This window comes from Pseudomonas sp. MRSN 12121, assembly GCF_000931465.1.
Taxonomy (GTDB): domain Bacteria; phylum Pseudomonadota; class Gammaproteobacteria; order Pseudomonadales; family Pseudomonadaceae; genus Aquipseudomonas.
On record NZ_CP010892.1, the window covers coordinates 5,553,937 to 5,609,228 of the forward strand.

At 62.1% G+C, this 55,292-nt stretch carries 59 protein-coding genes and 1 tRNA gene (2 of these 60 only partly in view); 21 read left to right on the plus strand and 39 right to left on the minus strand.

The features are described from left to right. The 5 genes from lon to cmoB all read left to right on the plus strand — a co-directional run. Positions 1 to 650, plus strand: partial view of an endopeptidase La gene (gene lon / locus TO66_RS25155; RefSeq protein WP_044464816.1) — the 3' portion only. The gene continues 1,771 nt to the left of window position 1, outside the view; the window shows 650 of its 2,421 coding nt (coding positions 1,772-2,421); the start codon falls outside the window, past its left edge; it ends in the stop codon at positions 648 to 650. Positions 651 to 823: 173 nt separating this feature from the next. Further along, positions 824 to 1,216, plus strand: a complete 393-nt coding sequence (locus TO66_RS25160; protein WP_044464817.1) for a protease inhibitor I42 family protein — start codon at positions 824 to 826, stop codon at positions 1,214 to 1,216. A 1-nt stretch (position 1,217) separates the two neighbouring features. Continuing rightward, on the plus strand, positions 1,218 to 1,859 hold the full coding sequence (locus TO66_RS25165; RefSeq protein WP_044464818.1) for a lysoplasmalogenase: 642 nt from the start codon (positions 1,218 to 1,220) through the stop codon (positions 1,857 to 1,859). A 243-nt stretch (positions 1,860 to 2,102) separates the two neighbouring features. Then, positions 2,103 to 2,846: a carboxy-S-adenosyl-L-methionine synthase CmoA gene (gene cmoA / locus TO66_RS25175; RefSeq protein WP_044464820.1), complete on the plus strand. Its 744-nt coding sequence runs from the start codon at positions 2,103 to 2,105 to the stop codon at positions 2,844 to 2,846. Continuing rightward, positions 2,843 to 3,799, plus strand: a complete 957-nt coding sequence (gene cmoB, locus TO66_RS25180; RefSeq protein ID WP_044464821.1) for a tRNA 5-methoxyuridine(34)/uridine 5-oxyacetic acid(34) synthase CmoB — start codon at positions 2,843 to 2,845, stop codon at positions 3,797 to 3,799. Before cmoA ends, cmoB begins: the two co-directional genes overlap by 4 nt. Before the next feature lie 26 nt (positions 3,800 to 3,825). On the opposite strand, the gene tadA is transcribed toward cmoB, so the two are convergent. The 8 genes from tadA to TO66_RS25220 form a co-directional block, all read right to left on the minus strand. Continuing rightward, positions 3,826 to 4,320, minus strand: a complete 495-nt coding sequence (gene tadA, locus TO66_RS25185; protein WP_044464822.1) for a tRNA adenosine(34) deaminase TadA — start codon at positions 4,318 to 4,320, stop codon at positions 3,826 to 3,828. Then, positions 4,320 to 5,696, minus strand: coding sequence for a multicopper oxidase family protein (locus TO66_RS25190; RefSeq protein ID WP_044464823.1), 1,377 nt, complete (start codon positions 5,694 to 5,696; stop codon positions 4,320 to 4,322). The genes tadA and TO66_RS25190 overlap by 1 nt, the downstream gene beginning before the upstream one ends. 230 nt (positions 5,697 to 5,926) lie before the next feature. Then, positions 5,927 to 6,448, minus strand: coding sequence for an AlpA family transcriptional regulator (locus tag TO66_RS25195; RefSeq protein ID WP_044464824.1), 522 nt, complete (start codon positions 6,446 to 6,448; stop codon positions 5,927 to 5,929). Positions 6,449 to 6,453: 5 nt separating this feature from the next. Beyond that, positions 6,454 to 6,732, minus strand: a complete 279-nt coding sequence (locus TO66_RS25200; RefSeq protein ID WP_044464825.1) for a hypothetical protein — start codon at positions 6,730 to 6,732, stop codon at positions 6,454 to 6,456. A gap of 291 nt (positions 6,733 to 7,023) precedes the next feature. Further along, positions 7,024 to 8,601 (minus strand): glutamine-hydrolyzing GMP synthase, encoded by a 1,578-nt coding sequence (guaA, locus tag TO66_RS25205; protein WP_044464826.1) that lies wholly within the window; start codon positions 8,599 to 8,601, stop codon positions 7,024 to 7,026. Positions 8,602 to 8,700: 99 nt separating this feature from the next. Next, on the minus strand, positions 8,701 to 10,170 hold the full coding sequence (gene guaB / locus TO66_RS25210; RefSeq protein WP_044464827.1) for an IMP dehydrogenase: 1,470 nt from the start codon (positions 10,168 to 10,170) through the stop codon (positions 8,701 to 8,703). A 185-nt stretch (positions 10,171 to 10,355) separates the two neighbouring features. Continuing rightward, positions 10,356 to 10,904 carry a hypothetical protein gene (locus TO66_RS25215; protein WP_044464828.1) on the minus strand — a complete coding sequence of 183 codons (549 nt, stop codon included), beginning with the start codon at positions 10,902 to 10,904 and terminating at the stop codon, positions 10,356 to 10,358. A gap of 142 nt (positions 10,905 to 11,046) precedes the next feature. Next, the gene (locus tag TO66_RS25220) at positions 11,047 to 11,814 is read right to left on the minus strand and encodes a sulfite exporter TauE/SafE family protein (RefSeq protein ID WP_044464829.1); all 768 of its coding nucleotides are present in this window, start codon (positions 11,812 to 11,814) and stop codon (positions 11,047 to 11,049) included. Between the two features lie 101 nt (positions 11,815 to 11,915). On the opposite strand from TO66_RS25220, the gene TO66_RS25225 reads away from it, so the two are divergent. From TO66_RS25225 to leuA, 4 genes are all read left to right on the plus strand, one after another. After that, positions 11,916 to 12,818 (plus strand): LysR family transcriptional regulator, encoded by a 903-nt coding sequence (locus tag TO66_RS25225; RefSeq protein WP_044464830.1) that lies wholly within the window; start codon positions 11,916 to 11,918, stop codon positions 12,816 to 12,818. A 72-nt stretch (positions 12,819 to 12,890) separates the two neighbouring features. After that, positions 12,891 to 14,270 carry an exodeoxyribonuclease VII large subunit gene (gene xseA, locus TO66_RS25230; RefSeq protein ID WP_044464831.1) on the plus strand — a complete coding sequence of 460 codons (1,380 nt, stop codon included), beginning with the start codon at positions 12,891 to 12,893 and terminating at the stop codon, positions 14,268 to 14,270. 3 nt (positions 14,271 to 14,273) lie between these two features. Further along, complete coding sequence (locus TO66_RS25235; protein WP_044464832.1) at positions 14,274 to 15,095, plus strand: peptidoglycan DD-metalloendopeptidase family protein; 822 nt, start codon at positions 14,274 to 14,276, stop codon at positions 15,093 to 15,095. Positions 15,096 to 15,458: 363 nt separating this feature from the next. Next, the gene (gene leuA, locus TO66_RS25240) at positions 15,459 to 17,138 is read left to right on the plus strand and encodes a 2-isopropylmalate synthase (protein ID WP_044464833.1); all 1,680 of its coding nucleotides are present in this window, start codon (positions 15,459 to 15,461) and stop codon (positions 17,136 to 17,138) included. Positions 17,139 to 17,202: 64 nt separating this feature from the next. Here leuA and TO66_RS25245 read toward each other — a convergent pair whose 3' ends face one another. The 22 genes from TO66_RS25245 to trmJ all read right to left on the minus strand — a co-directional run bounded on the left by TO66_RS25245 (position 17,203) and on the right by trmJ (position 36,549). After that, positions 17,203 to 17,616, minus strand: coding sequence for a hypothetical protein (locus tag TO66_RS25245; RefSeq protein ID WP_044464834.1), 414 nt, complete (start codon positions 17,614 to 17,616; stop codon positions 17,203 to 17,205). A 53-nt stretch (positions 17,617 to 17,669) separates the two neighbouring features. Then, entirely contained in the window at positions 17,670 to 18,467 is a 798-nt protein-coding gene (locus tag TO66_RS25250) for an amidohydrolase (protein ID WP_044464835.1), read from the minus strand. Further along, complete coding sequence (locus tag TO66_RS25255) at positions 18,455 to 19,603, minus strand: pyridoxal phosphate-dependent aminotransferase (RefSeq protein WP_044464836.1); 1,149 nt, start codon at positions 19,601 to 19,603, stop codon at positions 18,455 to 18,457. Before TO66_RS25255 ends, TO66_RS25250 begins: the two co-directional genes overlap by 13 nt. Positions 19,604 to 19,767: 164 nt before the next feature. Further along, positions 19,768 to 21,240 carry a ribosome biogenesis GTPase Der gene (der, locus tag TO66_RS25260; protein ID WP_044464837.1) on the minus strand — a complete coding sequence of 491 codons (1,473 nt, stop codon included), beginning with the start codon at positions 21,238 to 21,240 and terminating at the stop codon, positions 19,768 to 19,770. A gap of 141 nt (positions 21,241 to 21,381) precedes the next feature. Beyond that, positions 21,382 to 22,533: an outer membrane protein assembly factor BamB gene (gene bamB / locus TO66_RS25265; RefSeq protein ID WP_044464838.1), complete on the minus strand. Its 1,152-nt coding sequence runs from the start codon at positions 22,531 to 22,533 to the stop codon at positions 21,382 to 21,384. Further along, a complete protein-coding gene (locus TO66_RS25270; RefSeq protein ID WP_044464839.1) occupies positions 22,526 to 23,167 on the minus strand; it encodes a tetratricopeptide repeat protein in 642 nt (213 codons plus the stop codon). Before TO66_RS25270 ends, bamB begins: the two co-directional genes overlap by 8 nt. 40 nt (positions 23,168 to 23,207) lie before the next feature. Beyond that, positions 23,208 to 24,497 (minus strand): histidine--tRNA ligase, encoded by a 1,290-nt coding sequence (hisS, locus tag TO66_RS25275; protein WP_044464840.1) that lies wholly within the window; start codon positions 24,495 to 24,497, stop codon positions 23,208 to 23,210. Between the two features lie 37 nt (positions 24,498 to 24,534). Further along, positions 24,535 to 25,644, minus strand: coding sequence for a flavodoxin-dependent (E)-4-hydroxy-3-methylbut-2-enyl-diphosphate synthase (gene ispG / locus TO66_RS25280; RefSeq protein WP_044464841.1), 1,110 nt, complete (start codon positions 25,642 to 25,644; stop codon positions 24,535 to 24,537). Positions 25,645 to 25,647: 3 nt separating this feature from the next. Continuing rightward, complete coding sequence (locus TO66_RS25285) at positions 25,648 to 26,664, minus strand: RodZ family helix-turn-helix domain-containing protein (RefSeq protein ID WP_044464842.1); 1,017 nt, start codon at positions 26,662 to 26,664, stop codon at positions 25,648 to 25,650. Continuing rightward, positions 26,664 to 27,422: a type IV pilus biogenesis/stability protein PilW gene (pilW, locus tag TO66_RS25290; protein WP_044464843.1), complete on the minus strand. Its 759-nt coding sequence runs from the start codon at positions 27,420 to 27,422 to the stop codon at positions 26,664 to 26,666. Before pilW ends, TO66_RS25285 begins: the two co-directional genes overlap by 1 nt. 12 nt (positions 27,423 to 27,434) lie before the next feature. Next, the gene (rlmN, locus tag TO66_RS25295; protein WP_044464844.1) at positions 27,435 to 28,583 is read right to left on the minus strand and encodes a 23S rRNA (adenine(2503)-C(2))-methyltransferase RlmN; all 1,149 of its coding nucleotides are present in this window, start codon (positions 28,581 to 28,583) and stop codon (positions 27,435 to 27,437) included. Positions 28,584 to 28,613: 30 nt separating this feature from the next. After that, positions 28,614 to 29,039, minus strand: coding sequence for a nucleoside-diphosphate kinase (ndk, locus tag TO66_RS25300; protein ID WP_007929529.1), 426 nt, complete (start codon positions 29,037 to 29,039; stop codon positions 28,614 to 28,616). 94 nt (positions 29,040 to 29,133) lie between these two features. Continuing rightward, on the minus strand, positions 29,134 to 29,334 hold the full coding sequence (iscX, locus tag TO66_RS25305) for a Fe-S cluster assembly protein IscX (RefSeq protein WP_044464845.1): 201 nt from the start codon (positions 29,332 to 29,334) through the stop codon (positions 29,134 to 29,136). Between the two features lie 14 nt (positions 29,335 to 29,348). Further along, complete coding sequence (gene fdx, locus TO66_RS25310; protein ID WP_044464846.1) at positions 29,349 to 29,690, minus strand: ISC system 2Fe-2S type ferredoxin; 342 nt, start codon at positions 29,688 to 29,690, stop codon at positions 29,349 to 29,351. A gap of 3 nt (positions 29,691 to 29,693) precedes the next feature. Continuing rightward, positions 29,694 to 31,556 carry a Fe-S protein assembly chaperone HscA gene (gene hscA, locus TO66_RS25315; RefSeq protein WP_044464847.1) on the minus strand — a complete coding sequence of 621 codons (1,863 nt, stop codon included), beginning with the start codon at positions 31,554 to 31,556 and terminating at the stop codon, positions 29,694 to 29,696. Between the two features lie 51 nt (positions 31,557 to 31,607). Next, positions 31,608 to 32,129, minus strand: a complete 522-nt coding sequence (gene hscB / locus TO66_RS25320) for a co-chaperone HscB (RefSeq protein WP_044464848.1) — start codon at positions 32,127 to 32,129, stop codon at positions 31,608 to 31,610. An 8-nt stretch (positions 32,130 to 32,137) separates the two neighbouring features. Beyond that, entirely contained in the window at positions 32,138 to 32,461 is a 324-nt protein-coding gene (gene iscA, locus TO66_RS25325) for an iron-sulfur cluster assembly protein IscA (protein WP_044464849.1), read from the minus strand. A 47-nt stretch (positions 32,462 to 32,508) separates the two neighbouring features. Further along, positions 32,509 to 32,895, minus strand: coding sequence for a Fe-S cluster assembly scaffold IscU (gene iscU / locus TO66_RS25330; protein WP_007929523.1), 387 nt, complete (start codon positions 32,893 to 32,895; stop codon positions 32,509 to 32,511). A gap of 101 nt (positions 32,896 to 32,996) precedes the next feature. After that, entirely contained in the window at positions 32,997 to 34,211 is a 1,215-nt protein-coding gene (locus TO66_RS25335) for an IscS subfamily cysteine desulfurase (RefSeq protein ID WP_044464850.1), read from the minus strand. A 50-nt stretch (positions 34,212 to 34,261) separates the two neighbouring features. Beyond that, the gene (iscR, locus tag TO66_RS25340; RefSeq protein WP_009045442.1) at positions 34,262 to 34,753 is read right to left on the minus strand and encodes a Fe-S cluster assembly transcriptional regulator IscR; all 492 of its coding nucleotides are present in this window, start codon (positions 34,751 to 34,753) and stop codon (positions 34,262 to 34,264) included. Positions 34,754 to 35,000: 247 nt separating this feature from the next. Continuing rightward, complete coding sequence (gene cysE, locus TO66_RS25345) at positions 35,001 to 35,777, minus strand: serine O-acetyltransferase (protein ID WP_044466156.1); 777 nt, start codon at positions 35,775 to 35,777, stop codon at positions 35,001 to 35,003. After that, entirely contained in the window at positions 35,770 to 36,549 is a 780-nt protein-coding gene (trmJ, locus tag TO66_RS25350) for a tRNA (cytosine(32)/uridine(32)-2'-O)-methyltransferase TrmJ (protein ID WP_044464851.1), read from the minus strand. Before trmJ ends, cysE begins: the two co-directional genes overlap by 8 nt. 244 nt (positions 36,550 to 36,793) lie before the next feature. Between trmJ and suhB the strand changes: the two genes are divergently transcribed. Then, on the plus strand, positions 36,794 to 37,609 hold the full coding sequence (suhB, locus tag TO66_RS25355) for an inositol-phosphate phosphatase (protein WP_044464852.1): 816 nt from the start codon (positions 36,794 to 36,796) through the stop codon (positions 37,607 to 37,609). A 223-nt stretch (positions 37,610 to 37,832) separates the two neighbouring features. Here the strand turns inward: suhB and TO66_RS25360 are convergent, their stop codons facing one another. From TO66_RS25360 to queA, 6 genes are all read right to left on the minus strand, one after another. Beyond that, entirely contained in the window at positions 37,833 to 38,381 is a 549-nt protein-coding gene (locus TO66_RS25360) for a glycine zipper 2TM domain-containing protein (RefSeq protein WP_044464853.1), read from the minus strand. Positions 38,382 to 38,501: 120 nt separating this feature from the next. Continuing rightward, positions 38,502 to 39,416 carry a protein translocase subunit SecF gene (secF, locus tag TO66_RS25365; protein WP_044464854.1) on the minus strand — a complete coding sequence of 305 codons (915 nt, stop codon included), beginning with the start codon at positions 39,414 to 39,416 and terminating at the stop codon, positions 38,502 to 38,504. Between the two features lie 9 nt (positions 39,417 to 39,425). Continuing rightward, on the minus strand, positions 39,426 to 41,294 hold the full coding sequence (gene secD / locus TO66_RS25370; protein ID WP_044464855.1) for a protein translocase subunit SecD: 1,869 nt from the start codon (positions 41,292 to 41,294) through the stop codon (positions 39,426 to 39,428). 62 nt (positions 41,295 to 41,356) lie between these two features. Beyond that, complete coding sequence (gene yajC / locus TO66_RS25375) at positions 41,357 to 41,692, minus strand: preprotein translocase subunit YajC (RefSeq protein WP_044464856.1); 336 nt, start codon at positions 41,690 to 41,692, stop codon at positions 41,357 to 41,359. A gap of 48 nt (positions 41,693 to 41,740) precedes the next feature. After that, a complete protein-coding gene (gene tgt, locus TO66_RS25380) occupies positions 41,741 to 42,856 on the minus strand; it encodes a tRNA guanosine(34) transglycosylase Tgt (RefSeq protein WP_171820100.1) in 1,116 nt (371 codons plus the stop codon). A gap of 14 nt (positions 42,857 to 42,870) precedes the next feature. Further along, complete coding sequence (queA, locus tag TO66_RS25385; protein WP_044464858.1) at positions 42,871 to 43,920, minus strand: tRNA preQ1(34) S-adenosylmethionine ribosyltransferase-isomerase QueA; 1,050 nt, start codon at positions 43,918 to 43,920, stop codon at positions 42,871 to 42,873. Positions 43,921 to 44,028: 108 nt separating this feature from the next. Between queA and TO66_RS25390 the strand changes: the two genes are divergently transcribed. Beyond that, positions 44,029 to 44,113: transfer RNA gene (locus TO66_RS25390), tRNA-Leu, on the plus strand. 447 nt (positions 44,114 to 44,560) lie between these two features. After that, positions 44,561 to 45,457, plus strand: a complete 897-nt coding sequence (gene ppk2 / locus TO66_RS25395; protein WP_171820031.1) for a polyphosphate kinase 2 — start codon at positions 44,561 to 44,563, stop codon at positions 45,455 to 45,457. Between the two features lie 60 nt (positions 45,458 to 45,517). Here the strand turns inward: ppk2 and TO66_RS25400 are convergent, their stop codons facing one another. Next, positions 45,518 to 46,858: a cell wall metabolism sensor histidine kinase WalK gene (locus TO66_RS25400; RefSeq protein ID WP_044464860.1), complete on the minus strand. Its 1,341-nt coding sequence runs from the start codon at positions 46,856 to 46,858 to the stop codon at positions 45,518 to 45,520. After that, positions 46,855 to 47,565: a response regulator gene (locus TO66_RS25405; RefSeq protein ID WP_044466157.1), complete on the minus strand. Its 711-nt coding sequence runs from the start codon at positions 47,563 to 47,565 to the stop codon at positions 46,855 to 46,857. Before TO66_RS25405 ends, TO66_RS25400 begins: the two co-directional genes overlap by 4 nt. A 167-nt stretch (positions 47,566 to 47,732) precedes the next feature. Between TO66_RS25405 and TO66_RS25410 the strand changes: the two genes are divergently transcribed. From TO66_RS25410 to TO66_RS25445, 9 genes are all read left to right on the plus strand, one after another. Beyond that, positions 47,733 to 48,521: a VacJ family lipoprotein gene (locus TO66_RS25410; RefSeq protein WP_044464861.1), complete on the plus strand. Its 789-nt coding sequence runs from the start codon at positions 47,733 to 47,735 to the stop codon at positions 48,519 to 48,521. Beyond that, positions 48,508 to 48,783 carry a hypothetical protein gene (locus tag TO66_RS25415; RefSeq protein WP_044464862.1) on the plus strand — a complete coding sequence of 92 codons (276 nt, stop codon included), beginning with the start codon at positions 48,508 to 48,510 and terminating at the stop codon, positions 48,781 to 48,783. Before TO66_RS25410 ends, TO66_RS25415 begins: the two co-directional genes overlap by 14 nt. Positions 48,784 to 48,991: 208 nt before the next feature. Then, positions 48,992 to 49,168: a hypothetical protein gene (locus tag TO66_RS33730; protein ID WP_177330420.1), complete on the plus strand. Its 177-nt coding sequence runs from the start codon at positions 48,992 to 48,994 to the stop codon at positions 49,166 to 49,168. A 196-nt stretch (positions 49,169 to 49,364) separates the two neighbouring features. Then, positions 49,365 to 49,862: a PAAR domain-containing protein gene (locus tag TO66_RS25420; protein ID WP_044464863.1), complete on the plus strand. Its 498-nt coding sequence runs from the start codon at positions 49,365 to 49,367 to the stop codon at positions 49,860 to 49,862. Positions 49,863 to 49,865: 3 nt separating this feature from the next. After that, positions 49,866 to 50,600 (plus strand): hypothetical protein, encoded by a 735-nt coding sequence (locus TO66_RS25425; RefSeq protein WP_044464864.1) that lies wholly within the window; start codon positions 49,866 to 49,868, stop codon positions 50,598 to 50,600. Further along, positions 50,597 to 51,127, plus strand: coding sequence for a hypothetical protein (locus TO66_RS25430; RefSeq protein ID WP_044464865.1), 531 nt, complete (start codon positions 50,597 to 50,599; stop codon positions 51,125 to 51,127). Before TO66_RS25425 ends, TO66_RS25430 begins: the two co-directional genes overlap by 4 nt. 135 nt (positions 51,128 to 51,262) lie before the next feature. Next, a complete protein-coding gene (gene gcvA / locus TO66_RS25435) occupies positions 51,263 to 52,192 on the plus strand; it encodes a transcriptional regulator GcvA (RefSeq protein WP_044464866.1) in 930 nt (309 codons plus the stop codon). Between the two features lie 287 nt (positions 52,193 to 52,479). Continuing rightward, entirely contained in the window at positions 52,480 to 53,088 is a 609-nt protein-coding gene (locus TO66_RS25440) for a LysE family translocator (protein WP_044464867.1), read from the plus strand. 100 nt (positions 53,089 to 53,188) lie between these two features. Continuing rightward, positions 53,189 to 55,123 carry an alkaline phosphatase D family protein gene (locus tag TO66_RS25445; protein ID WP_044464868.1) on the plus strand — a complete coding sequence of 645 codons (1,935 nt, stop codon included), beginning with the start codon at positions 53,189 to 53,191 and terminating at the stop codon, positions 55,121 to 55,123. 49 nt (positions 55,124 to 55,172) lie between these two features. Here the strand turns inward: TO66_RS25445 and vapB are convergent, their stop codons facing one another. Further along, positions 55,173 to 55,292 carry the 3' portion of a type II toxin-antitoxin system VapB family antitoxin gene (vapB, locus tag TO66_RS25450; protein ID WP_044464869.1) on the minus strand. Its footprint extends 117 nt past the window's final position, so only the last 120 of its 237 coding nucleotides appear in the window; its start codon lies beyond the right edge, outside the window — the gene reads right to left on this strand; it ends in the stop codon at positions 55,173 to 55,175.

Below are 55,292 nucleotides of genomic sequence, written 5' to 3' on the forward strand. Positions count from 1 at the left end.
AGGCCGTGGTGCGGCTGCTGGACGAGCCGGACGCGGTGATCAAGCTCGGCCCGAAGGACCTGGAAGCCTCCCTGGGCATGCCGGTGTTCCGCAACGAGCAGGTGCTCAGCGGCACCGGGGTGATCACAGGCCTGGCCTGGACCAGCATGGGCGGCGCCACGCTGCCGATCGAAGCCACGCGGATCCACACCCTCAACCGCGGTTTCAAGCTCACCGGGCAGTTGGGCGACGTGATGAAGGAGTCGGCGGAAATCGCCTACAGCTACGTCACCTCGCACCTCAAGCAGTTCGGTGGCGATACCAAGTTCTTCGACGAGGCGTTCGTCCACCTGCACGTACCCGAAGGCGCCACGCCGAAGGATGGCCCGAGCGCCGGAGTGACCATGGCCAGCGCCCTGCTGTCCCTGGCTCGTAGCCAGCCACCGAAAAAAGGCGTGGCCATGACCGGCGAGCTGACCCTGACCGGGCACGTCCTGCCCATCGGCGGGGTCCGCGAGAAAGTCATCGCGGCGCGCCGGCAGAAGCTCTTCGAGCTGATCCTGCCGGAAGCCAACCGCGGCCACTTCGAGGAACTGCCGGACTACCTCAAGGAAGGCATCACCGTGCATTTCGCCAAGCGTTTTGCCGATGTAGCCAAGGTGCTGTTCTAAACGCAAACCTGTAGGAGCGAGGCTTGCCCGCGATCTAAACGCCGCTGTGTGTCAGGCACACCGCGGCGAGGCCATCGCGGGCAAGCCTCGCTCCTACAGAATCTCTGCCCCGCCACACATTCCTCAATCTTCGGTTATGCTCGCCCTTTGTCACGACCGGAGCTTTCTGACCCATGTCACCGATTCGTCTGTTTCTGCCCCTCAGCCTTGCCCTGCTCACCGCCTGTGCCAGCCAACCCAAGCAAAACGTCACGGTCGAGAACCAGAGCGAATGCCCTGTGCAACTGAGCAATGGGCAGAACCTGATCCTGACCCTGCCGAGCAACCCGACCACCGGGTATCGCTGGGCGATCCAGGACTCGGCCGGCGGCGTGCTGCGCAAAATCAGCCCTGAGGTCTATAGCAACCCCGAGGACAGCGGCCTGGTGGGCAGCGGCGGCCAGTCCACCTGGCGGTTCCAGGCGTTCGCCGCCGGTACCGGGCGCCTGCTGCTGACTTACCAGCAGCCCTGGGCCCCGGAAGTTGCGCCGGTGAAAGCCTTCGACTGCGCCATTTCGGTCAAGTGACATGGGCTGGCTGATCCTGGCGCTGATGGGCGCGGCGACCTTCCTCTACGGCTTGAGCATCCACGCCACGCTGCTGTGCCTGCTGGTCAAGCCTCTGCCGGTGCTGGCCCTGCTCGGCTGGCTGCACGACGCACCGCCCAGCGAGTATCGCCGCTGGATCAGCCTGGGCCTGCTGTTCTCCCTGCTCGGCGACGTACTCCTGGCCTGGCCCGCCGACCTGTTCGTGTTCGGCCTCGGCGCGTTCCTGGTCGCGCACCTGGCCTACCTCAAGGCCTACACCAGCGATTGCCGACGCCTGGCGCTCGGCCCTCTGCTGCTGGCCCTGGGCGCCGGAGCGGTACTGCTGGGCATCCTGATCAGCCACAACCTGGGCCCGCTGCTGGTGCCGGTGATCGTCTACGGCCTGGCCATCAGCGCCATGCTCTGGCGGGCCCTCGCGCGCCTGGGCAGCAACGTGCCCAAACGCTCGGCGCAACTGGCCGCTGCCGGCGCCGTGGCCTTCGTGTTCTCCGACAGCGTGATCGGCATCAGCCGCTTCGTGATGGCCTTCGATGCCGCGCCCTACCTGATCATCCTCAGCTACTGGCTGGGACAGTGGGGCATCGCCGCCTCGGCCTTCAGCCAGAAGCCCACTACCCCCTAACCCTGTAGCCGCTGCCGAGCCCGGCGAGGCTGCGATCGAGGACGCAGTCCTCGCCAAACCTGCCCATGGGGTTTGTCTGAAGGACCGCCGCGGTAGCTGCGCTACCGATCGCAGCCTCGCCGGGCTCGGCAGCGGCTACAGGGGCCGGAGTATCCAGCCGCGCTTTATCAGACAGAACGCGCATCACTGCGCCAACTTGGCTAAAATGCCGCCCCTCTTTCTATCTCCACCGCCGGAACCGCCGTGAGCAAAGAACCCGATCGCCTTTTCGCCCAGCCCCTGGCCCAGGTGCCCGACTTCGCCTTCAACGAGGACGTGGTGCGGGTGTTCCCGGACATGATCAAGCGCTCGGTGCCGGGTTACCCGACCATTGTCGAGAACCTCGGCGTGCTCGCCGCCCAGTTCGCCCAGCCGAACAGCGTGCTCTACGACCTGGGCGCGTCCCTCGGCGCCGTGACCCAGGCCCTGCGCCGCCATGTGCGCACCGACGGTTGCCGGGTGATCGCCGTCGACAATTCCGCGGCGATGGTCGAGCGTTGCCGCGAATACCTCAACGGCCAGGACTCGATGTTCCAGGAGCTGTTGCCGGTACAAGTGATCGAAGGCGACATCCTGGCCCTGCAGTTCCAGCCGGCCTCGGTGGTGGCGCTGAACTTCACCCTGCAATTCATCGCCCCCGAGCAGCGCCTGGCCCTGCTCGGCACTATCCGCCAGGCACTGTTGCCCGGCGGCGCACTGATCCTTTCGGAGAAGCTGCGCTTCAACGACCCCGAGGAGCATGCGCTGCTTACCGACCTGCACGTTGCCTTCAAGCGTGCCAACGGCTACAGCGAACTGGAAATCGCCCAGAAGCGCAGCGCCATCGAAAACGTCATGAAGCCCGACAGCCTCGAAGAACACCGCGAACGCCTGCTGGCCGCCGGGTTCTCGAAAGTCGTGCCGTGGTTCCAATGTCTTAACTTTGCCTCGTTGATTGCCTTGCCATGATTGATCTGTCCCCCCTCGCCCGCCGCCTGGCCGGCACGCCGCTGGCCGACTGGGCCAACACCCTGCAAGCGCAACTTGACGCCAAGATGGAAAAGGGCCACGGCGACCTGGCACGCTGGCAAAGCGCCCTGGACGCGCTGCCAGACATCCAGCCGACCGAGGTCGACCTGCTTGATGGCCTGACCCTGGACACCGACTGTGACGACGCCACCCGCGCCCGGATGCGCAGCGCCCTGATGGGCCTGTCGCCCTGGCGCAAGGGCCCGTTCGACCTGTTCGGCGTGCATGTGGATACCGAATGGCGCTCGGACTGGAAATGGTCGCGGGTCGCCCCGCACCTGGACCTCACAGGCAAGCGCATCCTCGATGTCGGCTGCGGCAACGGCTATTACATGTGGCGCATGCTCGGCGCCGGCGCCCACAGCGTGATCGGCGTCGACCCGAACTGGCTGTTCTTCTGCCAGTTCCAGGCGGTGCAGCGTTACCTGTCGGAGCCTTCGGTGTGGCACCTGCCGTTTCCGTTCGAGGACCTGCCGCCCAACCTGGAAGGTTTCGACACGGTGTTTTCCATGGGCGTGTTCTACCACCGCCGTTCGCCGATCGAGCATCTGCTGGCGCTCAAGGACTGCCTGGTCAAAGGCGGCGAACTGGTACTGGAAACCCTGGTGGTCGAAGGCGACCAGCACCAGGTGCTGGTGCCGGAAGACCGTTACGCGCAGATGCGCAACGTATGGTTCCTGCCGTCGGTGCCAGCCCTGGAGTTGTGGCTGCGCCGTGCCGGTTTCAGCGATGTGCGATGCGTGGATGTCAGCGTGACCAGCGTCGAGGAACAGCGCGGCACCGAGTGGATGAAATACCAGTCGCTGAGCGACTTCCTCGACCCGAACGACCACAGCAAGACCATCGAGGGCCTGCCGGCGCCGATGCGCGCCGTGATCGTCGCCAGGAAATAAATCGCCTGAAGCTGTAGGAGAGGTGTTCAGTCGCGGCTGGCCCGACGGGCCTTGAAAAATTCGCTCAGCACCGCGCCGCACTCTTCGGCCAGGACCCCGCCCTCGAACAGCACCCGATGGTTGAGGAAGCCCTGGGTGAAGAACTGCCCCTGGCTCTGCACGATTCCCGCCTTGGGCTCCAGCGCGCCGTACACCACCCGGGCGATGCGCGAATGCACGATCAGCCCGGCGCACATGCTGCACGGCTCCAGGGTCACATAAAGGGTGCTGCCGGGCAGACGGTAATTGCTGACCGCCTGGGCCGCGGCCCGGATCGCGACCATTTCCGCATGGGCGCTGGGGTCGCTGCCGCTGATCGGGCAGTTATAGCCGCGACCGATGATTTCCCCGTCCTGCACCAGCACCGCCCCCACCGGCACCTCGCCCAACGCCGCGCCCTGGGCGGCCAGAACCAGGGCTTCACGCATGAAGTCCTGGTCGCGGCTGCGATCGATGATCCGGGCCGGGCGAATCTGCCGCATCAGGCCACCTCGATGGCGGCCATCAGGCCGGTTTCCATGTGGTCGATCACATGGCAATGGAACATCCACACCCCCGGGTTATCCGCCACCAGCGCCACCCGCGCCCGCTCGTTCTTGCCCAGCAGGTAGGTGTCGGTGAAGTAGGGGGTGATCTTCTTGCGGTTCGAGGCGATGACCTTGAAGCTCATGCCGTGCAAGTGGATCGGATGCTGGTACTGGGTCATGTTCTTCAGTTCGAAAATATAGCTCTGGCCTTTCTTGAGCGTCGCGATAGGACGGTCGGCGCAGGTCTTGTCGGTGATGTCCCAGGCCTTGCCGTTGATCTGCCACAGGCTGGGCGGCTTGCCATTGTCCACGTTCACCGAGACCGAGCCAACCCACTCGAAGTTGAAGTTGAGCTTCTCGGCATTCTCGATATCGGGCTCGGCGATCGGATTGGCCGGCAATGCCGGCGGCCATTCGGTCGGCGCATCGCTGTTGGCCACCGAACGGAAAGTGCCGAGGCGCACCGGGCCGTTGCGCAACGACAGCTCTTCGCCAGCGGGCGGCGCCTTGATCGCCAGGCAGATGCGCATGCCCGGCCCCAGCCAATACTCCTTGCCCAGCGGACGCGGCTCGATGGGGTTGCCGTCCAGGGCGTAGATCCGGGCGTCGACATCAGGAATGTTGATGCGGTAGGTCAGGGTGTTGTCCAGGTTGAGCAGGCGCACGCGGGTGATCTGCCCGGCCGGAATCTCCACCACAGCCTGGGGCACGCCGTTGATGGTCGACAGACGCCCCGCCGTACCGCCACGCGCCGCCTCGCGGGGAATGCTGAACGGCACGAAAGCGCCCTCTTCATCCACATGCCAGCTTTTCAGGCTCAAGGTGCGTTCGTAGGTGAAGCCAGTGGGTTCGCGCTCCTCGATGATCAGCGGGCCGACCAGGCCGCGCCCCAGCTCTTCGCTGCTGTTGACGTGCGGGTGATACCAGTAGCTGCCGGCGTCCGGCACGCGGAACTTGTAGTCGAAATACTCGCCCGGCATGACCGGCAACTGCGAAACGTAAGGCACGCCGTCCATTTCCAGCGGCAGGCGGATACCGTGCCAGTGAATGGTGGTGGCCACCGGCAGGTGGTTGATGAATCGTACCCGCAACCACTCGCCCTGGCGTACCCGCAGTTCGGTGCCCGGCGCGGAAGGACCGAAAGCCCAGGCCTCGGTCTTGTGGCCCGGCACCAGCTCCACATCCAGTGGCGCGGCGATCAGCTGATAATCATGGCCCGCCTCGGCGTCGGCCATCTTGCCCAGCCAGTAGCGCGACGCGCCACCGGCGCCCACGCCAACCACTGCAAGACCGGCCAGACCACCAAGTATCTGTCGACGGGTAAAGGACATGGACTCGACTACCTCACATAGTTACGGCGGGCCGGGGCCCGAAAAGGCGAATACGATACACCCGCAGTTGAGAAACAGTAAGGCCGGCGCGGCGAGAGGCCGCAGCCCAGGCTGGAGGTTCGGCACAATCGATGCCGTTCATGAGAAAGCCGTCGAGTGCCCAGGCCGCGGCCGGACCGCAGCACCCTGCTGCCGCCAGCCGCGGACGCGCCCGCGGCACAGCAGCCCCTTCAGCCGAGCAAGGCCATCAGTTCATGGCTCGGCGGCCCCACCCGCCGGGCCTCCTTGGCGACGTTCACCGACTGCGCGACCCGCGCCACTTCGATCACCGGATGTTGCAGTTCGTAGCCGCCCCGGGCGTCGAGCCAGCTGAGGACTTCCGCCAGGTGCCAGAGCGAGGCGCTGCCCTCGTGGATCGCCAGGGGGAAGCTGCCGGCATGGTTGAGCATCAGCTTGCGCATGTTCTGCCGGGACACGCCGACGATATCGGCGATTTCGCTCAGGCCGACGAAATCCGGGCTGGCCTCGACCAGCCGCGCATCCGGGATGATTCGCTTGATGTCGCCCAGGGCGCTGAGCAGGGCCGCTTCGCCGCTCTCGGCCTCGCGGCTGAACTCCAGCGCCAGGCGCCCCGCCAGCCCGGTGCCGACCAGGGCATCGGTGCAACCGCCGGCGCCAAGACGCTCGACCAGCGCGTCCGGATCGCAATCATCGGCCGGCAGCAGGTAGTTGAGGGTGAACAGGTACTCCATGATCGTTACTCCCGAGCAGGTTGCGGGTACTTCCCGCCGCGCAGCTGGTTCAGCGTGCAGTTGTCGACGACCCGGCACAAAGCGCGGGCATGCTGGGCAGGATTTTTTGGCGAGCACCACACACTGGTGATGCAGAACTCGCCGCAACGACACACCTCGCTGTTGTAGGGGCAATAGATCTTGCCCCAGGCATGACCGCCGCCGACTTCGACACGCCAGCCCTGCCATTCGGCGTAGCGCAGGGCCATTTCAATGTCTTTCTTGGGATGAGGTGTGCGAGCCATCCATGGCCTCCAGTCTCGTCAACAATGACAAGGTTGTCAACTGACAACCATCGATTACTTCAACACCTGCGTCGAAGCCGCCAGGGCCACCACAGGAGGTTGATAAATGTCTATCGATGAGGGTACACAAGAGCGCCGGGCGCCAATTGGCCCATCTCTTTCCTGGTGTTGCGGGAGGGCTGGAAACCGGGCTTTTCATAAACCCTGAAACACAAATGGCGATCGACACCCAAAGGTCTCGATCGCCATTGCTTACTGCGAATGGATCAGCAGCCGATCACTCGGCCAGGATCATTCCCACTCGATAGTGGCTGGCGGCTTGCTCGACACGTCGTAGGTGACGCGGGAGATGCCTTCGATTTCGTTGATGATCCGGCCGCTGACGGTTTCCAGCAACTCGTAAGGCAGGTGCGCCCAACGTGCGGTCATGAAGTCGATGGTTTCCACGGCACGCAGGGCCACGACCCAGGCGTAACGACGGCCGTCACCGACCACGCCCACCGATTTCACCGGCTGGAACACCACGAACGCCTGGCTGACCTTGTGGTACCAGTCGGCCTTGCGCAGCTCTTCGATGAAGATGTGGTCGGCGCGACGCAGCAGGTCGGCGTATTCCTTCTTCACTTCGCCGAGGATGCGCACGCCCAGGCCCGGACCCGGGAACGGGTGACGGTAGACCATGTCGTACGGCAGGCCCAGCTCCAGGCCCAGGCGACGGACTTCGTCCTTGAACAGCTCGCGCAGCGGCTCGACCAGCTTGAGGTTCATTTCTTCCGGCAGGCCGCCCACGTTGTGGTGCGACTTGATCACGTGGGCCTTGCCGCTCTTGGCGCCGGCCGACTCGATCACGTCCGGGTAGATGGTGCCCTGGGCCAGGAACTTGATGTTTTCCAGCTTGCAGGACTCGGCGTCGAACACGTCGATGAAAGTCCGGCCGATGATCTTGCGCTTCTTCTCCGGGTCGGCTTCGCCGGCCAGGTTGTTGAGGAACTGCTCTTCCGCGTTGGCGCGGATCACCTTGACGCCCATGTTCTCGGCGAACATGGCCATCACTTGCTCGCCCTCGTGCAGGCGCAGCAGGCCGTTGTCGACGAATACGCAGGTCAGCTGGTCGCCGATGGCCTTGTGCAGCAGGGCCGCGACCACCGAGGAGTCAACACCGCCGGACAGGCCGAGCAGCACGTTGTCGGTGCCGACCTGGGCACGGATCTGGGCGATGGCGTCGTCGGCGATATGCGACGGCGTCCACAGGGCTTCGCAGCCGCAGATGTCGAGGATGAAGCGCGACAGGATGCGACCGCCCTGCTTGGTGTGGGTCACTTCCGGGTGGAACTGCACGCCGTAGTAGCGCAGGTCGTCGTTGAACATGCCAGCGATCGGGCAGCTCGGGGTGCTGGCCAGGATGTGGAAGTCTTCCGGCATCTTGGTGACCTTGTCACCGTGGCTCATCCATACGTCGAGGCCGAACAGGCCGTCGGCGTCCACGTGGTCTTCGATGCCGTCCAGCAGGCGGCTCTTGCCGACCACGTCGACGCGGGCATAACCGAATTCACGCAGCTCTGAACCTTCGACCTTGCCGCCCATCTGCTCGGCCATGGTCTGCATGCCGTAGCAGATACCGAAGACCGGTACGCCCAGGTCGAACACCGCTTGCGGGCAGCGCGGGCTGTTGGCTTCGTGCACGGACTCGGGGCCGCCGGCGAGAATGACACCTTTGGGGGCGAATTCGCGAATCGCTTCGTCGTCCATGTCGAACGGATGCAGTTCGCAGTACACGCCGATTTCACGCACGCGACGAGCGATCAATTGGGTGTACTGGGAACCGAAATCGAGGATCAGGATACGGTGAGCGTGAATGTCGAGGGCCATGATTCAGTCTCGTCTAGGTAATTCGAAAACAGTCGTGATTCAGAAACGACTCGGGGCTGAATAAAACAGCCCCGGTCATTGAACGTTTTGCTTGAAGCATCAACCTACGCGGTAGTTCGGCGCTTCCTTGGTGATCTGCACGTCATGCACATGGGACTCGGCCATGCCGGCGCCCGTGATGCGTACGAACTCCGGCTTGGTGCGCATTTCTTCGATGTTGGCGCTACCGGTGTAGCCCATGGAAGAACGCAGGCCACCCATCAACTGGTGGATGATGGCGGTCAGGGTGCCCTTGTAGGGAACACGGCCTTCGATGCCTTCCGGAACCAGCTTCTCGGCACCCGCGGCGGAGTCCTGGAAGTAACGGTCGGAAGAACCCTGGGCCTGGGACATGGCGCCGAGCGAACCCATGCCGCGGTAAGCCTTGTAGGAACGGCCCTGGAACAGTTCGATCTCGCCTGGCGCCTCTTCGGTACCGGCGAACATCGAACCCATCATCACGGCCGAAGCGCCAGCGACGATAGCCTTGGACAGGTCACCGGAGAAACGGATGCCGCCATCGGCGATCAGTGGCACGCCGGTGCCTTCGAGGGCGGCGGCGACATTGGCGATCGCGCTGATCTGCGGGACGCCGACGCCGGCGACGATACGGGTGGTGCAGATCGAGCCAGGGCCGATACCGACCTTGACCGCGTCGGCGCCAGCCTCGGCCAGTGCCTTGGCAGCAGCGCCGGTGGCAATGTTGCCGCCGATCACCTGCACTTGCGGGTAGTGCTCCTTGACCCAGCGAACGCGGTCGATCACGCCCTTGGAGTGACCGTGGGCGGTGTCGACCACCACCACGTCCACACCGGCATTGACCAGGGCTGCAACACGGTCGCCGGTGTCTTTACCGGTACCGACGGCAGCGCCCACGCGCAGACGACCTTGATCGTCCTTGCTGGCCAGCGGGTAAGCCTTGGCTTTCTCGATGTCGTTGACAGTCATCATGCCCTTGAGGGCGAACTTGTCGTCGACGATCAGCACGCGCTCGATGCGGTGCTTGTGCAGCAGTTCGCGCACGTCGTTCTTGTCCGCGCCTTCCTTGACCGTGACCAGGCGCTCTTTAGGCGTCATCACTTCGCGGACGCTGGCGTCCAGGCGGCTTTCGAAACGCACGTCACGGGAAGTGACGATGCCGACCAGGTCGCCATCGTGCAGTACCGGAACGCCGGAAATGTTGTGCATGCGGGTCAGTTCGAACAGGTCACGGACCGTGGCGTCAGCCTCGATGGTGATCGGGTCCTTGACCACGCCGGCTTCGAACTTCTTGACCTTGCGGACTTCGGCAGCTTGCTGCTCGATGGTCATGTTCTTGTGGATGATGCCGATGCCACCTTCCTGAGCCATGGCGATTGCCAGACGGGCTTCGGTAACGGTGTCCATTGCGGCAGAAACCAGTGGAATATTCAGCTCGATGCCACGGGTAAGGCGGGTCTTGAGACTGACTTCGTTAGGAAGTACCTCGGAATAACCGGGCACTAGGAGAATGTCGTCGAAGGTCAGGGCTTCTTGGCTGATACGCAGCATCGCGGGGGCTCCCGGGCGGGAAAATGGAAGCGCGCCATTATACTCAGACACCTACCCGGGCTCAATGTAAAAGTCTGTGAATTATCAATGGAGTGATGGATGGGGATTCTGCCGCGCCGCGGCCTCCGTTTCACCGGCCCATTGCGCTCTGGCCCGGCGCTTCCCTCCCCCTCGTCGATGCGCTTCTAGAGTTCCACTTTCACCCAGCTCACCGGTTGGTCCAGCCAATCGGCGAACTCATCGAGAAAGCTCTGTTTGAAGCCGGCCTCGGCCCAGTTGTTGAAGATGAACCCCAGGTTGGAAAACCCGCACTCCTGCAGGAACAGAAAGCCATTGATATCGTCTTCGTGGCCGCATTCGGGGCAGATGAAGTTATCGGTGCGCCCGGGCATCCAGTCCTCCAGGCTCTCGAACAGCGCCTCCCCCACTTCCTGCCGGCATTCGGCACAGCCCGCTTCCTCGAGAAACCCCTTGGAAGGGGTATAGATGCAGCGCTTGGTGATAATCTCCAGGCCGTTGATCGCTTCGCCGAACGGCAAGGCGTCCGGATGCAGCACTACCTCCCGCGCACCGGGCGCAATGGCGTGGCCCATGCGGTTGCCGGTACGGCCACAGGTGCTCAGGGTTTCCTCGACGATATTCTTGCGCACCAGCCAACGCACGATTGCCCGGGCACGGGGTTCGTGAACCGGCATAGTGGAAATTTTCGGGACGATGATGCTTTGCGAGTTCATGGGTGGGGCCTGAAGCGTCTGAAGGAAAGTCTGCGTCGCCTGCCCGGACCGTATCGCCGGCAAACCGCCTACAGATTCAGTGTAGAAGCCGGCGCGCCGGGCAGGTCCGAGGGCCCGCAGCTTAATCCCTGAACTCCAGAGGTCAAGTGTTCAGATACCGCGTGATCAGGGCAATGCCGCTGGCCAGCACCAGCCAGGTCACCAGCCGGACAAACGCCTCGCGGGACAGCCTCATCGTCAGGCGCCGACCTATCCACAAGCCCAGTGCCATAGCCGGCACCAGGCACAGCGCCAGCACCAATAAAGGCAGTTGCGCATAAACACCGGCGATGGCGAACAGGCTCAGGCGCACCACGGTGCTGCAACTGATCAACGCGCTCTGGGTGGCCCGCGCCGCATCCTTGGGCAGGCGGCTGTTCAGGTAGATGGCATATAAGAAGCCGCCGCTGCCGAACAGCGCGCCGAACAGCCCGCCCACGGTCCCCATCGGAATCGCCCAGCCCGCCGCCAGCGCTTTGGGCCGCGCCTTGACCCACAGGCTGTACACCGCATAAGCGCTGATAAACAGCCCCATTAATAGCAGCAGCACATCGGATTTGAGGTTGAGCAGGAAAATCACCCCCAGGGTGCAGCCCAGCGCCATGCACGGCAGCAGGCGCAGCAGTTCGGCACGCTCGACGTCCCGGCGCGACGGCAGGAGATTGCCGAACGCCGCGACGAAATCCAGCAGCACCAGCAACGGCACGATCTTCGACAGCGGCATGAACAGGATCAGGACCGGACCGGCCACCAGCGCCGTGCCGAACCCGGCAATGCCGAACACGATATACGCCAGGGCGATCCCCAGACCGATCGCCAACCAGCCACTCGCGCCCCATGACCACTGCCCCAACAACTCAACCATGCTCATCGACTCGTCATCCTTATTGATCCGGAAATGACTTTAGCCAGCGGGAAGCCTTGCGACTAATATCATCAAAGCCCTCCACCCATCTCAAAAAGGCATGACTGGTGATTTCAACCCGGCAATTGCGTTACTTCGTGGAAATCGTCGACAGCGGCAGTTTCAGCGCGGCGGCCGAACGCTTGTTCATCGCCCAGTCCGCCCTCAGCCGTCAGATCAAGGACTTGGAAAACCACCTGCAAACCCCGTTGTTCGAGCGGACCGCGCGCCTGCCCCGGCTGACGGCGGCCGGCGCGGCCTTCTACCCGCGAGCGCGCAACCTGCTGGACGAGCTGAACAAGGCCAGCGAACTGGCGACCCAGGTCGGCCAGGGGCAATGGGGGACGCTACGCCTGAGCCACTCCAGCACGGTGTCCATGAGCGGCCGGTTGCTGCAGGCCATCAGCCGCTATGTGGAAGAGTGCCCGGGCGCGTCGATGGATATCGCCACCTTGTCCTCCGAAGCGCAGTTGGAGGAAGTCGCCGAAGGCCGGCTGGATATCGGCCTGCTGCGACTGCCCGTACTGCGCCAACGCGAGGGGGTGCAGATCACTCCACTGTTCAGCGAACGCCTGCTGCTGGCCGTGCCGTCCGGCCACACCCTGGCATTGAATCCACCGCCCCAGGGCATCGACCTGGCGCAACTGCGCGACGAAGCCTTTATCTCCATTCCTCACCCGCAACGTGGCGGCCTGAGTTACCTGTCGGCCGAGTTGTGCATGCGCCAGGGCTTTTTCCCCAAGGCGGCGCGGGTGCTATCGCGCAAGACCACCCAGTTGCAATTGATCCAGGCCGGATTCGGCATCGCCCTGCTGCCCGAGTCGATGCGCGACATCGCCCCCGCCAGCCTGCGCTTCCTGCCCCTGGCGGACCCGGCGTGCCAAAGCACGGTCGCCCTCGCCTGCCGACAGCAGCCGACACCTTTGGTCAAACAGTTCATCGAACACTTCCATGGCGCCCTCGCGTCCTAGCCGGTGGAGGCATCGTCTCCTTTTGTTTCGATCCATGGAGATTGTTCGCCGAATGCCTTTAAACTGCGCCCCATGATTAAAGATCCCTTTGCAAGACTCGGCCTGGACCGCGAAGTCCTGACCGTCAGCCAGCTCAACGGCCGTGCGCGGGTGTTGCTGGAAGACGTGTTCAGCAACATCTGGGTCGAAGGCGAAATCTCCAACCTCGCCCGCCCGGCGTCCGGCCATGTGTATTTCACCCTCAAGGACAGCGGCGCCCAGGTGCGTTGCGCGCTGTTCCGGCAGAATGCCGCGCGGGTGCGCCAGGCATTGAAGGACGGCCTGGCGGTCAAGGTACGCGGCAAGGTCTCGCTGTTCGAGGGCCGCGGCGACTATCAACTGATCCTCGATACCGTCGAGCCAGCCGGCGATGGCGCCCTGCGCCTGGCCTTCGATGCCCTGAAGGAAAAGCTCAGCGCCGAAGGCCTGTTCAGCGCCGAACGCAAGGTGCCGCTGCCCGCTCATCCCCAGCGTATCGGCATCATCAGTTCGCCGACGGGCGCGGTGATTCGCGACATTATCAGCGTGTTCCGCCGCCGGGCGCCGCAAGTGGCGCTGACCCTGATTCCTACCGCCGTGCAGGGGCGCGAAGCCACTGCACAGATTGTCCGGGCGCTGCAGATGGCCGATGCCCGAGGCTTCGATGCGCTGATCCTGGCCCGCGGCGGCGGCTCGCTGGAGGACCTCTGGTGCTTCAACGAAGAGGCCGTGGCCCGCGCGGTGGATGCCTGCGTCACGCCGATCGTCAGTGCCGTGGGCCATGAAACCGATGTGTCGATCAGCGATTTCGTCGCCGACGTGCGCGCCCCAACGCCCTCGGCGGCTGCCGAACTGCTCGCCCCGGACTCCAGCGACCTGCAACGCCGGCTCGAAAGCCTGCATCGGCGCCTGGTGCTTCGCATGCGCGACCGCCTGATGCGCGATCGCCTGCGCCTGGAAGGCATGTCCCGGCGCCTGCGTCACCCGGGCGAGCGGCTGCGCCAGCAAGCGCAACGCCTGGATGACCTGGATATGCGCATACGTCGAGCGTTCGAGCGTAGCCTCAACACCCGCCGCGAACGCCTGATCCGCCTGGAAACCCGGCTCGCCGGCCAACACCCCGGGCGCCAGCTGGCGCTGCTGCGGCAACGCCTCGACAGCCTGGCCGAACGGCTGCCCCGCGCCATGCGCGAAGGCCTGAAATCCCGTCGCCTGCAATTGCACAGCCAGATGCAGACCCTGCACGTCGTCAGCCCGCTGGCCACCCTGGGACGAGGCTACAGCATCCTCCTGGACGAACGTGGCCAGGCCATCCGCAGCGCCGGACAGACCCAACCGGGACAGCGCCTCAAGGCGCGGCTCGGCGAAGGCGAACTGCAAGTCCGCGTCGAGGACAATCACCTGACACCTGTCACCCTTTCTTTACTGGATTGATCCATGCCGCGTGTTCTCTGCTCACTGCTCTTGCTGTGCCTGACTTTCAACGCCCATGCCGACAGCTACATCACCCGCCTGTTGAACAAACCGGTGCCCGGCGGCGTCGCGGTGATCGACCTCGGCACCGGCGCCCAGGCGCCCAAGGCCAGCTACCAGGGAAAACCGCTGCTGGTGGTCAAGGAGCAGAACAACTGGCTGGCGATCGTCGGCATTCCCCTGACCGTCAAACCCGGTGTCCAGCAGGTCAGCACAGCAGGCCGCAACCTGAGCTTCAACGTGGGCAGCAAGAAATACCCGGAGCAACACATCACGCTGAAGAACAAGCGCCAGGTCAACCCTGACCCGGCCGACCTCAAGCGCATCGAGGCCGAACTGGCCGAGCAGGTCCGGGCCTATCGCAGTTTCAGCCCGAATACCCCGAGCAACCTGCTGCTGGACAAACCGGTGAACGGCCCGCTGTCGAGCAAATTCGGCGTGCGCCGTTTCTTCAACGGCGAAGAGCGCAATCCCCACGCCGGCCTGGACTTCGCGGTGCCCGCCGGAACGCCGATCAAGACCCCCGCCGCCGGCAAGGTGATCCTGATCGGTAACTACTTTTTCAATGGCAACACGGTCTTCGTCGACCACGGCCAGGGCTTTATCAGCATGTTCTGCCATATGTCGAAAATCGACGTGAAGCCGGGCCAGCAACTGGCTCGTGGCAGCGTGGTGGGGAAAGTCGGCTCGACCGGCCGGGCCACGGGGCCGCACATGCACTGGAACGTCAGCCTGAACGATGCCCGCGTCGATCCGGCGATCTTTATCGGTGCCTTCCAGCCCTGAGCCCCCCGCAAACGGCAGGGGTGCGCTTGCTCCTGCCGGGATTGCGCAGGTTAAAAAGTCTGCGCAATAAGAGCGAAACTTCCCTGCCCGCAACAGAATAAAATCTCGCCGAATCTCGGTTTTAAGAGATTTATCTCAATTTTTTTCGACTACTTGCCATCTTTCACCCCAGTGGTTAGGGTTGAAGGCATGAAAACCTCTCACACCCTCATTCAGCGTCGTCAACACCGAAGCCTCTGCCTCGTCAGCGCACGACTGCCAGGGTGAGTCGCGGTACCTCGTCCCCTGCTTCAAATACTCACAACACCCCATTGATTCATCGGCAGGCCGCCTCTTTTCGGCCCGGACAATAAGGATTTCCCCATGAGCATGCTCAAAGACCCGTCCTCGAAGTACCGCGCGTTTCCGACCATCAACCTGCCGGACCGCACCTGGCCTTCGAAAACCATCACCCGCGCGCCGATCTGGTGCAGCTCCGACCTGCGCGATGGCAACCAGTCGCTGATCGAGCCGATGGATGCGGTCAAGAAGCTGCGCTTCTGGAAAACCCTGGTCGCCGTGGGCGTGAAAGAAATCGAGGCCTCCTTCCCGGCCGCCTCGCAGACCGACTTCGACTTCGTGCGCACCCTGATCGAAGAAGGCCACATCCCGGACGACACCACTATCCAGGTGCTGACCCAGGCCCGCGAAGACCTGATCGCACGCACCTTCGAGTCGTTGCGTGGGGCGAAAAAAGCCATCGTTCACCTGTACAACGCCACCAGCCCGTCGTTCCGCCGCATTGTCTTCAACCAGGACAAGGCCGGCGTGAAAGAGATCGCGGTGAACGCCGCCAAGCTGTTCGTCAAATACGCCGCCCAGCAGCCGGAAACCCAGTGGCAGTTCGAATACTCGCCAGAAACCTTCAGCGCTACCGAGCTGGAGTTCGCCAAGGAAGTCTGCGACGCGGTGGTCGAAGTCTGGAACGCGACCCCACAGAACAAGGTGATCCTCAACTTGCCCGCCACCGTTGAAGTGGCGACGCCGAACATCTATGCCGACCAGATCGAGTGGTTCTGCCGTCACATCAACCGCCGCGACAGCGTGATCATCAGCCTGCACACCCACAACGACCGTGGCACCGGCGTGGCCGCCACCGAACTGGGCCTGATGGCCGGCGCCGATCGCGTCGAAGGCTGCCTGTTCGGCAATGGTGAACGTACCGGTAACGTCGACCTGGTCACCGTGGCCCTGAACCTCTACACCCAGGGCATCGATCCCGAGCTGGATTTCTCCGACATCGACGGCGTACGCAAAGTGGTCGAAGAGTGCAACCAGATCCCGGTGCACCCTCGCCATCCGTATGTCGGCGACCTGGTTCACACCGCGTTCTCCGGCTCGCACCAGGATGCGATCCGCAAGGGCTTCGCCCAGCAGAAATCCGATGCGCTGTGGGAAGTACCGTACTTGCCGATCGACCCGGCGGACATCGGTCGCAGCTACGAAGCGGTGATTCGCGTCAACAGCCAGTCGGGCAAAGGCGGTATCGCCTACCTGCTGGAGCAGGAGTACGGCATCAGCTTGCCACGTCGCATGCAGATCGAGTTCAGCCAGGTAGTACAGCGCGAAACCGATCGCCTCGGCCTGGAGATGACCGCCCAGCAGATCCACGCGCTGCTCCACAGCGAGTACCTGCAAGCCAACACGCCATACGCGTTGGTCAGCCATCGCCTGCAGGAAGAAAACGGCCACAGCGCCGTGGAAGTGGAAGTCTCCGGCAAGGGCCAGGGCGAGACCAACCTGCACTGGCGCGGCAAGGGCAATGGCGCCCTGGAAGCCCTGGTAGCCGGCTTGCCGGTTCCGGTGGAGATCATGGACTACAACGAGCATGCCATCGGCGCCGGCACCAACGCCAAGGCCGCGGCCTACATCGAACTGCGAGTGAACGGCGAACGTGCGGTACACGGTGTGGGCATCGATGAAAATATCACCACCGCCAGCTTCAAGGCGCTGTTCAGCGCCCTGAACCGCTCCCTGAGCCAGACGGACGCGAAAGCTGCCTGACGGTTTCCCGCGTAGAAAAAAGCCCCGGTTGATCCGGGGCTTTTTTATGGCCGCCCCTTGGTGCTCAGGCGGTGGTGTTGATGCGTGCCGTCAAGGCCTGGAGCAAGGCGGCCTGCAATACCTGGAGGTTGCTGGCGGTAATCGCGATCTGCGCCTGCACCTCCATCGCCTGCTGTGCCTTCTGCTCTTCGCTCGCCTGGCCCTTCTGCACGCCGGACAACTGCGACTGCTGCTCGGTCAGGGTCTTTTCCGTCTCGTCGATCTGCTTCTGCAATTGCGCGACGAGGTCTGCGGGGTTCGACTTGAGATCGGCCTTGGCAGCGTATTCCTGCATGTCGACGCTTACCGAATCACGGTCATTCGCAACGCCTTCATCCTGTTCTTCAAGCGGGCTGGCCGGCGGCTCGGCTATGTTGAGCTTCTGTGGCGTGGCGGCCAATGGAAATGGCGTGCTGCCCACAGCACCGATACTGGTCATGGTGAGTCTCCCTGTAAATCCTCTTTCCCTTAACGGCATACCCCAGGCGTTCTTTAAGCCTGGGTGAATTCGAAGGTGTCCGCATCCAGGTAGGCCGGAAAACGCGCCCGATAGGCAGCCAGCTCCGCCGCATCCAGGCTGACATGGAATACCCCGTCGGCCTCGCCGGCCCCCAGCAAGGTCTCGCCCTGGAAGTCCAGCACCTGGCTATCGCCGGTGTAGGCAAACCCCTTGCCATCGGTCCCCACGCGATTGACCGCCGCCACATAGCACAGGTTTTCGATGGCCCTGGCTGGCAACAGGCGATTCCAGTGCTGGCGCCGCGCTCCCGGCCAATTGGCCGTATACAACAGCAAATCGGTGTCCCGGGGATCGCGGCTCCACACCGGGAAGCGCAGGTCGTAGCAGATCAATGGCCGGATACGCCAACCCTTGAGCTCGAACTGCACCTGGCGCTCGCCCGGCGTGTAGTGATCGTGCTCCCCCGCCATGCGGAACAGATGGCGCTTGTCGTAATGCCAGAGCTCGCCATCGGGGCGCGCCCATAACAGACGGTTGCGGTGGCTGCCGTCGGCAGCCTGGATAATCACGCTGCCGGTGATCACCGCCCCGAGCCGCGCGGCCTGATTGCGCAACCATTTGCTGGTCGGCCCGTTTTCCGCCTCGGCGAGGGTTTCGGATTCCATGGAAAATCCGGTGGTGAACATCTCCGGCAGGATGATCAGGTCAGCTCCGCGGGCCTGCTCGAGCAGCAGCTCGAAATGCTCGAGGTTGGCCTGACGGTCATGCCAGACCAGAGAAGTCTGGATCAGCGCCACATTCAGATTGGGCAAAGCACTCAGATCACGCATAGTTTCTCCGCTGCCTGGCGCAGCGTCTCCTCGCGCTTGGCGAAGCATAGCCGTACCAGGCGCTGGCCTTGCGGTGGCTCGCGATAGAACACCGACACCGGAATGGTGGCGACACCGTGCTCACGGGTCATCCATATCGCCATTTCGACATCATTCAGGTCCGGGCGGATCCGCGAATAGTCCACCAGTTGAAAATAGGTGCCGGCCACCCGGGTAAAGCTGAACCGAGAAGGTGCCAGCAAATCGCAGAACAGGTCGCGCTTGGCCTGGTAGAAAGCGGGCAGCTCCTCGACATGTTCCGGGTGTTCGGCCATGTAGTCCGCCAGAGCGTACTGCAAAGGCGTCACGCCACAGAAGCTGACATATTGATGCACCTTGCGCAGTTCCGCGCTCAGGGCCGGCGGAGCGACCACATAGCCGGTCTTCCAACCGGTCACGTGATAGGTCTTGCCAAAGGAACTGACTACGAATGCCCGCTGGTAGAGCTCCTCGTGGGCCAGCACGCTGACGTGCGGGGTGCCGTCGAACACCAGGTGTTCATAAACCTCGTCGCTGACCAGATAGATGTCCCGGTCGCGAATCAGCGCGGCCAACTGGTCCAGTTCGGCACGGCTGATCAGCGCGCCACTGGGATTGTGCGGCGCATTGAGGATGATCATCCGGGTCCGCGGACTCAGCGCTTCGCCGAGCTTCTGCCAGTCGATGGCGAAATCGTCCAGGCCCAGCTGCACATGCACGCAGCGCCCGCCGGCGAGCTCGACCGAGGGCTCATAACTGTCGTAGCAGGGATCGAAGACAATCACTTCATCGCCAGGCTGGATCACCGCCTGGATCGCACAAAAGATGGCCTGGGTAGCGCCGGGGGTAATGGTCACCTCGGTATCGGCATTCACCTGCACGCCATAACTGCGGGCGATCTTGGCCGCTACCTGCTGGCGCAAGGCCGGTAGTCCGGTCATCGGCGCGTACTGGTTATGGCCGCTGGCGATATGCCGGGCCACAGCATCACGCAAGGCCTGCGGACCATCGAAGTCGGGAAAACCCTGGGACAGATTCAGCGCGCCGGTTTCCACCGCGAGCTGTGACATTTGCGTAAAGATGGTGGTGCCGACATTCGGCAGCTTACTGGTGATCATGGGTGATTCCCTGCTGAACACCCGGCTCTACGGCGGCACGGGAGGCCCCGAGAATAGCCCAAACCACAGGCATGAAAAAGGGCGCCAAAAGCGCCCTTTCTCTCACATGAAGACCTGTGGAAGCGAGCTGCCCGCCGCTGCCGGCAAGCCACCCCGCATGAGCCTCAGCGCTTGTCCCGGCGCTTCTTCTCGGCCTTCTTGTGGTGCGACATTAGACGCCGCTTCTTGTTGACCTGACGGTCGGTGAGCGTGTTCTTGTTGCCTTCGTACGGGTTGTCGCCACCTTTGAATTCGATACGGATCGGCGTACCGACCAGCTTCAGGACTCGGCGATAGGTGTTTTCCAGGTAGCGCACATAAGACTTCGGCACCTTCTCGACCTGGTTCCCGTGGATCACGATCAGCGGCGGGTTGGCGCCGCCCAAGTGAGCGTAACGCAGCTTGATGCGACGGTTGTTGACCATCGGCGGCGCGTGTTCGCTTACGGCGTCTTCGAGAATCTGCGTCAGGCGGCTGGTCGGCCAGCGGGTAACCGCGGACTTGAAGGAGTTCTGCACCGACTGGTAGAGGTTGCCGACGCCAGTACCGTGCAGCGCCGAAATGAAGTGGATGTCGGCGAAGTCGACGAAGAACAGCCGGCGTTCCAGCTCGGTCTTCACATAGTCGCGCTCGCGCGGGTCCATGCCGTCCCATTTGTTCAAGGCGATGACCAGGGCGCGACCGGCTTCCAGGGCGAAGCCCAGCAGGTTCAGGTCGTGGTCCACCACACCTTCGCGGGCGTCCATGACGAAGATCACCACGTTGGCGTCCTTGATCGCCTGCAGGGTCTTGACCACCGAGAACTTTTCGACTTCCTCGTGGATCTTGCCGCGCTTGCGCACACCGGCCGTGTCGATCAGCGTGTACTTCTCGTCGTTACGCTCGAAGGGGATGTAGATGCTGTCGCGGGTGGTGCCAGGCTGGTCGTAGACGATGACCCGGTCTTCGCCGAGCATGCGGTTGACCAGCGTGGACTTGCCCACGTTCGGACGACCGATGATGGCGATCTTGATACCGTCCTTCTCGCTCGGCCCGGGAATGCGCTTGGCTTCCTCGCCTTCGGCAACGACCTCTTCCTCACCCTCTTCCGGCTCGTCCGCGTCATCCTTAGGGAACTCGCCCAGGGCGATTTCCAGCATCTGCGAGATACCGCGGCCATGGGCACCGGCGATCGGGATCGCGTCGCCCATGCCCAGGGGGGCGAACTCGGCCCGGGCCATGTCCGGGTCGATATTGTCGACCTTGTTGGCGATCACGAACGAGGTCTTGTTACGTTTGCGCAAGTGCTCGCCGATCATCTGGTCAGCAGCGGTAAAACCGGCCTTGGCATCGACCAGGAACAGAACGACATCGGCTTCTTCGATGGCCAGCAGCGACTGCTCGGCCATCTTTTCGTCCATGCCATGCTCGTCACCGGAAATACCGCCGGTGTCGATCAGAATATAGGTACGCCCTTGCCACTTGGCCTCACCGTATTGGCGATCACGGGTCAGACCGGACAAGTCGCCGACAATGGCGTCGCGAGTCCGAGTCAGGCGGTTGAACAAGGTGGACTTGCCGACGTTCGGTCGGCCCACCAGGGCGATTACGGGAACCATGCGGCTCTCCACTGCGTTATTTCAGAAAATACAAAAGCCGCTGCGGGGCAGCGGCTGGTGCTCGGGGCAGCACGAAAAAAGCGCTGCGAACCTTGCCAGGGCAAGGCCGCTTGGGGATCAACCCCAAGCATAGTCAAACCATTACTTGATGGTCAGGGCTTCCAGTTTGCCGCTGTTGCCATACACATAAATCATGTTGCCCACCACCAGCGGACGAGCGCGCAGGCCGTCGCTGTCGATACGCTCACGACCGACGAAACGGCCATCCACCTGGCTCAGCAGGTGCAGGTAACCTTCCAGGTCGCCTACCGCCACATAGCTGGAGAAGACTTCCGGAGCCGACAGTTGGCGGCGAGCCAGCGAGTCGTTGCTCCACAGGGCAGTGGTGGAACGCTCGTCGACGCTTTCGACCGTGCCGGAGGACAGGCTCACATAGACGCTGCCGAAACCTTGAGCGACACCGGCGTAGCTGGAAGCATCACGCTGCCAGAGCGGGCGACCGCTTTCCAGGTCCAGCGCCGCGACGCGACCCTGGTAGCTGGCGACATACAGGGTGCCGCCGGACAGCAGCAGGCCGCCATCGATGTCGACCACCCGGTCCAGCTCGGAACGACCTTGCGGAATAGCCACACGCTGCTCCCACACCGGCACGCCGTTGCGGATATCCAGGGCAACCACTTTACCGGTCGACAGGCCGGCCACCGCCAGGCGGTTGGTGGTGATTGGCGCACTGGTGCCGCGCAGGGTCAGTACCGCCGGGGTGCTGTCGTAGACCCACATCTGGTTGCCGGTGGCGGCATCGAGGCCGATCACACGGTCATCCTGGGTCTGGACCACAACCACGTCACCATTGGTGGACGGTGGCGCCAGGACCTCGCTGGTCACCCGCGCACGCCACTTCTCTTCGCCATTGGACGCATCCAGAGCGACGACTTCACCTTTCAGGGTGCCGATCATGACCAGGCCATAACCCACGCCAACGGCACCGGATACTGGCAACTCCAGATCCTGTTTCCATTTGACGTCGCCGTTCATGCGATCCAGCGCCTCTACCACGCCCGTCACGTCAGCGGCATAGATGGAGCTGCCGTCGATCGCCGGAACCAGCATGTTGTAGGTCTCGCCCTGACCGTCACCGATCGAACGGCTCCACTGCTTCTGCAGGACCACTTCTTCTTTGAAGTCGACCAGTTCAGCCGGTGGCAATTCTTTCTTGCTGTTGCTGCTGCAACCCGCCGCCAGAACGGCCAGGGCCAGCAATGCTGCATGTTTCCAACGGATCACGTCACGCATCCCCTTTGGCCAGGTCGTCCAGCTTGATTTGCAGGCCACCGACCGCCGCTTCGTCGGACAGTGCAGCCTTGGCTTTTTCGTATGCAGCATGGGCTTCGTCGGTCCGCCCCAGTTGGACCAGCAGGTCCCCCTTGAGCTCTTCGCGAGTGGCCAGGAAAGCCTTGTCGGTATCCCCCTCGAGCAGTTTCAGGCCTTCGTCGGCCTTGTTCTGCGCCGCCAGCACCTGGGCCAGGCGCTGGCGGGCGATCTCGCCCAGCGTCGGGTTGACCGGCTTGTCGGCGATGGCTTTGAGCTCGTTGGCCGCGTCGTCCAGCCTGCCGGTATCGACCGCCACCTTGGCGACGAACAGGCTGCCGTACTGGGCATAGGCCGTACCGCCGAACTCGCTGTTGAGCTTGCCGGCCAGGTCCGCCACGCGGGCTGCATCGGGCTTGCCGTCAGGCGTCAGTGTGGTTTCCAGCAATTGCTGGTAGAGCATCGAGGCGCCTTGCGACTGATTGCTCTGATACTTGTGCCAGGCCTGCCAGCCGAACACGATGACCAGCGCCAACAGGCCGCCGGTAACCAGAGGCTTGCCGTTACGCGACCACCAGTCTTTCAAATCCGCCAGCTGTTCATCTTCGGTACTCGACACCCCAATACTCCTTATTCGCTAAATCGGCTGTTTGACAGCTTCAACCCTGCACGACGCAGGTGGCCAGGTGTGCAGCGAGCGCATCCCAGGCAATGCTTTGTTGTTCGCCCTGGCCACGCAGGGGCTTGAAACCTACCACTTGCTGGGCCAATTCATCGTCGCCGAGGATCAGTGCATACAACGCACCGCTCTTGTCGGCTTTCTTGAACTGACTCTTGAAGCTGCCGGCACCGGCATTGATCTGCAGGCGCAGGTTCGGCAACTGGTCACGAACACGCTCACTCAACGCCAGGGCAGCCAGTTCGGCAGCCTCCCCGAAGGCGCAGAGGTAAACGTCGACCTGGCGCGAGATCTCTTCAGGAACCTGCTCCAGGGTTTCCAGCAGCAATACCAGGCGCTCGATCCCCATGGCGAAACCGACGCCCGGAGTAGGCTTGCCGCCCATCTGCTCGACCAGGCCGTCATAGCGGCCACCAGCGCAGACCGTGCCCTGGGCACCGAGCTTGTCGGTCACCCATTCGAAAACGGTCTTGCTGTAGTAATCCAGCCCGCGAACCAGCTTCGGGTTGATCACGTAAGGAATGCCGGCGGCATCCAGGCGGGCCTTGAGGCCCTCGAAGTGCAGGCGGGACTCTTCGTCCAGGTAGTCGGCCAGCTTGGGCGCGTCCACCAATACTGCCTGGGTGTCCGGGTTCTTGGTGTCGAGTACGCGCAGCGGATTGGTCTTCAGGCGGCGCTGGCTGTCTTCATCCAGCTTGTCCATGCGCGCCGACAGGAATTCCACCAGCGCATCGCGATAGCGGGCACGAGCCTCGGCGGTTCCCAGGCTGTTCAGTTCGAGCTTGACCGCATCACGGATGCCCAGCTCGCCCCACAGGCGCCAGGTCAGCACGATCAGCTCGGCGTCGATATCCGGACCATCGAGGTTGAAGACTTCGCAACCAATCTGGTGGAACTGGCGATAACGGCCTTTCTGAGGGCGTTCGTGGCGGAACATCGGGCCGATGTACCAGAGCTTCTGCACCTGGCCACCGCCAGTGATGCCGTGCTCGAGCACCGCGCGTACGCAAGCGGCGGTGCCTTCCGGACGCAGGGTCAGGGAGTCGCCGTTACGGTCGTCGAAGGTGTACATCTCTTTTTCGACGATGTCGGTCACTTCACCGATGGAGCGCTTGAACAGCTCGGTGAATTCGACGATCGGCATACGGATCTGCTTGTAACCGTAGTTATCCAGCAGCCGCGCAACAGTGCCTTCGAAATAGCGCCACAGGGGCGTCTGCTCGGGCAGGATGTCGTTCATGCCACGAATGGCTTGGAGAGACTTGCTCACTATAAATCCTTAAATTCGTTCGGCTCTTCAGTCGGGCTCAGCCGCGAGCGATCAGCGCTGCTTCGGCTTCGACCTTTTCAGCCGCCTTCTCACGGATCAGCTTTTCCAGCTCATCCACAAGATTGTCATTCGTCAGTTTCTGCGACGGCTTGCCGTCGATGTAAATCAGGTTCGGTGTCCCGCCGGTCAGGCCGATATGCGCCTCTTTGGCTTCACCCGGGCCATTGACCACACAACCGATGACCGCTACGTCCAGCGGCACCAGCAGATCCTCGAGACGGCCTTCCAGTTCGTTCATGGTCTTGACCACATCGAAGTTCTGCCGCGAGCAGCTCGGGCAGGCGATGAAGTTGATGCCACGGGAACGCAGATGCAGGGACTTGAGAATGTCGTAGCCGACTTTCACTTCCTCGACCGGGTCGGCCGCCAACGAGATGCGAATAGTATCGCCAATCCCTTCGGCCAGCAGCATACCGAGGCCCACGGCGGATTTCACCGTGCCTGAACGCAAACCACCGGCTTCAGTGATCCCCAGGTGCAGCGGCTGGACGATTTCCTTGGCCAGCAGGCGGTAGGCTTCGACGGCCATGAACACGTCGGACGCCTTCACACTGACCTTGAAGTCCTGGAAATTCAGGCGTTCGAGGTGCTCGACATGGCGCAGAGCCGACTCCACCAGCGCGGCCGGGGTAGGCTCGCCGTATTTTTTCTGCAGGTCTTTTTCCAGGGAACCGGCGTTGACGCCGATACGGATCGGGATCCCTCGATCACGGGCCGCATCCACCACCGCCCTCACACGGTCTTCACGACCGATGTTGCCGGGGTTGATCCGCAGGCAGTCGACGCCCAGTTCGGCCACGCGCAAGGCGATCTTGTAGTCGAAATGGATATCGGCGACCAAGGGCACCTTGACCTGTTGCTTGATACGACCGAAAGCCTCGGCCGCATCCATGTCCGGCACGGAAACTCGCACGATGTCCACACCGGCAGCCTCCAGACGATTGATCTGGGCGACGGTGGCCGCCACATCGTTGGTATCGCTGTTGGTCATGCTCTGTACGGCAATGGGGGCATCACCACCCACTGGTACCGAGCCGACCCAGATCTTGCGGGACTCGCGACGCTTGATTGGAGATTCGCCGTGCATGACTTATTGACCTAACTTCAGGCGAGCAGTCTCGCCACTGGTGAACGGAGCCACATCGACCGCTTGTCCGTTGTAGCTGACCTGCGCACCACGGGCGTAACCCAGGCGCACGGCAAAAGGCGGCTTGCCGGATACGTCGGCGGTTTCGCCCTTGCGCTTCAGACCACTCAACAGCACCTTGCCGCTGCCATCGGTGATCTGGGTCCAGCAATCGGCTGTGAATTGAATCTGTACCTGGCCGGCGCCGGCGACCGGAGCCGCGGCGGGTGCGGTTGGCGTTGCCGGAGCGGCAGCGGCCGCCACCACTGGAGCAGCCGGCGCAACCGGAACAGTCGCGGCCGGGGCAACAGGAGCCACGAGTACCGGCCCCGAAGTCGGAGCGGCAGGCGTGGCAGCTGGAGCGCTCGGAGCGACAGCCGTCGCATCCGTCTGCACCTGGCCTGGAGCAACAGGAGCATCGCTCTGTACCGGGGTTTCGCCCTCGGCCTGGCCTTCCACGACCGCCTGGTCTTCCGGTTCGTCGATCGGATGAATCTGCGTGGTGCCGTCGGCGCCTTCGACCTCGACGTGTTCCTGATTGAGGCCGACCAGCTCCTTGGTACGCAAGGAGGTTTGATCCTGCCACCAGACAAAGCCGCCGCCGATGACCGCAATCAGCAGCAACAGGCTGACGATGCGCAAAATGGTATGCGATACCCGCACCGGCTCTTCGATGCGACCCAGGCTATGCACATTGCTGCCTTGGGAGTCGGTGCCGGTGTATTGGTCGAACGCCTGGACCAGAACGGCCTGATCCATCCCCAGCAACTTGGCGTAGGCACGGATATACCCCCGGGCGAAGGTGTGTCCCGGCAGCTTGTCAAAAGCGCCTGCTTCCAGGTTGCTCAACGAGGTAGCGGTGAGATTGAGCTTGAGGGCCACGTCAGCCAAGGCCCAACCATTGCTTTCGCGGGCCTGACGCAGGGTCTCACCGGGGTTTACGCGAGTCGCTGCTAGAACTTCGGGATGCGCCGCTTTCATCATTGCTCCGACAGGTATTGCTGATATTCCGGCGTACCGGGATAGAGTCGTTTTAATTGCAGGCCGTAACTGGCGACCTTGTCGCGATCTTCGAACACCGTTGCCAGCCGAACGCCGAGCAATAGACTACGTGCATTTTGCTCGCTCAGCAGGCTAAAACGATCGTAATAGTCGCGTGCGGGCACATAATGCCTGTCTTCGAAGGACAACTCAGCCATTTCCAGCAACGCTCGTGGCTGCTGGCGGTTCAGGCGCAAGGCTTTTTCCAGATGCTGGCGGGCCAGGTCACGCTCTCCCAGTACCGCGGCAGTCATGCCAAGGTTCTCGAACACCCGGGATCGCTCGGGGTACAGGGTATCAGCAGCCGCCTGTTCAAAGCGCTGATAAGCATCTTTGTAACGTTTTTCCTCAAAGAGGAAACTGCCGTAGTTGTTCAGGATACGGGCATCGGAGGGGCGAGAAGCCAGGGCCTTGCGATAATGCTGGTCAGCCAGCTCGGGCTCCATCTCGGCCTGGAACACCAGCGCCAGGGCGGCATTGGCGTCGGCATCCGACTCGTCCAGCTCCAGGGCCTTTTTCAGCGGCACCTTCGCCCGTTCGGTCATGCCTTGCTGCAGATACCCCAGGCCCAGCTGGACATAAGCCTCACGCGCCTCGTCCCGCCCCTTGCTTGTCTTCATCGGGTTGAAATCCCCCGAAAGAACACAGCCAGCCGACAGGCTGACAAAAAGCAGAAGCAGCGCGACGCGCAAGGTCATGGAGATCCTCTCTCAGGTACGATTCGCAGCGCTTTGCGGCATATCGGCGTCGACGCTCAACTCGCGCACGGCGATATAACGTTCGCTACGACGGGTGCGATCCAGCACCTGCCCTACCAGTTGTCCACAGGCCGCATCGATGTCCTCGCCGCGGGTCGTGCGCACGGTGACGTTGAAGCCTGCATGGTGAAGTTGATCCTGAAACCGGCGAATGGCGTTGTTGCTTGGCCGCTCGTAGCCGGAATGCGGGAACGGATTGAACGGGATCAGGTTGATCTTGCAAGGAACGTCCTTGAGCAACTCGATCATTTCGACAGCGTGTTCGACCTTATCATTGACGTCCTTGAGCAGGGTGTACTCAATCGTCAGCACACGTTTCTCGCCCAGCGCCGACATATAGCGCTGGCAGGATTCGAGCAGCATCTTCAGCGGGTACTTCTTGTTGATCGGCACCAGCTGGTTACGCAACGCATCGTTCGGTGCGTGCAGGGACAACGCCAGGGAGACGTCGATGTGCTTGGCCAGCTCATCGATCATCGGCACCACGCCGGAGGTCGACAGGGTCACGCGGCGCTTGGAAATGCCGTAGCCCAGGTCGTCCATCATCAGGCGCATGGCCGAGATGACGTTGTCGAAGTTCAGCAGCGGCTCACCCATGCCCATCATCACCACGTTGGTGATGGCACGGTCGACGGTCGCCGGGACGCTGCCAAAGGATTTGTTGGCAATCCACACCTGGCCGATGACTTCGGCGGCGGTGAGGTTGCTGTTGAAGCCTTGCTTGCCGGTGGAGCAGAAACTGCAATCCAGGGCACAGCCTGCCTGGGACGAAACGCACAAGGTGCCGCGCTTGCCCTGGGGAATGTAAACGGTCTCGACGCAGCTGCCGGACGCCACGCGCACCACCCATTTGCGGGTGCCGTCGCTGGAGATGTCCTCGCTGACCACTTCCGGACCGCGAATTTCGGCAACGGCCTTGAGCTTTTCGCGCAAGGCCTTGCCGACGTTCGTCATGGCGTCGAAATCATCGACCCCAAAGTGGTGAATCCATTTCATTACCTGACCGGCACGGAAACGCTTCTCCCCGATTGAGTCGAAGAATTTTTCCATTTCCGGTTGAGTCAGACCCAACAGGTTAGTTTTGCCAGTCGATGTAGTCATGGTTTCACCTTCACTCACAGGCCTTTTGGCTTAGCGAGTGGTCACTTCGGTGGAAGCGAAGAAGTAAGCGATTTCGCGTGCAGCAGCAGCTTCGGAGTCCGAACCGTGAACGGCGTTAGCGTCGATGGACTCGGCGAAGTCGGCGCGGATGGTGCCGGCAGCAGCTTCTTTAGGGTTGGTAGCGCCCATCAGCTCACGGTTCAGAGCGATAGCGTTTTCGCCTTCCAGAACCTGGACGACAACCGGACCGGAAGTCATGAAGGCAACCAGCTCGCCGAAGAAACCACGAGCGCTGTGCTCAGCGTAGAAGCCTTCGGCTTCGGCTTTCGACAGTTGCTTCATTTTCGAAGCTACAACGCGCAGGCCAGCTTTTTCGAAACGGGTAACGATCTCGCCGATGACGTTTTTTGCAACAGCGTCAGGCTTGATGATGGAGAAAGTACGTTGAACAGCCATGGTGTAACTCCAGAAACGGTGATTAAAGCGAAAAATTAAACCCGCGAATTATACGCGGGTTTATAGGGATTGCCTAACTGCGTACGGGCCAGACTCAGTCTGCTTCTTCGATCCAGGCAGCCTGAATGGCTTCAAGAACCTTCTCGCCACCGCGAGCCGGATCGTCGCTGAATTCCGGCAGTGCCAGAACCCATTGGTGCAGATCGACAAAATTTACATAACGCGGATCCACGTCCGGTTTGGCCTCGACCAACTGGATCGCGATTTCCAGCACATCAACCCACTTCAGACTCATGATGATTCCTTGAATCAGTGCGGCGCTTCGGCTGCATGGTTGAGCGAATATTTCGGAATTTCGACGGTCAGGTCTTCCTCGCCGACGATCGCCTGGCAGGACAGGCGCGATTGCGCTTCCAGGCCCCAGGCCTTGTCCAGCAGGTCCTCTTCCAGCTCGTCGGCCTCGTTCAGCGAGTCGAATCCTTCGCGAATGATGCAGTGGCAAGTGGTGCAGGCACAGACGCCGCCGCAGGCACTCTCGATCTCGATGTGGTTGTCATGCGCCACCTCCAGAACCGAAGTCCCCGGCTCGACCTCTACAACCAGGCCGTCCGGGCAAAACACGGCGTGTGGCAGAAAAATGATCTGCGGCATCAGTTATTCCTCGATTTCATTCAGGTTGCGCCCCGCCAGAGCGGCTTTCACCGTCGAGTCCAGGCGGCGGGCAGCAAACGCATCGGTCACTTGCGACAGACGCTTGGTCTGCTGCTCGATGGCATAACCATCGGTACCACGCATCAATTCACTCAATTCCTGCATCTGCAACTCGATGACCATGCGCTCCTCGGCGTCCAGCAGACGCTCACCGTCCGCCTCTAGCGCCCCCTGCACCGCCTCGATCAGGCGCTGGGCATCGACCTGCTGCTCACGCAGCACGCGGGCGGCCTTGTCATCACCGGCGTATTGGAAGGAGTCCTTGAGCATCCGGGCGATCTCGCCGTCGGTCAGGCCGTAGGACGGCTTGACCTGAATGCTGGCCTCGACGCCCGAACCCAGCTCGCGAGCGGATACGCTCAGCAGGCCGTCGGCATCGACCTGGAAAGTCACGCGAATTTTCGCCGCGCCAGCCACCATGGCCGGGATACCGCGCAACTCGAATCGCGCCAGGGAGCGGCAATCGCTGATCAGCTCGCGCTCGCCCTGCAGCACATGAATCATCATGGCCGACTGGCCGTCTTTGTAGGTGGTGAAGTCCTGAGCGCGGGCGACCGGGATCGTGGTGTTGCGTGGAATCACCTTCTCCATCAGCCCGCCCATGGTTTCCAGCCCCAGGGACAGTGGAATCACATCGAGCAGGAGCAGCTCGCCACCTTCGCGCTTGTTGCCAGCCAGGGTATCGGCCTGGATCGCGGCACCAATGGCTACCACCTGATCCGGGTCGATTTCGGTCAGCGGCTGGCGCCCGAACATTTCGGCGACGGCTTCACGAACCCGCGGAACGCGGGTCGAACCGCCGACCATGACCACCGCCCGCACATCGTCCAACTCGACATTGGAGTCCCGCACCGCGCGCCGGCAGGCCTTGAGGCTGCGCGCCACCATCGGCTCGATCAGCGCATCGAAGGCGCTGCGAGTCAGCGGCGCCGACCAGGCGCCATAGGTCACCTGGACGGACGCGGCATCGGTGAGCGCTTCCTTGGCGGCGCAGGCGGTCTGCAGCAGATTGCGCTGCGCGCCCGGATCGAGATCAGCGGACAAGCCGGCGCTCTCGATGATCCAGCCAGCGATCGCGTGATCGAAATCATCACCGCCCAGGGCGCTGTCGCCCCCGGTAGCCAAGACTTCGAAGACGCCGCCAGTCAGGCGCAGAATGGAAATATCAAAGGTCCCGCCACCCAGGTCATAAATGGCCACCACCCCTTCGGCGTGCTGATCCAGGCCATAGGCCACGGCCGCCGCGGTCGGCTCGTTGAGCAGGCGCAATACGTTCAGACCGGCCAGCTTGGCCGCATCCTTGGTCGCTTGGCGCTGGGCATCGTCGAAATAGGCCGGAACGGTAATCACCGCCCCCACCAGCTCACCACCCAGGGTCGCCTCGGCGCGCTGACGCAGCACCTTGAGGATATCGGCGGAGACCTCCACCGGGCTTTTCGGGCCCTGGACCGTGTCGATGAACGGCATGTGCGATTCGCCACCGACAAACCGGTACGGCAGTTGCTCGCCCAGTTGCTTGACGTCGGACAGACCGCGCCCCATCAGGCGCTTGACCGACAACACGGTATTCAGCGGATCGGCGGACGCCGCCAGCCTGGCGGACTCGCCCACCTCGACATGGTCGGCGTGATAGCGCACGGCGGACGGCAGGATGACCTGGCCGCTGGCGTCGGGCAGCGGCTCGGAAAGACCGCTGCGCAAGGCAGCGACCAGCGAATTGGTAGTACCCAAGTCGATGCCCACAGCCAGGCGACGCTGGTGCGGTTGCGGACTTTGGCCGGGTTCGGCGATCTGCAGTAGGGCCATGTTTATCTGGACTTATCTGTATATCAGGCGTGCGACCGGAGCGGCACTGGGTTAATCGTCGAGGCGCTCTTCTAACTGGCGCACTTCGTAGGTGAGCTTGTCGAGGAACTGCATGCGCCGCATCAGGCGCTCGGCCTGTTCGCGTTGCGCGGCATCGTCCCAACAGGCTGCGAAGCTTTCGTTCAATTCTTCCTGAGCCACTTTCAGGCGGCGCTTGAAAGCGGCGATACCGCCCAGGTCGGCCTCGTCCTGCAGATCCTCGAGCTCTTCGCGCCATTGCATCTGCTGCAGAAGAAACTCCGGATCGTGCACCGTGACCTCCAGCGGCAGCTCATGGCCACCCATGGCGAGCAAGTACCGCGCGCGCTTAGGAGGGCTCTTGAGGGTCTGGTAGGCCTCGTTGAGGCTGGCGGACTGTTCCAGCGCCGCTCGCTGTTCACGCTCGGAAGCATCAGCGAAACGGTCAGGATGAACGGCACGCGCCAACTCTCGGTAGCGCGCGGCCAACTGCTCGAGATCCAGGCGGAAGCTCGGCTGCAGTTCAAATAAAGCGAAATGACAAGGAGTACCCACGAGCAGCCTCAGACGTTGAAGCTTTCGCCGCAGCCACACTCACCGCGCACGTTGGGGTTGTTGAACTTGAAGCCTTCGTTCAACCCTTCCTTGACGAAGTCCAGTTCGGTGCCATCCAAGTAGGCCAGGCTTTTCGGATCGATGATCACCTTTTCGCCATGGCTCTCGAACACCTGATCGTCTTCACTGATCTCGTCGACGAACTCCAGGACATAGGCAAGGCCGGAACAGCCTGTGGTGCGAACACCCAGGCGAATCCCATCACCTTTGCCGCGCCCGTCGAGGGAGCGTCGCACGTGTTGAGCAGCCGCTTCTGTCATGCTGATAGCCATCGTGACTCCTTACTTGTCGCTCAATCTGTGAAAGCGGATCCGCGAAATCAGATCAGGCCTTTCTTCTGCTTGTAATCGCGAACGGCAGCCTTGATGGCGTCTTCGGCGAGTACCGAGCAGTGGATTTTCACTGGCGGCAAGGCCAGTTCTTCGGCCAGCTGAGTGTTCTTGATGGTCTCTGCTTCATCCAGAGTCTTGCCTTTCATCCACTCGGTCGCCAGGGAGCTGGAGGCGATGGCCGAACCGCAGCCATAAGTCTTGAACTTGGCGTCTTCGATGATGCCCTGCTCGTTGACCTTGATCTGCAGGCGCATGACGTCGCCGCACGCTGGAGCACCGACCATGCCGGTACCGACATCGGGGTCTTCCGCGTTCATCTTGCCGACGTTACGCGGGTTCTCGTAGTGGTCGATGACCTTTTCGCTGTAAGCCATGATTCTTAATCCTCACTCATCAGGGCCGCTCTTGAGGCCCTGCAGTTACGCCAGCGTCAGCGCCGCGTAGCTACAGGATCTGTATCTGGCGGCTTCTATATTTAGTGTGCCGCCCACTCGATCTTCGAGATATCGACGCCATCTTTGTACATGTCCCACAGCGGCGACAGAGCGCGCAGCTTGGTCACGGCCTCGCAGACTTTCTGCGCGGCATAATCGATTTCTTCTTCGGTGGTGAAGCGGCCGAAGGTGAAGCGGATCGAGCTGTGTGCCAGTTCGTCGTTGCGACCCAGGGCACGCAGCACGTACGAAGGTTCGAGCGACGCCGAGGTGCAGGCCGAACCGGAGGAAACCGCCAGGTCCTTGAGCGCCATGATCAGCGACTCGCCTTCGACATAGTTGAAGCTCAGGTTCAGGTTGTGCGGTACACGGGCGGTCATGCTGCCGTTGATGTACAGCTCTTCCAGGTGCTCGACCTGCTTGTAGAAACGGTCGCTCAACGCCTTGATGCGCACATTCTCGGCCGCCATGTCTTCCTTGGCGACGCGGAAGGCTTCGCCCATGCCGACGATCTGGTGGGTAGCCAGGGTGCCGGAACGCATGCCGCGCTCATGACCGCCACCGTGCATGGTCGCCTCGAGGCGAACCCGCGGTTTGCGGCTGACGTACAGCGCGCCGATCCCCTTGGGACCGTAGGTCTTGTGGGCGGAGAAGGACATCAGGTCGACTTTCAGTGCCTGCAGGTCGATCTCGACCTTGCCGGTGGACTGAGCGGCGTCGACGTGGAACAGAATGCCTTTGGAGCGGGTCAGCTCGCCGATCGCGGCAATGTCGTTGACCGTACCGATCTCGTTGTTCACGTGCATGATCGACACCAGGATGGTGTCGTCGCGCAGGGCGGCTTCAACCATGGCCGGGGTGATCAGGCCATCTTCGCCAGGCTCGATGTAGGTGACTTCGAAGCCTTCACGCTCGAGTTGGCGCATGGTGTCCAGGACAGCCTTGTGCTCGATCTTCGAGGTGATCAGGTGCTTGCCCTTGGTGTGATAGAAATGCGCGACACCCTTGATTGCCAGGTTGTCGGACTCGGTGGCACCGGAGGTCCAGACGATTTCACGCGGGTCGGCATTGACCAGGTCAGCCACTTGGCGACGGGCATTTTCCACCGACTCTTCGGCTTTCCAGCCGAACACGTGGGAGCGGGACGCCGGGTTACCGAAGTTCCCGTCGACCAGCAGGCATTCACTCATCTTTTGCGCGACGCGCGGATCGACCGGGGTGGTCGCTGAGTAATCAAGGTAAATCGGCAATTTCATGGACTCTCTCCTAAATCAGGCTGGCTGGCGTGCCGCTAGCTCTTTGGCTGTCATTCGACGGCGGACGCTTCAATCTTGTCCAGGTGCTGCGCCTTGCCATTACAGCGGCGCTGATCCTGACGCTGGGCTACTTCTTGCACCTCACGGCGAGTCACAAGGTCGGCCAAGCTGATACCGCTCAGAAATTCGTGAATCTGCAGGCTCAGGTCGCACCACAAGTGGTGAGTCAGGCAGGTGTCGCCGGAATGGCAGTCACCCTGGCCCTGGCATTTGGTTGCATCGACCGACTCGTTCACCGCATCGATCACCTGGGCCACCTGAATGCCTTGCATGTCCCGCGACAGCTGGTAGCCACCGCCTGGACCACGCACGCTGGACACCAGATTGCTACGGCGCAGCTTGGCGAAGAGCTGTTCGAGATAGGACAGGGAGATGCCTTGGCGCTCAGAGATATCGGCCAGGGACACCGGCCCATGTTGCGCGTGCAACGCCAGGTCAAGCATGGCTGTTACCGCGTATCGGCCTTTTGTAGTCAGTCGCATGGACAGGTACCACGGAGTGTTTCGGGATGGGAGCGAGTATGCAATTCCCGAGTAATTAAGTCAACTATAAGACCTACTACTTTAGTCAGGTTTACCCGCAAAAGAGCGCGCGAATGATAGCAAAGTCTGTTACGCAATGGCACACCCGCAATCAGACGAATGACCGGTGGGTCGCCAATGCCCTTTCGGGGCGTTATCGCGAGCAGTTCCCATGAGGCAAGCTGCTCGCGCCAAGCAGCCGGAAGGCTCAGCCGACCTGGCTATCGCCCTTGTCCTTGACCCCGGCAAAATCCTCATCGCGCAGCGCCGGCAGATCCTTGGCACTGTAGTTACTGCCCAGATCCTTCAAGGCGCCGCACATCCCTTCCAGGCGCCCGTCGACGGCCTGCAGGTGGTCGAGCAACTGGCCAATGGCTCGCGCCACCGGGTCAGGCATGTCCTCGCTGACGCCGTAGGCATCGAAACCGAGCTTCTCCGCCATGGCCTTGCGCTTGGCTTCCTGTTCGTCGTCGGACTTGACGATGATCCGCCCAGGAATCCCCACTACCGTGGCGCCCGCCGGCACCGCCTTGGTCACCACCGCATTGGAGCCGACCTTGGCCCCCGCACCCACAGTGAACGGCCCCAGCACCTTGGCGCCCGCGCCTACTACCACACCGTCTTCCAGGGTCGGATGGCGCTTGCCCTTGTTCCAACTGGTCCCCCCCAGGGTCACACCCTGGTAGAGAGTGACGTCGTCACCGATTTCCGCGGTCTCGCCAATAACGATGCCCATGCCATGGTCGATGAAGAAGCGGCGACCGACCTTGGCCCCCGGGTGAATCTCGATGCCGGTCAGCCAGCGCCCGAAGTTCGACACCAGGCGCGCCAGCCATTTCCAGCCCATGCCCCACAAGGCACCGGACAAGCGGTGAATCCAGATCGCATGCATGCCCGGATAGCAGGTCAGGACCTCGAAGGCGTTACGCGCCGCCGGGTCACGATGGAAAACACTCTGGATATCTTCACGCAAACGCTCAAACATCATCATTCTTCCGCTCAAGGAGCTCGCCACGGGCCGCTTTCTGGGTTTCCGTGAGGATGCCACGCAAAATATTCATTTCCGCCCGGCTCACCGAGCTGCGTCCATACAACCGACGCAGGCGCGCCATCAAGTGCCGCGGTTTTTCCGGATCGAGGAAATCGATGGCTACCAGCGTCTGCTCCAGATGCTCGTAGAACCGCTCCAGCTCATCCATGGTCGCCAGCTCATCGCTACGCGGCGCCCCTCCTTCATCCTTCTCGACCTTGCCCGGCTGGACACCGGTCGCCAGCCAGGACATACGCACTTCATAAGCCAGCACCTGCACCGCCGTCGCCAGGTTCAGCGAACTGAACGCCGGGTCCGAAGGGATATGCACGTGAAAGTGACATCGCTGCAACTCGTCATTGGTCAGGCCGGAATCTTCACGGCCGAACACCAAGGCGATTTGCGCCCCCTGCCCAGCCTCCTCCACCACCTTGACCCCGGACTCACGGGGATCGAGCAAAGGCCAGGGAATCCGTCGGTCCCGGGCGCTGGTACCGAATACCAGGGTGCAGCCCGCCAGGGCATCTTCCAGGGTGGCGACGACCCGAGCGTTTTCAAGAATGTCGGTGGCCCCGGACGCTCGCGCATCGGCCTCGGGAGATGGAAAGACCCGCGGTTCGACCAGCACCAGCCGCGACAGCCCCATGTTCTTCATGGCACGCGCAGCCCCGCCGATGTTTCCGGGATGACTGGTATTGACCAGGACGACACGAATGTTCTGCAGCAAGGGAAGCGCTCTCGTACAAGAAGAAAGGGGAGCAAATCTTACAGAACAGCCAACAGGCTCGCCTTAAAAGATTGACGCCCGCAAAAAACCGACCGCCCGGCACGGACCGCCGTTCGTCAAAATATGCCTGCATTTACCGACCCTGGCGACAGATCACGGCAAGCGGAGCGAATGTCGACCTTCATCTGCAAAAGTTTTCTGCTAGAATGCTCGGCTTTCTTTAACAACCTTAGGTGACCTATCCATGCAGCCAATGCTGAATATCGCGCTGCGCGCCGCCCGCAGCGCCAGTGAACTGATTTTCCGCTCCATCGAGCGCCTGGATACCATCAAGGTCGACGAAAAAGACGCCAAGGACTACGTGTCCGAAGTTGATCGCGCCGCCGAACAGAAGATCATCGACGCCCTGCGCAAGGCCTACCCGACCCACGCCATTCTCGGCGAAGAAACCGGCCTGCACGCCGGCAGCGGCGAAGGTGAAGACTACCTGTGGATCATCGACCCACTGGACGGCACCACCAACTTCCTGCGCGGCATCCCCCATTTCGCTGTCAGCATCGCCTGCAAATACCGTGGTCGCCTGGAACACGCCGTAGTCCTGGACCCGGTGCGCCAGGAAGAATTCACCGCCAGCCGCGGTCGCGGCGCACAACTGAACGGTCGTCGCCTGCGCGTCAGCGGTCGCACCAGCCTCGACGGCGCCCTACTGGGCACCGGCTTCCCGTTCCGTGACGACCAGATGGACAACCTCGACAACTACCTGGGCATGTTCCGCGCCCTGATTGGCCAGACCGCCGGCATTCGCCGCGCCGGCGCTGCCAGCCTGGACCTGGCCTATGTGGCCGCCGGTCGTTTCGATGCGTTCTGGGAGTCGGGCCTGTCCGAGTGGGACATGGCGGCGGGCGCCCTGCTGATCCAAGAAGCCGGCGGCCTGGTGAGCGACTTCACCGGCGGTCACGACTTCCTGGAGAAAGGCCACGTGGTAGCGGGCAACACCAAATGCTTCAAGGCGGTCCTCACCGCCATCCAGCCGCACCTGCCGGCCTCGCTGAAGCGCTAAGCGCCAGCGACAGAAAAAGCACCCCGCGGGGTGCTTTTTTTATGCCTGCGATTTACTACGCAGGTTGTAGGAGCGAGGCTTGCCCGCGATAGCTTCACCCCAAAGAGACTGACACACCGCGGCGCCTGGATCGCGGGCAAGCCTCGCTCCTACAGAAGCCTTGAACCACTGGCAATAAAAAAGCACCCCGCAGGGTGCTTTTTCATGATTGACGCCGAAAGGCTTAGTGCTCCACCTGGTTCTGCCCCAGGATCAGCTGGCCTTCCTTGTTGACCGGAATCTGGCTGCCTGGATCACGATCCATGCGCACCTGGCCTTGCTTGCCATTCAACTCGTACTTCACGTCATAACCCACCACTTTGTCGCTGATGTCATTGACCGTGTTGCAGCGAGTCTGAGTGGTGGTGTAGGTGTCACGCTCCTGCATGCCCTCCTGGACCTTGTTGCCGGCATAACCTCCGCCGACCGCACCCGCGACCGTGGCGATCTTCTTGCCGGTACCGCCGCCGATCTGGTTCCCCAGAAGACCGCCAGCCAGCGCACCGACCACCGTACCGGCGATCTGATGCTGATCCTGCACCGGCCGCTGGCGCGTCACAGTGACGTCCTTGCACACCTCGCGAGGGGTTTTGATCTGTTGTTTGACCGGCTCAACTGCCAGCACTTGCGCATACTCAGGGCCGCTTTTCACCAGGCTGTAGGTGGCAACAGCACCCCCGGCAGTCACACCGACAGCACCCAATACCGCACCAACCAGCAACGACTTGTTCACATGAACCTCCTGACCATCACAAGCGGGACATGCCCGCGCTTCTCCCAGCCTTGGAGCATAAAAAAAAGCGCGAGTTCAATGCTCGCGCCTTTTTGACTGACCGCCGGGAGGCGAAAACCGTCATGGACGGTCGTCGACTTCCTTCTCGGTATTGGCCGGAGGAATCAGGTCCTCGCTGCTCAGGTTCAGCCAGATCAGCACCACGTTGGCGATGTAGATCGACGAGTAGGTACCCGCCAGCACGCCGACGAACAGCGCGATGGAGAAGCCCCAAAGGTTATCGCCACCGAAGAACAGCAGCGCCGCGATCGCCAGCAGCGTGGAGATCGAAGTCGCCATGGTGCGCAGCAGGGTCTGAGTGGTCGAGATGTTGATGTTCTCGATCAGGCTGGCCTTGCGCAGCACGCGGAAGTTCTCACGCACCCGGTCGAAGACCACGATGGTGTCGTTGAGCGAATAACCGATGATCGCCAGTACCGCCGCCAGCACCGTAAGGTCGAAGGTGATCTGGAAGAACGACAGGATACCCACGGTCACCACCACGTCGTGGATCAGCGAAACGATGGCGCCGACCGCGAACTTCCACTGGAAGCGGAAAGCCAGGTAGATCAGGATCCCGCCCAGCGCCATCAGCATGCCGAGGCCGCCCTGGTCGCGCAGTTCCTCACCCACTTGCGGGCCGACGAACTCGACGCGCTTGACCTGCGCCGGGTTGTCGCCGCCAGTCTTCTGCAGCGCTTCCGCCACCTGGTGGCCCAGCTGCGGGTCTTCACCCGGCATCCGCACCAATAGATCGGTGGTCGCACCGAAGCTTTGCACGATCGCTTCGTGATAGCCGGATTCGCTCAGTTGCGCGCGAACCTTCATCACATCCGCCGGACGCTCGTAGGTCAGCTCGATGAGCGTACCGCCGGTGAAGTCCAGGCCGTAGTTCAGCCCCTTGTGGAACCAGCTGAACAGCGCCAGAACGGTCAGGAGCACAGTGAGGCCGAACGCAACGTTGCGCACGCCCATGAAGTTGATAGTACGTAACATGGCAGCCCCTTAAATCCACAACTTCTTGAAGTCACGACCGCCGAAGATCAGGTTGACCATCGCGCGGGTCAGCCAGATGGCCGTGAACATCGAGGTAAAGATCCCGAGGGACATGGTCACCGCAAAGCCTTTGACCGGGCCGGTGCCCATGGCAAAGAGAATCCCGCCGACCAGCAAGGTGGTCAGGTTGGAGTCGAGAATCGCGGTGAATGCCCGGCCGAAGCCTTCGTTGATTGCCCGCTGCACGGTCATGCCGGCGGCGATCTCTTCACGGATCCGCGAGAAGATCAGCACGTTGGCGTCTACCGCCATACCCATGGTCAACACGATACCGGCGATACCCGGCAGGGTCAGCGTAGCCCCCAGCAAGGACATCAAGGCCAGCAGCAACACCATGTTCAGCGCCAGCGCCACGGTGGCGATGACACCGAAGAAGCGGTAGATGGCGATGATAAACAGCGACACGAACAGCATGCCCCACAGCGACGCATCGATACCCTTGGTGATGTTGTCGGCACCCAGGCTCGGGCCGATGGTGCGCTCTTCGGCGAAGTACATTGGCGCGGCCAGGCCACCGGCGCGCAACAGCAGCGCCAGTTCGGAGGACTCGCCCTGGCCGTTCAGGCCGGTAATGCGGAACTGGCTGCCCAGCGGCGACTGGATGGTCGCCAGGCTGATGATCTTCTTCTCTTCCTTGAAGCTCTGCACCGCGACGTCTTTCTCGACACCGTCGACCACTTGCTTGGTGTAAGTGGTGGTCGGCTTCTGCTCGATGAAGATCACCGCCATACTGCGACCGACGTTGCTACGGGTCGAACGGCTCATCAGCTCACCGCCGTGGCCATCGAGCTTGATGTTCACCTGCGGACGGCCATGCTCGTCGAAGCCCGCCTGGGCGTCGGTCACCTGGTCACCGGTGATGATCAGGCCACGTTCGATCAGGGCTGGAGGACGGTTGCCCTCACGGAATTCGAAAGATTCGGAAGTGGCTTTCGAAGCCCCCGGCTCGGCGGCCAGACGGAACTCCAGGTTGGCCGTCTTGCCCAGGATACGCTTGGCTTCGGCAGTGTCCTGCACGCCCGGCAGCTCAACCACGATACGGTTGGCGCCCTGGCGCTGGACCAGAGGCTCGGCCACACCCAGCTCGTTGACGCGGTTACGGACCGTGGTCAAGTTCTGCTTGATGGAGTATTCACGGATTTCCGCCAGCTTGGCCGGGGTCATCGCCAGACGCAGCACCGCCTGACCATTGAGATCGGCCGGCACAATGTCGAAATCGTTGAAGTTCTTGCGGATCAGCGCACGAGCCTGTTCACGGGTCGCGTCGTCGCTGAAGCCCAGTTGAATGGCGCCGTTGAGCTGCGGCAGGCTGCGATAGCGCAGACGCTCTTTGCGCAGCAGGCTCTTCACATCGCCTTCGTAGACTTTCAGGCGTGCGTCGAGGGCTTTTTCCATGTCCACTTCCAGCAGGAAGTGCACACCACCGGACAAGTCCAGACCCAGCTTCATCGGGTGCGCGCCGAGGTTACGCAGCCATTGCGGGGTGGTTTGCGCCAGGTTCAATGCAACGACGTAGTCGTCACCCAGGGCCTTGCGCACGACGTCCTTGGCGGGAAGCTGGTCTTCCTGCTTGGTCAGACGCAGCAGGCCGCCCTTGCCCTTGGCCCCGACGGAGGAAGCCTTGACAGCGATCCCGGCCTCGCCAAGCGCCTTGCTCGCGCGGTCCAGGTCATCCTGAGTGACCTGCAGCGCAGTGCTCGCGCCACTGACCTGAATGGCCGGATCATCGGGGTACAGGTTGGGAGCGGAATAAATAAAACCGATCGCCAGCACCGCCAGGATCAGTACGTATTTCCACAGAGGGTATTTGTTCAGCATCACGCCGCCCGTTTATGAAGCGGGGCGCCTTGCGCGCCCCGTCGATTGGTAAAAGATGAAACTTAGATCGCCTTCAGCGTGCCTTTTGGCAGCGTGGCGGCGATAGCGCCTTTCTGGAACTTCATCTCGATAGCGTCGGAAACTTCCAGCACTACGAAATCATCGGTCACTTTGGTGATCTTGCCGGCGATACCGCCAGTGGTCACAACTTCGTCACCTTTCTGCAGGCTGCCCAGCAGGTTCTTCTGTTCTTTGGCGCGCTTGGCCTGCGGACGCCAGATCATCAGATAGAAGATGACCAGGAAACCCACCAGGAAAATCCACTCGAAGCCAGTGCCAGCAGGGCCTGCAGCAGGTGCAGCGGCGTCAGCCATTGCAGTCGGGATAAAAAAGCTCATGTAACACTCCGGATAATTACAAAAAGGGGGTCTTAACGTCTTTAGAACTTATTCTAAAGGCGGCACGGGCAACCCGCGTTTGGCATAGAAGGAATCGACAAAGGCGGCCAATGTACCCTGTTGAATAGCCTCGCGCAAACCAGCCATAAGACGTTGGTAATGACGCAAATTATGGATGGTATTGAGCATGCTCCCCAGCATTTCGCCGCACTTGTCCAGATGATGCAGATAAGCGCGGGAGAAGTTCTGGCAGGTATAGCAATCGCAGGTCGGATCCAGCGGCGAATCATCATGGCGATGGAACGCGTTACGGATCTTCAGCACGCCAGTATCGATGAACAGATGCCCGTTGCGGGCATTGCGGGTTGGCATCACGCAATCGAACATGTCCACACCGCGGCGCACACCCTCAACCAGATCTTCCGGCTTGCCAACACCCATAAGGTAACGAGGTTTGTCTGCTGGCATCTGGCCCGGCAGGTAGTCCAGCACCTTGATCATCTCGTGCTTGGGCTCGCCCACCGACAGCCCGCCAATGGCCAGGCCGTCGAAGCCGATCTTGTCCAGGCCTTCCAGGGAACGCATGCGCAGGTCCTGGTGCATGCCGCCCTGGACGATGCCGAACAGCGCCGCCGTGTTGTCGCCATGGGCGTTCTTCGAGCGCTGAGCCCAGCGCAGCGACAGCTCCATGGACACCCGCGCGACGTCTTCGTCGGCCGGGTACGGGGTGCATTCGTCGAAGATCATCACGATGTCCGAGCCCAGGTCGCGCTGGACCTGCATCGACTCTTCCGGCCCCATGAAGACTTTTGCGCCATCGACCGGCGAGGCGAAGGTCACGCCTTCCTCCTTGATCTTGCGCATGGCGCCCAGGCTGAACACCTGGAAGCCGCCGGAGTCGGTGAGGATCGGGCCTTTCCACTGCATGAAGTCATGCAGGTCGCCGTGCGCCTTGATCACCTCGGTGCCCGGGCGCAGCCACAGGTGGAAAGTGTTGCCCAGGATGATCTCGGCGCCGGTGGCAACGATGTCCCGCGGCAGCATGCCCTTGACCGTGCCATAGGTGCCCACCGGCATGAAGGCCGGGGTCTCGACGGTACCGCGGGGGAAGGTCAGGCGACCACGACGAGCCTTGCCATCGGTGGCGAGCAGCTCGAACGACATACGACAGGTGCGACTCATACTGTTTCCTCTGGGCCGCGGGGGGCGGGATTACGGGTGATGAACATCGCATCACCGTAGCTGAAAAAGCGGTATCCATTGTCGACGGCGGCCTTGTAGGCGGCCATGACTTCGGGATAGCCGGCGAAGGCCGAAACCAGCATCAACAGCGTGGACTCGGGCAAATGGAAGTTGGTGACCAGGGCGTCGACCACATGGAACGGCCGGCCCGGGTAGATAAAGATGTCGGTATCGCCGCTGAACGGCTTGAGCACGCCATCGCGCGCCGCGCTTTCCAGGGAACGCACGCTGGTGGTCCCCACCGCCACCACCCGGCCGCCGCGCGCCCGGCACGCGGCCACCGCATCCACCACCTCCTGGCTGACTTCCAGCCATTCGTTGTGCATATGGTGATCTTCGATGCGCTCCACACGCACCGGCTGGAAAGTGCCGGCCCCCACGTGCAAGGTCACGAACGCGGTCTCGACGCCCTTGGCGGCGATCGCCTCCAGCAGCGGCTGGTCGAAGTGCAGCCCCGCGGTCGGCGCGGCCACGGCGCCCAGGCGCTCGGAATACACGGTCTGATAACGCTCGCGGTCCGCGTCTTCGTCCGGGCGGTCTATATAAGGAGGCAACGGCATATGGCCGACGCGCTCCAGCAACGGCAGCACTTCCTCGGCGAACCCCAGCTCGAACAGCGCGTCATGACGGGCCAGCATCTCGGCTTCGCCGCCGCCTTCGATGAGGATCTTCGACCCCGGTTTCGGCGACTTGCTGGAGCGTACATGGGCCAGCACACGGTGGCTGTCGAGCACCCGCTCCACGAGGATTTCCAGCTTGCCGCCGGAGGCCTTCTGGCCAAACAGACGCGCCGGAATCACCCGGGTGTTGTTGAACACCATCAAGTCGCCCGGGCGCAAATGCTCAAGCAAATCAGTGAATTGACGGTGAGCCAGGGCGCCGGTCACCCCGTCCAGGGTCAACAGGCGACTGGCGCGACGCTCGGCCAGGGGGTGGCGGGCGATCAGCGAATCAGGGAGTTCGAAGGTAAAGTCGGCAACACGCATGATGGGGTTCGTCTAGCAGGGCCGGAAAGTTTAGCGGAAATAGCCAAAATTGACCATGAAACCTGATTGACCAACGGTAGGCGCCTCTCTATACTTCGCCGCCATTGAGCCCTGATGGCGGAATTGGTAGACGCGGCGGATTCAAAATCCGTTTTCGAAAGGAGTGGGAGTTCGAGTCTCCCTCGGGGCACCAAACATTAAAAAGACCTTGAAATCCAAGGTCTTTTTTTTCGCCTGCAGAAAAGTGCCGCCCCAGGAAAACCTGTAGGAGCGAAGCTTGCTCACGATGAACGATCACGCAACAAGCTGATACCCGGTGGCGCCTGTCTCGCGGGCAAGCCTCGCTCCTACAAGGGCAGGTAAAAGCTTCCTTGATACGCATCAAGAAGCCCGGTTTTGTGCGCCCTAGACTGTCTGAAAGACCTTGAATCGATCAGACAGGCCCGATATGAGCGAAGAGTCCACCGCACTCCCCCTTGCCCCACCCCACGCCGAAACAGCCCAGCCAGCGCTTGCTTCCAGCAGCAAAAGCGCTCCGCGCAAACCAACCGCCCCGCGCCCGCGCCGGCCTCGGGCAAGCGCCAAACCGGCCGCCGCCAAAACCACCGAGGCCGAAATCAGTGCCATCAGCCAGCAGCCGATGGCCCTGCAGGTGGCCAGCGCGCCCCATGGCAGCGACGAAGACAGCTCCACGGCCAAACTGCCCGCCAGTTACCCGTATCGCAGCCGCATGCGTCGCGCCGAATATGAAAAGGCCAAGCAGGAGCTGCAGATCGAGCTGCTCAAGGTGCAAAGCTGGGTCAAGGAAACCGGGCAACGGGTGGTGGTGCTGTTCGAGGGCCGCGACGCCGCGGGCAAGGGCGGCACCATCAAGCGCTTCATGGAGCACCTGAACCCGCGCGGTGCGCGGATCGTCGCCCTGGAAAAACCCAGCGAGCAGGAACAGGGCCAGTGGTATTTCCAGCGTTACATCCAGCACCTGCCGACCGCCGGGGAAATGGTCTTCTTCGACCGCTCCTGGTACAACCGCGCCGGTGTCGAGCGGGTCATGGACTTCTGCTCGCCCCTGCAATACCTGGAGTTCATGCGCCAGACTCCCGACCTGGAACGCATGCTGTGCAACAGCGGCATCCTGCTGTTCAAGTACTGGTTCTCGGTCAATCGCGACGAGCAACTGCGCCGCTTTATCTCCCGCCGCGACGATCCGCTCAAGCACTGGAAACTCTCACCCATCGACATCAAGTCGCTGGACAAGTGGGACGAATACACCGCCGCCAAGCAGGCGATGTTCTTCCACACCGACACCGCCGATGCGCCCTGGACGGTCATCAAGTCGGACGACAAGAAACGCGCGCGGATCAACTGCATCCGTCACTTCCTGCACTCGCTCGACTACCCGGGCAAGAACCTGCGCGTGGCCCACCAACCCGATCCCTTGCTGGTCGGCCGGGCTTCGCGGGTCATGGAGGAAGACGAGCGGCTGTACAACGAGGCGGCCGCGGAACCGGCGCGCAATCCCCTGGCGACCCCGGCTTAGGCGGCCGACCGCCAGCGCCCTTCCCGGACCGTCACCCACCCAGGGAAGGGCCGCAACGACCTAGATGCCCTGCACCGGCAACAGCACCCACGCCTCCAGCCCGCCACCGTCGCGGTTGTGCAGCCGCAGTTCGCCGCCGTGCTCCAGCACGATCGCCCGCGCGGCGGACAGCCCCAGGCCGACGCCGCCGGTATTACGGTTGCGCGAGCTTTCCATGCGGAAGAACGGCTCGAACACGTGCTCATGCCACTCGGTGGGAATCCCCGGCCCGCGATCCAGCACGCAGACCCTCACCTGCTCGGCATCGGCCAGCACCTCGATCGCCGGCTCGCTGCCGTACTTGATGGCGTTCTCCAGCAGATTGCTCATGACCCGCTTGAGCCCCAGCGGCCGACCGAAATACACCAGGCGCGGCGGGCCGCTGAACGCGATGTCGATGGACTGGTCGCGGTAGTCGTCGATCAGGGTTTGCAGCAGTTCCGCCAGGTCGAACGAGGTCGCTTGCTCCAGCCGCGCATCGTCGCGGAAAAAATCCAGGGCCGAGTTGATCATCGCCTGCATCTCGTCGACATCGTGGAACAACCGCCGCTGCTGTTCCGGGTCCTCGATGAATTCGCCACGCAGGCGCATGCGGGTCAGGGGGGTGCGCAGGTCGTGGGAAATCGCCGCGAGCATTTGCGTGCGGTCCTTGATGAAGTGCTGCAGTTGAGCCTGCATGGCGTTGAACGCGAGGATCGCCTGGCGAATTTCATGCGGCCCCACCGGCTCGATGGGCGGCGCGCGAAAGTCCACGCCAAAACGCCGCGCGCCCAGGGCGAACTGCTGCAGGGGGCGGGCCAGGCGGCGGGTGGCGATCAGCGCCACCAGCACGGTAGAAAACAGCACCAGGCCGATCACGATCAGGTTGCGCGGCCCTTCGTCCAATCCCCAACTGCGCGAGACGGCGGAGAACATCAACCAGGACTCATCGCGCAATTGAATCAGCAACGCATAATGCCCGCCCGGCCCCGGCCAGTCGCTGGGCTGATAGGCCTCGATAGCCCCGCCCCCCACCTTGAGCAACTGCTCCAGGCGCGTCGAGCCCTCGCGATACTCCGGCTCATCGACCTTCGGCACCTCGATGTCCCGCCGCGAGGCATGCCAGGTCACACTCAGGCCGTGATCGCTGACGGCCTCGGCCAGGTGCGCGCGCTGCTGCGGTTGCGCGGCGTCGATCATATTGCTGATCGACGCGATCTTTTCCACCAGGCCGGACTCGCTCAACGGCGGCTTGGCCCAGACCCCGGCCAACTGCACGAACAGCGCATTGAAGGCCAGGGCGGTGAGCATCGCCATCAGGGTGGTCAGAGCGATCCAGCGGGTGATGGTGTCCCGCGGGCGGGCGAGCCCGGGCGCCTTCATTGGCGGGTGACGCTGGGGGTGAACAGGTAGCCGCCATTGCGCACGGTACGAATCATCGCCGGGCGCTTGGTGTCGAACTCCAGCTTGCGCCGCAGGCGGCTGACCTGCACATCGATGCTGCGATCGAAGGCGTCATGGGCCTGCCCGCGCGCCAGGTCGAGCAGCTGTTCGCGGCTGAGGATGCGTTGCGGATGTTCGACGAACACCAGCAACAGGTCGAACTCCCCCGCCGACAACGGAATCATCACCTGGTCCGGCGAACGCAATTCGCGACGGGTCAGGTCTAGCTGCCAGTCGGCGAACCGGATCAGCGGCCGGGGCAACTCGCCGCTCACCGGCCGGCTCTCCCCGGCCCGGCGCAATACGGCGCGCACCCGCGCCAGCAACTCACGGGCATCGAACGGCTTGCTCAGGTAGTCGTCCGCGCCCATCTCCAGGCCTACCACCCGGTCGCTCAACTCGCCCATGGCGGTGAGCATGATCACCGGCACCGCGTGCTGCTGGCGCAGGCGCTGGCACAGGGTCAGGCCGTTTTCCCCCGGCAGCATCAGGTCGAGAATGATCAGGTCCGGCACCTGTCGCTCCAGCGCGGCCCACAACGAAGCGCCCTCGGTGGCGACGTCCACCGAGTAGCCGTGTTGCACAAAAAATTTCTTCAGCAGCGCGAGGACCTCAAGGTCGTCGTCCACGATCAACAGACTGCTCACCAATGCGTTTCACTCAAGCTCGGAAAGACCTTCATTCAAAACCATTCGGCCCGACCCGTCATATATTTCAACGCAGTAACAAACCGACAGCCCGGCAACAAAGCAGACATCTTTGCGCAAAACGCCCATGCCAGCATCGGCCTCCCTTTTCCCCCGGTCCGCCGCCCATGCGCTCCTACCTGTACTCTGTCCGCCTGCTCCGCCATACCACCCTGCTGCTGTCCCTATCCTACCTGGCGGGTTGCACCAGTCCGGGGCCTGTCACACCGCCCCCTTGCGCAGAGGCCGAGTACCCGGTCCATGATCCCGCCGAATCGTTCAACCGCGGCGTGTTCGCCTTCAACCGGGCCGTCGACGATTACGCCCTGGCGCCCGTGGCTCGCGGCTACCGGCACCTGCCGGACTTCATGCAACAGGGCGTGCACAACTTCGCGAGCAACTTCGGCGAACCCAAGGTATTCATCAACGACCTGCTGCAAGGCAACCCACAGCGCTCGGTCAATACCCTGGGGCGCTTCGCGGTCAACACCACCGTCGGCCTGCTCGGCCTGATCGACGTCTCGGACCCGCTCGGCATCCCGCGCCATACCGCCGACTTCGGCCAGACCTTCGGGGTATGGGGCATCGGCAATGGCCCGATCGTCGAACTGCCGCTGCTGGGCACCAGCAACAGCCGCGACGCCACAGGCCGGATCCTCGGCTTCTTCGTCGACCCCTTCGGCGACAACAGCGACACCGTGCAAACCCTGGGCACCATCGCCCTGGTCGGTGGCGTAGTGGACGGCCGCGCCGAGCTGCTGCCTCTCACCGACAGCCTGAAAACCATGCCCGACTATTACAGCGCCCTGCGCGACGTGAACGCCGAACACCGCGCCGCCTTCATCCAGGAAGGCAAGCAAGGCGCTACCGAGCCCGCCAAATCCCGTTGTGAAGGAGCGCCCCATGATGATTTCTGAAACCGACGCCCTGGTCCTGCTGCAACGCGTGGCCAAACACGGCGACGCCTCCCTGCAATGCCGCGAGGTCAGCCTGCGCCTCTCCCCCGACCAGCAACACCTGACCCTCAGCCGCTACAACGAACACTACAGCCCCGAAGGCCTGGAATGGATCGAGCGCCAGCACCGTATCAGCGTCAGCGAACTGATCCGCTGGGTGATCAGGCAGGGGGAGCCGCAGGTGTTGGTGCAGAGTAGGGAGCTACAAAGGGCTTCGGCTTGAGGCCGAGCAAAGTACCTGCCTTGAGCACCACCGCTGAAACAAGTGGGCCAGAGAGCCTCGTCTGAGGCTATGCGTCAGCCACTTCAATCAGAATCAATCAGATAGGACCTATAAAAAGGAAGATAACTCTGACCTGATTTGTTTTTAAAAAGCGCAGTGTCAAGGTTCGGAGGTCACTAATCCTGGTGGCACTCAAAGAGAAATACACATGGCACTCAAAGCAGGCGCAACCGCCGAAATCGGCGAAAAATGTCCACAAGGCGGAATCTGGTACCCGGTTGGCAATCCGAGCTCCATTCGCTCGTTCGGCATTGGTAACACCATGACTCCAACACCCAACGGGGAAAACCATTGGGTACTTAAGACCCCAACCGGCGATGATTAAAAATAGGTAGTTTCACCATGTCTTGCATGCAGCCCTCCCTCGGTTTCCGGCGGAGGGCTTTTTGCGCCTGAACACGCATGCCTGATGCTTAATAAAAGTTGAATCTGATGAGCGACGTCCAGGTTTTAATAACCGGCTCGGCTACTGCATCATGCGCGCCCTAAATGGACGATTCGCAACACTTCAAGGAATAGAAATGAGTGGTAAACCCGCAGCTCGCGTCAGCGACCCCACCGCCTGCCCACTTCCGGGTCACGGCACCAACCCTATCGTCACGGGTTCGCCCAATGTCATTTTCGACGGCCTGGCCGCCGCTCGTAAGAGTGACCAATCAGCTTGCGGCAGCCCGATAACGGGCGCTGTTTCCAGCACTGTATTCATCAACGGCTTGAACGCCGCCACGCTGGACAGCACCGGTGGACACGGCAATATCATCATCGGCGGTTCCGGCACCGTGATCATTGGCGATACCGTGGTCAATGCCCCCTTCAGCGGGCTCCTGCCCATGCCGGTCAACTTCACCGACCGCTTGAAGCTGGTGAACGATGTCACCGGCGAACCGATGCCCAATCATCCTTACGCCATTCAGCGGGCCGATGGGCGCCTTGAGCATGGCGTTTCGGACGCCGCCGGTTTCACCCACGAAATCAGCTCGCATATTGCAGAGAGCATCAAGTTATTTTTGGAAGAGTGACGCATGGACGCCAACACCATTACCTCGGCGGACGGTAAATCCCTCAAGTTGAAAGCCGAGCACAGGCTTACGGACAAACAAGACAAGAGCGATAAAGTCGTTCCTATCGAGAGCACCAAGGCCATTGTATTTTTTGTGGGGGGTGCTGGGGACAAGGAGAGTTATTACTTCGCGGCCCCTTATAAAAACATAACCTATGCTCAAGACCATCTGGACAACCGAGCAATTACTTTAAAACAAGAAGGAAAGTACAGATCCGAGTGGCTGGGATACAACGAAATAAGAGGTAAAAAAGACATTCAAAAAAATGTCCTAAATATCATCCCCTACAAGTCATGTCCTATCTACATTATTGGCCACAGTCTAGGTGGCTGGAACAGCGCACAGTTGACCAAGACCATGGCCGATTGGGGCTACACCATCACCATGTTGATAACTTTGGACCCCGTTGGGGAAGGCACGCTAGTCTGGCTTGGCTCGGATATTGGTGGCTCCATACCTACTCCTGTAGCTCAAAAGTGGATCAACATCAGGGCTACGCCATCCAAGCCGGATGACTCTGATAATGTCGCGGAGTTCGGGGAAAGATGGACGATAACCAGTGGACCTGACTTGAATATCAACATGGACATCAATCATGCCAATGCCGAGGGCATGTTCACTCGAACGATCGCTGGTCTACAGTCTGCCTGCAATATAGTTTTTGAATCCATCACTGAGAAGTTGGCGAACAAATGAAAAGAGCATTCCTGCTACTACTGATGATTGCCTGTGCTTCCTGTGCCAAAGATCATGGACAACCTCCCGCGGACCTGGACTTCGTTTCCGTTGAGCGCAAAGGCGATCTACCGCTCTACGTCATTCGCTACCACTCGAGCCTCAATATCCTGGACCTGTATGGGCGAGGTACTGGAGAAGGCATTGCTTCCGCTCGGCTGATTTGTGCCCTGGAAGATGACGATGACTTTTCCGTAGAGCATGAGATTGAGCGCTCTGCGTATGGCCGAATCCAGCAAGCCCCCGCGCGCACCAATGGCTCATCCTCAGACTTCATCACTGAGGCTTTTTTGAGTGAAACCCTGAATAAAGGGCAATCCCGTAGAAACCTTGATGCCGATGAGTTGAACAGGCTGTTGGCCAACAAGAAGGCTCTCCCCTGCAAAGCCGTCATCACCGCCTATGGTTACAAGGCCTATTACTCCAAGCCCATGGAGTTGCCCGTTGCCGATCTCCTTCGAGAAATCAATAAACCTGTAGCACCTTGATCGATCTCTGAGGCTTTATCGGTGGCGCGGAATGGGCAGCGGGCATGGTGGGCCACGAACAGCTTGCAGCGTGATGCCCTACACCCACGCTGACGAACGCTTCAATTACTCCCCACAGGTGACTAAATTAGACACATGATCACCGACCTCCCCCCCTTGAACGCCGTTCGCGCCTTTGCCGCCGCTGCTCGCCATGAGAGTTTCAGCCGCGCCGCGGATGAGTTGCACGTGAGCCACAGTGCGGTGAGCCGGCATATCAAGTTGCTGGAGGAGCACCTGGGGGTGCTGCTGTTCGAGCGGCGTATCCGGCAGTCGGTCCTCACGCCCGCCGGGCAGGCTTTTTATGAGCAGGTGAGCCTGGGCCTGACCCAGATCGCCCAGGCGGCCGCTTCGCTGCGCCAGGGGGCGGCGCTGCGCAAGGTGAGGATCAATGTGCGGCCGTCGTTTGCCGTGCGCTGGCTGATTCCGCGTTTGCCGCAATTCATGGCGCTGTACCCGCAGATCCAGCCGGAGGTGGTGACCAGCACCCAGCCTCCCGACCCGGTCCGTGAGACCTTCGACCTGGTGATCCGCCGCGGCCGCTCGGGCTGGTCGTCGGCGCTGCAGCCCCAGCGCTTGCTGGAGGACGAACTCCTGGTGGTGGCGGCGCCGTCGCTGTTGCAGGAGACGCCGCTAAGCAGTCCCAAGGACCTGCCGCAACACACTCTGCTGATCAGCCGCACCCGCGCCAGCGACTGGCCGAAATGGCTGGAGCACTGCCAGCTCAAGCCGCTGCGCCATTCGTCGGCCTTGCATTTCGACCATCTGCACTTCGTGCTCCAGGCCTGTGTCGACGGCCTGGGGTTGGCCCTGTGCCCGGCCTCGTTGCTGGCCAAGGACCTGGCCAGTGGGCGCCTGGTCTGCCCGCTGCCGGCACTGCGCCAACCCCTGCCCCGCTATTACTACGCGATCACCGATAACGCCGCCCCCGAAGCCCTGGTGTTTATCGAGTGGATGCAAGCGCAGATCCAGCAGGACGCGGTGGATAACCCGGCGCAGCTGCCGCTACGGACCAGCAGCCACTGAAGCGTCCCCTCCGGGAAGGCGGTTGAGGAAATTGTAGGAGCGAGGCTTGCCCGCGATGGCCTTGAGAACGCCGCAGTTACCCAATCAATACGCCGTATCGCAAGCAATCGAGTGTCGACCCACCACTCCAACAGCGGATCACCCTCGCTGACTGGGCGGCTAGGCCGTACAGGTCTGATTTAGGCACAGCAGCGGTGCAATTAAAGCGTTTGTCAGCGGGTTAGCGCCCGGTCACCCTGCACGGCACTGCCTCCCCCTCTCGATCGCCCCCTTTTGCGGAGTACCCCATGGCGAGTTACGGACTGTTCCTGCTGCTGGCCACCCTGACCATTCTCAGCCCCGGCCCCGGGGTGGTGCTGACCCTGTCCAACGCCCTGCGCCACGGCTGGAGCGGGGCCTTGCCGGGCATCCTCGGCATCGCCCTGGGGGCCTTTGTGGTGGCCGGGATTTCCGCCAGCAGCCTGGGACTGGTCCTCGCCGCCTCGGCCACGGCCTTTACCCTGCTCAAGTACCTTGGCGCCCTGTACCTGCTGTATCTGGGAGTGAAAATGTGGCGCACCCAGGGTTTTATCCCCGAACTGAGTGCCAGCGCGAGCCGCCCTTGGCGGCGCTTTGTCGAGGCGTTGTCGATCCAGTTGCTCAACCCCAAGGCCGGCTTTTTCTTTCTCGCGGTGTTCCCGCAATTCATCCAGCCCGAAGCCAGTTACTCCCGTCAGTTCCTGATGCTGGTGGCGTCCTACAGCCTGCTGGTGATCGCGGTGCACAGTGCCTATGCGTTGGCGGCCAACGGTGCCAGGGGCTGGCTGTCCAGCCGCCGGGGCGCGCGGATCGCCGGCAGGCTGTCGGGGGTGACCTTCCTCGGCTTCGGGGTGATGATGGCCAGCGCCAGTAAATAATCCGAAACAATTGGCCCGAACCGGCGCCCGCTGTCGACATTTCTTCGACAGCGGCTGCGCTACCATGGCGCCCCCGTCGACCCACGAGACACCATTGCGTATGCCCCTGACCACCTCCACGGACACCCTGCCCCCTGTGCTCGCCGGCCCGCTGCTGCGGCGCCTGGAGCCGACGCGGCTGGTGCTGTGGCTGGTGGGTTCGCGAGCCTTGCCGTTGACCCTGCGCCTGCAACCCGACAACGGCCCGGCCCAGGAACTATCCCTCGAGGCGCGGCATTGCCGGATCATCCCGGTGGGCCGCCAGGCTTTCATTCACCTCATTGACGTCCCCCTGGACAGCGCCCTGCCTCAGGATGTGGCGATTGCCTATGACCTGTTGATCGACGACGCCGCGGACGGTGCCCGCGCCATCGCCGACTGGGCGCCCCATCTGTTGTATGCCGACGCCGAGATGCCGGTGTTCGTGCTGCACAGCCGCATCGACAACCTGCTCCACGGTTCCTGCCGCAAGCCCCATCACTCGGCGGACGAGGGGCTGCTCTGTGTCGACCGCCTGCTGGCGCAGACGCCAGAGCCGCAGCAGCGCCCGGCGCTGATGCTGATGACCGGCGACCAGGTGTACGCCGACGACGTGGCCGGGCCGATGTTGCGGGCGATTCATGCCTTGATCGAGCGCCTGGGGCTATTCGACGAACACCTGGAAGGCGCAGTGGTGGACGACAGCGCCGCGCTTTACCGGCATCGCGCCAGCTATTACCAGCGCGCCGAATTGCTGCCTGCGCTCAAGAGCAACGAGACCCTGCGCGAACGCTTCTTCGGCGGGGTGAAGAAGCCGATTTTCACCAGCAGCAGCGCCGACAACCACCTGGTGACCTTCGCCGAGGTCATGGCCATGTACCTGCTGGTCTGGTCGCCGGTGCCCTGGCGCCTGATCGATCCTCGGCCACCGCAACTGGCGCCCAGGGAGCAACAGCGCTACCAGCGCGAACAGCTGCGGATCGAGGCTTTCGCCAAGGGTCTGGGCGGCGTGGCGCGGGTCTTCGCCCATCTGTCGTGCCTGATGATCTTCGACGACCACGACATCACCGACGACTGGAACCTCAGCGCCCAGTGGGAGGAAACCGCCTACGGCCACCCGTTCTCCAAACGCATCATCGGCAATGCGTTGCTGGCCTACATGCTGTGCCAGGGCTGGGGCAACAACCCGGACGCCTTCACCAAGCTGCTGCAACATACCCAGGCGCTGCACACCGAACCCCAGGGCGCTGCGCCCCGCCTGGACTACAACGCCCAGGACGGGCTGATCGACGAGTTGCTGCGCTTCCAGCACTGGCAATACACCCTGCCCACCACCCCGGCGCTGGTGGTGCTGGACACCCGCACCCGACGCTGGCGCAGCGAGTTCAACCTGGGCCAGCCCTCGGGCCTGCTGGACTGGGAAGCCCTGAGCGAACTGCAACACGAACTGCTGGATCACCCCTCGGCGATCATCGTGTCACCGGCGCCGGTGTTCGGCGTCAAGCTGATCGAAACGGTGCAGAAGGTCTTCAGCTGGTGCGGCTACCCGCTGCTGGTGGACGCGGAAAACTGGATGGCGCACCGCGGCGCGGCCCAGGTGATCCTGAATATCTTCCGCCACTCGCGCACCCCGGGTAACTACGTGATTCTCTCCGGCGACGTGCATTATTCCTTCGTCTACGAAGTGCTGATCCGCCATCGCAAGGGCGGCCCGAAGATCTGGCAGATCACCAGCAGCGGCATCAAGAACGAATTCCCGCCGACCCTGCTGGAATGGTTCGACCGCCTCAACCGCTGGCTCTATTCGCCACGCTCGCCCTTGAACTGGTTCACCCGCCGCCGACGGATGCGCGTGGTGCCCTACAGCCCCGAACACCGCGAAGCCGGCGAGCGCCTGTGGAACTCAGCGGGCATCGGCCAGGTATTCTTCAACGAACAAGGCCAGCCCCGGGAGATCTACCAGCACAACGCCAATGGCGCACCGAAGACGCGGATGCTGGCGCCGGATGAGGACTGATACAAGTCAGCGCTATCAATGGCACTGAGCTGCTGTACTGCCGGCCGTACTAGCGGTTGAACGCCTCACGTGCTTGTTCCGCTGGCTGATCCCGTTCAACCATGAAATCCGTGCTCACTGGCTCGCCATCGAACCAGCTGTCCCAGGCTTCGCCCGCCGGTGTAATGAT

What these genes read in the sequence shown, in the direction of transcription:
- xseA (WP_044464831.1), top strand. Translation starts at nt 12,891, where the DNA reads ATGATTAAAGATCCCTTTGCAAGACTCGGCCTGGACCGCGAAGTCCTG.
- cysE (WP_044466156.1), bottom strand. Translation starts at nt 35,777, where the DNA reads ATGTTTGAGCGTTTGCGTGAAGATATCCAGAGTGTTTTCCATCGTGAC.
- TO66_RS25440 (WP_044464867.1), top strand. Translation starts at nt 52,480, where the DNA reads ATGGCGAGTTACGGACTGTTCCTGCTGCTGGCCACCCTGACCATTCTC.
- pilW (WP_044464843.1), bottom strand. Translation starts at nt 27,422, where the DNA reads ATGACCTTGCGCGTCGCGCTGCTTCTGCTTTTTGTCAGCCTGTCGGCT.
- TO66_RS25250 (WP_044464835.1), bottom strand. Translation starts at nt 18,467, where the DNA reads ATGCGTGATCTGAGTGCTTTGCCCAATCTGAATGTGGCGCTGATCCAG.
- ispG (WP_044464841.1), bottom strand. Translation starts at nt 25,644, where the DNA reads ATGCACGGCGAATCTCCAATCAAGCGTCGCGAGTCCCGCAAGATCTGG.
- TO66_RS25220 (WP_044464829.1), bottom strand. Translation starts at nt 11,814, where the DNA reads ATGAGCATGGTTGAGTTGTTGGGGCAGTGGTCATGGGGCGCGAGTGGC.
- TO66_RS33730 (WP_177330420.1), top strand. Translation starts at nt 48,992, where the DNA reads ATGGCACTCAAAGCAGGCGCAACCGCCGAAATCGGCGAAAAATGTCCA.
- yajC (WP_044464856.1), bottom strand. Translation starts at nt 41,692, where the DNA reads ATGAGCTTTTTTATCCCGACTGCAATGGCTGACGCCGCTGCACCTGCT.
- iscX (WP_044464845.1), bottom strand. Translation starts at nt 29,334, where the DNA reads ATGAGTCTGAAGTGGGTTGATGTGCTGGAAATCGCGATCCAGTTGGTC.
- TO66_RS25285 (WP_044464842.1), bottom strand. Translation starts at nt 26,664, where the DNA reads ATGAAAGCGGCGCATCCCGAAGTTCTAGCAGCGACTCGCGTAAACCCC.
- iscU (WP_007929523.1), bottom strand. Translation starts at nt 32,895, where the DNA reads ATGGCTTACAGCGAAAAGGTCATCGACCACTACGAGAACCCGCGTAAC.
- leuA (WP_044464833.1), top strand. Translation starts at nt 15,459, where the DNA reads ATGAGCATGCTCAAAGACCCGTCCTCGAAGTACCGCGCGTTTCCGACC.
- TO66_RS25415 (WP_044464862.1), top strand. Translation starts at nt 48,508, where the DNA reads ATGATGATTTCTGAAACCGACGCCCTGGTCCTGCTGCAACGCGTGGCC.
- TO66_RS25430 (WP_044464865.1), top strand. Translation starts at nt 50,597, where the DNA reads ATGAAAAGAGCATTCCTGCTACTACTGATGATTGCCTGTGCTTCCTGT.
- iscA (WP_044464849.1), bottom strand. Translation starts at nt 32,461, where the DNA reads ATGGCTATCAGCATGACAGAAGCGGCTGCTCAACACGTGCGACGCTCC.
- TO66_RS25400 (WP_044464860.1), bottom strand. Translation starts at nt 46,858, where the DNA reads ATGAAGGCGCCCGGGCTCGCCCGCCCGCGGGACACCATCACCCGCTGG.
- TO66_RS25200 (WP_044464825.1), bottom strand. Translation starts at nt 6,732, where the DNA reads ATGGCTCGCACACCTCATCCCAAGAAAGACATTGAAATGGCCCTGCGC.
- guaB (WP_044464827.1), bottom strand. Translation starts at nt 10,170, where the DNA reads ATGCTGCGTATCAGCCAAGAAGCCCTGACCTTCGACGACATTCTCCTA.
- TO66_RS25425 (WP_044464864.1), top strand. Translation starts at nt 49,866, where the DNA reads ATGGACGCCAACACCATTACCTCGGCGGACGGTAAATCCCTCAAGTTG.
- TO66_RS25410 (WP_044464861.1), top strand. Translation starts at nt 47,733, where the DNA reads ATGCGCTCCTACCTGTACTCTGTCCGCCTGCTCCGCCATACCACCCTG.
- rlmN (WP_044464844.1), bottom strand. Translation starts at nt 28,583, where the DNA reads ATGACTACATCGACTGGCAAAACTAACCTGTTGGGTCTGACTCAACCG.
- ndk (WP_007929529.1), bottom strand. Translation starts at nt 29,039, where the DNA reads ATGGCTGTTCAACGTACTTTCTCCATCATCAAGCCTGACGCTGTTGCA.
- queA (WP_044464858.1), bottom strand. Translation starts at nt 43,920, where the DNA reads ATGCGTGTTGCCGACTTTACCTTCGAACTCCCTGATTCGCTGATCGCC.
- TO66_RS25335 (WP_044464850.1), bottom strand. Translation starts at nt 34,211, where the DNA reads ATGAAATTGCCGATTTACCTTGATTACTCAGCGACCACCCCGGTCGAT.
- fdx (WP_044464846.1), bottom strand. Translation starts at nt 29,690, where the DNA reads ATGCCGCAGATCATTTTTCTGCCACACGCCGTGTTTTGCCCGGACGGC.
- TO66_RS25420 (WP_044464863.1), top strand. Translation starts at nt 49,365, where the DNA reads ATGAGTGGTAAACCCGCAGCTCGCGTCAGCGACCCCACCGCCTGCCCA.
- secD (WP_044464855.1), bottom strand. Translation starts at nt 41,294, where the DNA reads ATGCTGAACAAATACCCTCTGTGGAAATACGTACTGATCCTGGCGGTG.
- TO66_RS25445 (WP_044464868.1), top strand. Translation starts at nt 53,189, where the DNA reads ATGCCCCTGACCACCTCCACGGACACCCTGCCCCCTGTGCTCGCCGGC.
- ppk2 (WP_171820031.1), top strand. Translation starts at nt 44,561, where the DNA reads ATGGCCCTGCAGGTGGCCAGCGCGCCCCATGGCAGCGACGAAGACAGC.
- secF (WP_044464854.1), bottom strand. Translation starts at nt 39,416, where the DNA reads ATGTTACGTACTATCAACTTCATGGGCGTGCGCAACGTTGCGTTCGGC.
- der (WP_044464837.1), bottom strand. Translation starts at nt 21,240, where the DNA reads ATGGTTCCCGTAATCGCCCTGGTGGGCCGACCGAACGTCGGCAAGTCC.
- tgt (WP_171820100.1), bottom strand. Translation starts at nt 42,856, where the DNA reads ATGTCGTTCGAGCTGCTCGCCACCGATGGCAAGGCTCGTCGTGGTCGC.
- suhB (WP_044464852.1), top strand. Translation starts at nt 36,794, where the DNA reads ATGCAGCCAATGCTGAATATCGCGCTGCGCGCCGCCCGCAGCGCCAGT.
- TO66_RS25190 (WP_044464823.1), bottom strand. Translation starts at nt 5,696, where the DNA reads ATGTCCTTTACCCGTCGACAGATACTTGGTGGTCTGGCCGGTCTTGCA.
- TO66_RS25245 (WP_044464834.1), bottom strand. Translation starts at nt 17,616, where the DNA reads ATGACCAGTATCGGTGCTGTGGGCAGCACGCCATTTCCATTGGCCGCC.
- TO66_RS25255 (WP_044464836.1), bottom strand. Translation starts at nt 19,603, where the DNA reads ATGATCACCAGTAAGCTGCCGAATGTCGGCACCACCATCTTTACGCAA.
- TO66_RS25160 (WP_044464817.1), top strand. Translation starts at nt 824, where the DNA reads ATGTCACCGATTCGTCTGTTTCTGCCCCTCAGCCTTGCCCTGCTCACC.
- bamB (WP_044464838.1), bottom strand. Translation starts at nt 22,533, where the DNA reads ATGCGTGACGTGATCCGTTGGAAACATGCAGCATTGCTGGCCCTGGCC.
- TO66_RS25235 (WP_044464832.1), top strand. Translation starts at nt 14,274, where the DNA reads ATGCCGCGTGTTCTCTGCTCACTGCTCTTGCTGTGCCTGACTTTCAAC.
- TO66_RS25215 (WP_044464828.1), bottom strand. Translation starts at nt 10,904, where the DNA reads ATGAACTCGCAAAGCATCATCGTCCCGAAAATTTCCACTATGCCGGTT.
- tadA (WP_044464822.1), bottom strand. Translation starts at nt 4,320, where the DNA reads ATGCGGCAGATTCGCCCGGCCCGGATCATCGATCGCAGCCGCGACCAG.
- iscR (WP_009045442.1), bottom strand. Translation starts at nt 34,753, where the DNA reads ATGCGACTGACTACAAAAGGCCGATACGCGGTAACAGCCATGCTTGAC.
- gcvA (WP_044464866.1), top strand. Translation starts at nt 51,263, where the DNA reads ATGATCACCGACCTCCCCCCCTTGAACGCCGTTCGCGCCTTTGCCGCC.
- hscA (WP_044464847.1), bottom strand. Translation starts at nt 31,556, where the DNA reads ATGGCCCTACTGCAGATCGCCGAACCCGGCCAAAGTCCGCAACCGCAC.
- TO66_RS25165 (WP_044464818.1), top strand. Translation starts at nt 1,218, where the DNA reads ATGGGCTGGCTGATCCTGGCGCTGATGGGCGCGGCGACCTTCCTCTAC.
- guaA (WP_044464826.1), bottom strand. Translation starts at nt 8,601, where the DNA reads ATGGCCCTCGACATTCACGCTCACCGTATCCTGATCCTCGATTTCGGT.
- cmoB (WP_044464821.1), top strand. Translation starts at nt 2,843, where the DNA reads ATGATTGATCTGTCCCCCCTCGCCCGCCGCCTGGCCGGCACGCCGCTG.
- TO66_RS25195 (WP_044464824.1), bottom strand. Translation starts at nt 6,448, where the DNA reads ATGGAGTACCTGTTCACCCTCAACTACCTGCTGCCGGCCGATGATTGC.